Raw genomic sequence first — 53,629 nt, forward strand, 5'->3', positions numbered from 1 at the left:
GATGCTGACCCGCAAGAACGACGCGCCCTTGGATTTCGATTTTGACAAGGTGTTGGAACAGAGCCGGGAAAACCCCGTGTTCTATGTGCAATACGCTCATGCCCGTGTGATGAGCGTTCTGCGCCGTGCTGCTGAAGCCGGGATTGCCGCAGATGACGCGACCCTCTCCGGTGCTGATCTGAGCAAGAATGATCACGCCTCAGAACTGACTGTGGCCAAGAAGCTGGCCGAATGGCCGCGTCTGGTGGAAATTGCTGCGCGCACCAATGAACCGCACCGTGTTGCCTTCTATCTCTATGAACTCGCGGGCGACTTCCATGCGCTGTGGAACAAGGGCAATGACGAAACCCAGTTGCGTTTCATACAGGATGGCGATGTTGCCACAAGCCAGTCGAAAATCGCATTGGCCCGTGCCGTTTCTGTTGTGATTTCAGCGGGCTTGGGTATTCTTGGCGTTACTCCGGCGCAGGAGATGCGGTAACAAATATCGCCCGAACCGCCGGTACGAGGTAGGCAAGAAATGACCCGCGCGCCTTATTTTCAGGCGCGAAACGGGCAGTGAGGCGGACATGGCGAGTTACGATTACTCGGGGCAGCAAAGCCCCGAGCAGATGCATTACCCGAATCAAGCGTATTCTGAGGATGCGTATGATTACCCCGATGATATGCAAGATTATGACGCACCGCGCGGCACGTATGGGCTGGGCCGGATCGTAAATGTTCTTGGCGCCGTCGCGTCCTTGGCGTTGGTCGCGGGTGTTGGCGTATGGGGCTATCAACTGGTCATGCGGGATGTGAGCGGCGTGCCCGTGGTGCGTGCGGCCGAAGGCCCGATGCGCATCCAACCGGAAAATCCGGGTGGAACCCCTGCGGATCACCAGGGGCTGGCCGTCAATGCCGTTGCCGCTGAAGGTACCGCTGCAGCCCCCGCAGATCGGCTGATCCTTGCGCCACGACCAGTATCTTTGACGGACGAAGACCTGCCCGGCGGCGACCTGAAGCCGACCCCGGCACTGCATGTTGTCGAAGAGCCGATCACCACCCAGGAAGCTGCGCGTCTGCGCCAAAGCGCGGTGGACGCGCTGGTGGCTGAACTGGCGGGTGAGGCGGCCAAGACCCAGCAGGAATTTGAAGACGGGACACAAGTGGCGTCGCTGGCCACGCCCGAGGAAGAACCGGCTATTGATCCCGCCGATTTTGCTGCGGCCTTGCCAGATCCGGCCATTGCCGAGTTGCCGGGGGTCCGCAGGTCATTGCGCCCGGTCAAACGCCCTGCGCGCAGTCAGATCTCACCCAGTGAGGCGTCTGAGGGTGCGATCAATGCTGCCGTGAAGGCTGCGGCTGGGCTGGATGTCGATCCCGACACGCTGGCCAAAGGCACGCGTCTGGCGCAGCTTGGGGCCTATGACAGCACTCAGGTGGCGCAGGCTGAATGGGATCGCCTGAGCGGTCGGTTCGGTGAATACATGGACGGTAAACAGCGCGTTATCCAGAAAACCTCAAGCGGCGGTCGAACCTTTTACCGCCTGCGCGTTCTGGGATTTGAAGACCTGAGCGACTCGCGCCAGTTCTGTGCCGCGCTGGTGGCGCAAGGGGCTGATTGTATTCCGGTGGCCGTGCGGTGAAATTTGGCGCAACGATCACCGATGCCGAAGGACTGCGTCTGACGCAGGAGGAAAGAGACCTGTTCCGCCAGATGAACCCGTTCGGGTTCATCCTGTTTGCCCGCAACATCGAAAACGCCGATCAGGTCCGCGCCCTGTGCGACGACTTCCGCGAGGCGGTCGGGCGCAATTGCCCGATCACCATTGATCAGGAAGGCGGGCGCGTGCAGCGCTTGCGCGCACCTTTGGCCCGCGAATGGCTACCACCGCTGGATCACGTTACGCGTGCAGGCGATCAGGCCGAGCGGGCGATGTATCTGCGCTATCGCCTGATTGCGGACGAACTGTTCAGCCTGGGGATCGACAGCAACTGCGCTCCCATGGTCGATGTGGCGCGGTCTGATACGCACGCATTTCTCAAGAATCGCTGCTATGCTTCTGATCCTGAACAGATTTCCAAGGTTGGTCGAGCCGTTGCAAAAGGGCACTTGGACGGGGGCGTTCTGCCTGTGATCAAACACATGCCCGGACATGGCCGCTCCACGCTGGACAGCCACTACGACTTGCCGCATGTCGATCTGTCATTGGACGAATTGGACAGCAGCGATTTCGCGCCGTTTCGTGCACTGAACGATTTGCCGATGGGGATGACCGCGCATCTGGTCTACGATCAGATAGATCCCCAACCGGCCACAATTTCAGCCACCATGATGGGTGTGATCCGCGAAAAGATCGGCTTTGGTGGGCTGATCATGACCGACGATATCGGGATGAAAGCGCTGAGCGGCACTCCGGCTGAAGTGTCCCGTCAGGCCATTCAGGCGGGATGTGATGTTGTTCTACACTGTAATGGCAGTTTTGCAGACCGTGCCGCAGTGATGGAAAGTGCCGGAGAGATGACCGATCAGGCACAAGCCCGCGCAGAACGGGCGCTGGCGATGCGCAAACCTCCGCAGCAACTTGACATCCCTGCCGTCGAAGCGGAACTATCTGCCCTAATGGGCGGGCAGGTATATGAACGATAACCTCTTTAGCGAAGACCCTGTCTCGGTCGCGGATCGTCTTGCGGCCGAAGCACTGATCGTTGACGTCGATGGATTCGAAGGCCCTCTGGATGTGCTGCTGACCCTGTCGCGGACGCAAAAGGTGGATCTGAGGAAAATCTCGGTTCTGGCACTGGCGCAGCAATACCTGGCTTTCGTTGAAAAGGCCCGTGCGCTGCGGATCGAACTGGCTGCTGACTATCTGGTTATGGCCGCGTGGCTGGCCTTTCTCAAATCCCGGTTGCTGTTACCTCCGGACCCCGATGACGAGGGGCCATCGGGCGAGGAACTGGCCGCGCATCTGGCGTTTCAGCTAGAACGCCTTCAGGCCATGCGCGACGCTGCAGCGCGATTGATGGCGCGCGATCAGTTGGGCCGCGATTTCTTCAAGCGCGGGCAGGGCGAAGATATCACCCGTATCCGCACCGTGACCTATTCCGCCACGCTGCTGGATCTGATGCAGGGCTATGCACGTATCCGTACGCGGGATGAATTCCGCCCCTTTGTGATGGATCGCGACTCGGTCTTCACGATGGAACAGGCACTGGAAAGGATGCGCCCGTTGATTGGCTTTGCCGGAGCGTGGACCGACATGGAGACGTACCTGCCGGAGGGCTGGGACGCCGACCCGGTGCGCCGCAGGTCTGCGACGGCGGCAACTTTTGCGGCCTCGTTAGAGCTGGTGAAAGAAGGACATATGGAGATGAAACAGAGCGAGACATTCGCTCCGATCCATCTGCGAAAGAGGACCGAGACACGTGACTGACGCCCCTGAAGAAACCGGTACACTGTTCGAAGCACCTCCGCTGGCGGAACAGGAACGCATGGTCGAGGCTGTTCTTTTCGCTAGTTCTGAACCGGTGACAATCGCAGATCTGGAAGCCCGGATGCCCCATGGCAGCGACGCGGCGCAAGCGGTTGAATTACTTCAGAAACGTTATGAGGGCCGTGGCGTGCGTATTGTGCGTGTCGGTGAGGCTTGGGCCATCCGCACGGCGCCTGATTTGGGTTTTCTGATGCAGAAGGAAACGGTCGAAACCCGCAAACTCAGCCGCGCCGCGATCGAAACTCTGGCCATAGTGGCTTATCATCAGCCCTGTACACGGGCCGAGATTGAGGAAATCCGTGGCGTTTCTGTTTCGCGCGGAACCATTGATCAGCTCTTGGAGATGGAGTGGATCAAACTGGGCCGTCGCCGTATGACGCCGGGCCGTCCTGTGACCTTTGTGGTAACGCCAGAATTCCTGGATCACTTTGGACTGGAAAACGCGCGTGACCTGCCGGGCCTGAAAGAACTTCGGGCGGCGGGTCTTCTTGAAAACCGGCCTCCACCGGGTGCCATTCCGCTGGGTGAAGGGCGCGAGGATGAGGCCGACGAAGATCAGACCGAGCTGTTCGAGGAAGAGTGACTACGCAGCCCTTTTGTTGCCGCATAAAACGCCTATCTTAAGCCGCGAGGACAGGGAGTTGAGCAATGAATGCAAATCGGATCATTGATATGATCGTGCGTCAGGTCATGCGGCGACTGGTGAACAAAGGCGTGAACAAGGGCATTGATACGGCCAGTCGCATGGGCAAGGGCGACGGTTCATCGAAGGGGCCAAAGCACGCCAATTCATCTGATCATGCCCAAAAGCTACGGCAGGCAGAAAAGATGAGCCGGCAGATGCGCCGGTTCATGAAATTCTAGAGCTTACCCAACCGCCTTGAAGTGCTTGGACAATTTCAGGCCCTGACCCTGATAGTTTGATGCAATGCCCGCGCCGTACAATTGCGTCGGCATGTCGGCCATTTTCTCATAGACCAGACGCCCGACAACTTGCCCGTGCTCTAGCACAAAAGGTGCTTCGTGGCAGCGAACCTCTAAAACACCGCGCGATCCAGCTCCACCCGCAGCGGCGTGACCGAAGCCGGGGTCAAAGAAACCGGCGTAGTGCACCCGGAATTCACCAACCATTGCCAGATAGGGGGCCATTTCAGCGGCGTACATCGGCGGAATATGCACTGCTTCGCGGCTGACAAGGATATAGAACGCGCCGGGATCAAGGATGATACAACCGTCCTTGGTACGCACTTCCTCCCAATAATCCTGCGGGTCGTATTCGCCGATACGATCCAGATCAATCACCCCGGTGTGGGGCTTGGCGCGGTAGCCGACCAGATCAGTGTCAGGCAGTTGCAGATCGACCGAGAAGCCGAGACCGTCCTGAATAACAGCAGGTCCGTCAACCAATGGAGACTCGGCGTGCAGAGACTTCAGTTCATCGTCTGAAAGAACCGCCTGACCCTGACGGAAGCGAATCTGGTTGAGGCGCATTCCGGGGCGCACCAGTACCGAGAACGAGCGCGGGCAGATTTCCGCATAAAGCGGACCCGAGTAACCTGCGGGAACCCTGTCAAATTCGGTGCCACCATCGGTGATGGTCCGGGTCAGAAGGTCCAGCCGCCCGGTCGAGCTTTTGGCATTGGCGACAGCGCTCATGTCGTCGGGCAGGGCGAGCGATTCCATCAGCGGCACCAGATAAACGCAGCCTTTTTCCAGAACCGCCCCGTCGGTGATGTCGATACGGTGCATCTCGAACTCGGTCAATCGATCCGTGACACTACGGCCTTCACCCGCAAGGAACGAGGCGCGGACGCGGTAAGCAACTGTTCCTAAACGTAAATCAAGGCTGGCCGGTTGAATCTGTGCAGGCAGAACGTCCGGGCTGGCGCTGATCTCGCCACGCGTGATCATCGCTTCGATCTGCTGGTTTGGACATACACCTGTCATCTTGATCCCCTCTGGTGCCAGAGCGGGATCTGGCCTGTGTGCCATAAACGTCGGTGTGATTTGGTCGGGCTAGCAGGACTCGAACCTGCGACCTTCCGTCCCCCAGACGGACGCGCTACCAGGCTGCGCCATAGCCCGACGTTGGGGTGTTCATAAAGATTTTCCCGGCAGGGGCAAGAGGAAAACAATGCCTTTTTTCCTAACCCGTCGCCTGTGTCTCGACACGATCCAGCCAGTGGCGCAGGTCTTTTGCAATCGGAGCGATGCGGCGCAGCAGATCGTCGTCAAACTCTGCTCGGTTCCACGCCAATGAGGTGATTCCCCCCATCAAAGGGGCGGCATCAAGCTCAGGCTCTGCGACTGGTTTTGCGTTAGCGGTTGGCGCGTCGTTGATCTGAGCATCCTCTTTCACCAACGGCTCGGATGGTTCGCCCAAATCCATGTGGATCTGTTCCGTGACTGGCGCAGTTTTTGGCTCAAACGGCACCACGGTGTCTTCCACGGGCTCAGCCGGGGCAGGGGAATGTTCCTCTAGCGACGGAGACAGCGACGCAACATGCGCCACGCCTTGCTCGCGCAGGATACGCTGCACGCCTTTGATCGTGATTCCGTCTTCGTGGAGCAGTTTTTTGATCCCGCCCAGAAGCCGCATGTCATTGGGGCGGTAATACCGGCGTCCACCCGCCCGTTTGACGGGTTTCACCTGCGTGAACCGGCTTTCCCAGAAACGCAGAACATGGGCCTGTACGCCAAGCCAATCCGCAACTTCACTGATAGTGCGAAACGCGTCGGGAGACTTGCTCATATCCGCGCGACCTCGGGGTTACTTGCGATTCCCGGCAGCGACGCGATCTTTCATCAGATGCGACGGACGGAAGGTCAGCACACGGCGCGGCTGAATTGGAACTTCTTCACCGGTTTTGGGATTGCGACCAACACGGGCGGTTTTGTCGCGTACACTGAACGTGCCGAAGGATGAAATCTTGACTTGCTCACCGCGCACCAGAGCGTCAGACATGTGGTTAAGAACACTTTCAACCAGCTGTGCGCTTTCGTTTCGTGAAAGCCCAACTTCGCGAAAGACGGCTTCGCTCAGATCCATTCGAGTCAGTGTTTTATCGCCCATGCCATTTCCCCTGTTGATATCAAAGCATATGGGTATGGCAAATTCGCTGTCAATATCAATGAATTGCGGGTGGCTGTGTAAGCCGGTTTGCGCCGGTTACCAGCGCAGAACAACCGCGCCCCATGCCAGCCCACCGCCAATGGCTTCGGTCACGATCAGGTCGCCGGGCTTGATCTGCCCACGCTGTTTGCCCACCGAAAGGGCCAGCGGAATCGATGCGGCCGAGGTGTTGCCATGATCCTGAACCGTCACCACGACGTTCTCCATAGGCAGGCCCATTTTCTTGGCGGTGCCCTGAATGATGCGGATATTGGCCTGATGCGGCACGATCCAGTCTACGTCCGAGTTGCCCAGACCCGCGCGCTCGAGTGCGGTTTCAGCAGTTTTTGTAAGTTTTTCAACAGCATGTCGGAACACTTGGTTGCCTTGCATACGCAAATGCCCGGTGGATTGAGTAGATACTCCGCCATCGACATAGAGCAGATCCTTGTAGCGACCGTCCGAGTTCAGATCGGTTGCCAGAATGCCGCGATCATCCGAAGTGCCGTTGCCTTCCTGAGCTTCCAACACCAACGCTCCGGCTCCATCGCCGAAAAGGACACACGTGGAGCGATCCGTCCAGTCCATGATCCGAGAGAACGTCTCGGCGCCGATAACCAGCACGCGCTTGGCCTGACCCGAAACAATCAGCGCATTTGCGTTGGAAAGTGCAAAAACGAATCCCGCGCATACGGCTTGTACGTCAAAGGCAAACCCCTTGGTCATGCCAAGCCGGGCCTGAACCATGGTTGCCGCAGACGGGAAGGTCAGATCAGCGGTCGATGTCGCTACGACGATGGCGTCAATGTCATCCGCACTCAAATCGGCATCTGCCAAGGCCGCCTCGGCAGCTTTTGTCGCCAGATCCGAGGTCGTTTCGCCTTCGGCTGCGAAATGGCGCCGCTCAATACCCGATCGCGTTCGGATCCACTCGTCGGTTGTGTCCAGCGTTTTCTCAAACTCGGAATTAGGAACAATGCGTTCCGGCAAATAATGCCCGACACCTACTACAACTGAACGGCCTGCCATGTTGGGGTACTGCCTTTTTGATTATTTTTCGGTCTGCGGCGCAGCTTGCGCGGCATCTTGTGCAAGCTGGGCTGTGGATGCAACCCGCGCGGCCAATTTTTCGGAAAAGCCCGATTGCGCCAGCGTAAAGGCCAGCTTGATTGCAGCCGACACGCCGGTCGCGTCTGCGCCGCCATGAGATTTCACCACGGTGCCGTTCAGCCCAAGAAAGACGCCGCCGTTCACACGCCTTGGGTCGATCCGTTTCTTCAGACGGTTTAGCGAGGTGATCGCCAGAATTGACGCCAGCCGGGACAGCGGAGAATACTTGAACGCCTGGCGCAGCAGGTCACCGATCAGGCTGGCTGTACCCTCACCGGTCTTAATCGCAACATTGCCGGTAAACCCATCCGTGACAATGACATCTGCCTTATCGCCCGGAATGTCGCTGCCTTCGACAAAGCCCACAAATACGAAATTTGCCTGCTCTGCAAACTCGGTGATCATTGCGTGCGCTTCTTTCAGCTCGGCGCGGCCCTTGTGTTCTTCGGTGCCGACATTCAGCAACCCAATGCGGGGCCGTGCAAGCGCCATGCCATTGCGCGCATATGAAGCGCCCATCAGGGCAAATTGCAGCAAATCCTTGGCGTCGGCGCGGACGTCGGCGCCTACGTCGAGCATCACGTTGAACCCCTGAGGGTTGCGCGAAGGCCACAGAATCGCAATGGCCGGGCGGTTCACGCCCGGCAGTTTGCGCAGGCGCATCATCGACAGCGCCATCAGCGCACCGGTGTTTCCACAAGACACCGCACCATGTGCCTCGCCCTGGCGCACAGCCTCCAGCGTGGACCACATCGAAGTTTGCTTGCCGTTGCGCACAACCTGACTTGGCTTGTCCTCCATCGTGACGACGTCCGGACAATCACGAAAAACGACGCGCCCCTCAAGGACACGCCGTTTTGCGACTAGCTTTCGCAGGACCTGCTCGGGACCGTGCAGCAAGAACCCAATATCCGGGTTCTTGTCAGCCGACTTCGCCAGACCGGCAACAACAACTGCGGGACCCTCGTCCCCACCCATGGCGTCGACCGAGATGGTGATCCGTCCGGCGTGCGTGGGCTGTTCAGTCATGCCTCGGCCTGCGCTCAATCAGGCTTAGGCTGCGTCTTCGTCCAGGTCGATTTCGTCGGCCTGTGCGACGACTTCACGATCATCATAGTGGCCGCAGGATGCGCAAACGTGATGCGGGCGCTTCAGCTCGCCACAGTTGGGGCATTCGTTCGGGTTTGCAGCAACCAGAGCGTCGTGTGCGCGGCGGTTGTTGCGACGCGACTTGGAAACTTTGTTCTGTTGGACGGCCATGGTCTCAACCTTTGTCTACTGAGGGTCAGCAGATTCGCCGCCGACCGGGTTTCATATTTCGTTTTATCGTGGTTTGACGCGCGTTTAGGCGACCAGCCCCGCAATGTCCAACCCAAAATCCGATGAGCGCGCGAAAATACTGCGATTCTCGTCATGTTCAAGCGATTTTTCTGGCCGCCTGCTATGACAGGAAATCAGCCCCCTGTCACTCGTCTTTTTTCAGCGCGTCGCGCAAACCCGCCAATCCGGCAAATGGCTTGACGTCTTCGTCGGTCATGGCCTGTTTGCCTGGCTCTGTATAGTCGACCTGGCCCAGTTCTGCCCCGTCCTTGCGTGGGTATTGCGGCAATGCCAGCGCCAGCGCCTCGACCATGACCAGTGCCGGATCAATCTCGGGACCCAGCGGTTCGGATTCGTCATCTTCGGGGATCTCGAACTCGGGTTCATCAGGATCGGTCCAATCGGACAGAAAGGTGCGATGAACCGGGACATCAATACGGGTTGTGACAGGGTCGAGGGTCACGACGCAGGGCTGGATGACAGTGGCTCCAAGCTTGCCGTTGAGAACCCAGTCGCGCTTGCCCTGCGCTCGGACCTCTCCGACAAAGCTGAGCTTGCGCAAACCCAGCAATCCCAGATCTTGCCGAATCTCGTCCAACGAAGCGGCAGAAGGGCGCAGATCGAACGGTGTTGGAGCGTTCTGAGGCAGATCGGCCACCCGAAGTGATGTAAGGTTGCTCATTTGTGAGCCTTTCTATGTGTTGAACCGTGGCAGCGGTTTCTGTAATCGGATAGAAGCCGCAAGAGGCCAAGGCAAGAGGGTGCATATGTTGAAGGTAATGAACCGGTTGAAACCAGCGACAAAATCGCTTGTGTTTGTTGCCTGTCTGGCTGCGGTCGGGGCCTGTACGCCCATCTTCAAGAATCACGGCTATGTCCCCCCGGCCGAGGAACTGGCGGAAATCAAGGTTGGCGTCGATACGCGCGACACCGTGGAAGAAGCCATCGGTGCTCCGGGCGCTTCGGGTGTGGTGCGGGATTCAGGCTTTTACTATGTCCGCTCGCGGGTGCGGCACTACGGCCCGAAACGGCCTGAGGTCGTATCGCGTGAACTGGTTGCCATCAGCTTTGACCAACGTGGCGTGGTCAGAAACATCGAGCGTTTTGGCCTGGAAGACGGGATCGTGATTCCCCTGGAACGCCGTGTGACTGATTCCAACGTTCAGGACAAAGGCTTCCTGCGTCAGCTGCTTGGCAATATCGGCAACTTCAACCCGGCTAACATTCCGGGTGCCAACTAATTCGGTCTGCTGACTTGCGTTGGTCACAAGACGGTCACATGTCTTGTGTCAGCGAGGTCATGAAGACAACATTGGGTCGGCAACCCCGGAGGATGCGACCGTGGCGACAGCGGTTTTGTTGAGCAAAGGGCGCTATCGCGCCCGATTGGCGCAGTCGGCTGAAGACATCAGTGCCGCACAGGCATTGCGCACACAGGCTTTTGGCACTCAGCAGCTGGACACTGATGCGTTCGACAGGCGGTGTTGCCACGTTTTGGTCGAGGACATGCGCACTGACGCGCGGCTTGTCTGTTGTTTTCGTATGATGAGTATGGATCACGGTCGAGAAGTCGGGCGCAGCTATTCTGCGCAGTTCTACGACCTAAGCTCGCTTGAGGGTTTCAACGGCAGAATGGTCGAGATGGGGCGGTTCTGTGTCCACCCCGATTGCAGTGATCCCGATATTCTGCGCGTCGCGTGGGGTGCGATGACTGCTTATGTGGATCAGAACGGCGTTGAGATGTTGTTTGGGTGTTCGTCCTTTGCCGGTACCGAGACCGAACAGTACCTGGACGCGTTTGCGATGCTCAAACACCGTCATCTGGCCCCAAAACGATGGCTGCCGCGGGTGAAGGCACCGGATGTTTTTCGCTTTGCCACGCGTTTGCGGCGCAGGCCGGATCTGAAGCAGGCGATGTTACGAATGCCGCCTTTGTTGCGGACCTATCTGATGATGGGTGGCTGGGTCAGTGATCACGCGGTTGTGGATCGCGACATGAACACGCTGCACGTTTTTACCGGGTTGGAAATCCGGGCGATTCCCCCAGCGCGGAAACGTCTGCTGCGGGCGGTGGCCCGGTAGTTTGAGTATTTTCGAAAAGGTGAAGCTGGGGCGTTGACGCAGTGTGACTGCCGGTTTAGCTGGCGGGCATGGCGAGAATTCCTTTGTTGCAGATGTCCGGCATTTCCCTGACCTTCGGGGGCGATCCGGTGTTTTCCGATCTTGATCTGGTTGTCCAACCCGGTGACCGCGTGGCACTGGTGGGGCGCAATGGGTCGGGCAAATCGACCCTTATGAAAGTGATGGCGGGACTGGTTGAAGCTGATCAGGGCGAGATCGTTGTACCGCCGGGGAAATCCGTAGGGTATATGGAGCAAGACCCAACGATGGAGGGGTTTGCAACTCTGGGGGACTATGCCTCTAGTGGGTTGGAGCCGGGCGAATTGTACAAGGTGGAACGGGCGGGTGAAGGGCTGAAGTTCGATCCTTCTCGCCCCGTTGAGACAGCCTCGGGTGGGGAACGGCGACGGGCAGCATTGGCCAAGTTGATGGCTGAAGCCCCCGATCTGATGCTGCTGGACGAGCCAACCAACCATTTGGATATTGAAGCCATCGCGTGGCTGGAGCGCGAACTAGGATCAACCCGGGCGGCTTTTGTATTGATCTCGCACGACAGGGCATTTTTGCGGGCACTGACGCGGGCGACGCTTTGGATCGACCGAGGGGCTGTCAGACGGCAGGAGCAGGGTTTTGATGCGTTTGAGTCCTGGCGGGACAAGGTCTGGGAAGAAGAAGACCAACAGCGTCACAAGTTGAATCGGTTGATCAAATCCGAAGCGAAATGGGCAGTCGAGGGCATCAGCGCCCGGCGCAAACGCAATCAGGGCAGGGTACGGGCCTTGCAAGCGTTGCGGGCGGAAAAGGCGGCGCAGATCAAACGTCAGGGTTCCGCTGCCATGACGCTTGAAGCGGGGCCAAAGTCGGGTCGTAAGGTCATTGAGGCCAAGGGCTTGGCCAAGGGGTTCGACGACAAGCAGATTGTTCGGAATTTTGACCTTCTGGTGCAGCGCGGTGATCGCGTGGCGTTTGTCGGACCGAATGGGGTGGGCAAGACTACGCTGCTGAAAATGCTGTTGAGACAGGTGGAGCCGGATGAGGGTTCGGTTTCGTTGGGCACCAACCTTGAGATCGCTGTGTTCGACCAAACTCGCGCTCAACTGGATCCCGAGATGTCCCTTTGGGACAGTTTGACCGGTGACCCCGAGATGCGGGTGTCGGGTAAGGCCGATCAGGTGATGGTGGGCGGACAGCCCAAGCACGTCGTTGGCTATCTCAAGGAATTTCTGTTTGACGAACGGCAGGCAAGAGCGGCCGTTAAGTCCCTGTCTGGTGGCGAAAAAGCACGGCTATTGCTGGCGAAGCTGATGGCGAAATCCTCGAACCTTTTGGTGCTGGACGAACCGACCAACGATCTGGATGTCGAGACACTGGACTTGTTGCAGGAGCTTTTGGACGATTACGACGGCACGGTTCTGTTGGTCAGCCACGACCGGGATTTTCTGGACCGTGTGGCCACGACGACCATTGCGATGGAGGGCAATGGGCGCGCCACGGTTTATGCCGGTGGGTGGTCGGATTACATCGCGCAACGCGGTGATGTGACGGGCAAAAAAGAAGAAAAAGCAAAAGCTTCAAAGCCAAAGGTCAAGCAAGAGGCCAAGCCGAAATCGGGTCTGTCTTTCTCGGAAAAACACAGATTGGAAAAACTGCCCGCCGAGATCGCGCGCCTGGAGGCCGAGATCGCCAAGCTGGAAGAGTTGATGTCTGATCCCGAACTGTTCACCCGCGAGCCTGTCAAGTTCCAGAAGGCCACCGACGCTTTGGTGGAGCGGCAAGAAAAGCTTTCGGCTGCAGAGGAAGAGTGGCTAATGCTCGAAGAAAAGGCTGAAAGCGCTTAAGGCTTCAGACCTCTGGCAGGGTTTCCTGCGACTGTCTCTCCGGCGGGAACGTTTTTGGTGACGACGCTGCCTGCGCCAATCGTGGCATTGTCGCCGATAGTGACGCCGGGCAACAGGATCGCGCCACCACCGACCCACACATGTTTGCCTATTGTAACCGGCAAGCCGATTTCCAGCCCTTGCGCCCGTTCAGCCGGGTCCTTGGCGTGTTGGGCGCAATAGATCTGGACATGGGGGCCAAACATTGAGTCGTCCCCGATCCGTACCGGGGCTGTGTCCAATACCACGCAGCCCGCGTTGAAATAGACCCGGTTGCCCAGATGGATGTTCATCCCATAGGCGCAATGAAACGGGGCTTCGAGGAAACAGTCTTCGCCTACTTGACCCAGCAAGGCACGTAGCTCTGGTGCCATCGCGCCGCGTGCGTCGGGTGGGCAATTGTTGTGCGCGTGAACGGCGTGTCTCGCTTGCGCGCGTAAGGCATCAAGTTCCGGGTCCAGACAGCAATACCATTGACCGGACTGCATTTTTTCACGTTCCGACATGGGGCAGGTTTAGCGCATGCGCAGGGCGCCGTCGACGCGGATGACCTCACCATTCAGATAACCCATCTCGACAATGAAACCGGCCAGACGACCGTATTCCTTCGGGTCGCCCAAACGGGGCGGGTTCGGGACGTCAGCAGCGAGCTGTTGTTGTACCTCTTCGGGCAGGCCAGCCAGCATCGGTGTCATGAAGATGCCGGGTGCAATTGTCATGACGCGAATGCCGGTTGAGGCTAGATCACGGGCCATCGGAAGGGTCATGCCGACGACACCGCCTTTGGACGCTGCGTAGGCCGCCTGACCCTTTTGCCCGTCATAGGCGGCGATAGAGGCGGTGTTGATGATTACACCACGCGCGCCATCGGACTCGGGGTCATTCCTGGCCATCTCGGCGACGGCAAGACGAGACACGTTGAAAGTGCCGACCAGATTGATGTCGATGGTGCGCTGAAAGGCATCCAAAGGGTGGGGACCATCCTTACCGACCGTTTTGATGCCATACGCGATGCCCGCGCAATTTACGGCAGCAGTGATCTTGCCCATCTTCTCCACGCCATGGCGCACGGCGGCAGCCACCGAATCTTCATCAGTCACGTCCGTCTGCGCGAAGTGACCCCCGATTTCGGCAGCGACCTTTGCGCCGCGATCCGCGTCGCGGTCCAGAATGGTAACCTGCGCACCTTCAGAGGCAAAATAGCGGGCCGTGGCTTCGCCGAGACCGGAAGCGCCGCCGGTGACGAGTGCTGCTGTGGTGGACAGGTGCATGGTGAACTCCTCCCAGAGATATGAACACTTGTTCAATAACTGCTACGCGGGGGTGGTGTCCACACTTTTGATGATGACGCTGCCCATCCGGGCTGTGCTTGCGTTCCTGAAGACAAATTAATCCGACCCTCACGAAAACGCGCCTGTTTGTGAGTGAAGATGTTGGGGCCGTCATGTGTTTTTTCGCCAGGAGGTCCTGATATGGTTATGAGTAAGAAACAAACGCTGGGCGCTGTATTTGTCGCGCCTGTTTTTGGATTGGTGATGATTGGCAGTGCATCTGCTGCACCGGAAACCTGTACTGGAAAAACAGCCCGCAGCCTGGCGAATGCCGGGGATTATGCGGGCCTATGTGATTGTGTGCAGGTGACGCCGAGTTTTCTGGACAGGCTTCAGAGACGGTCGGATTTCGAGACAACGTTGGACGTGACCGGGGCACAGTGTCCGGGTCTCGCCGCGCTACTGACGGACTTGCCGACGGCAAGCCTTTCGGGATCAAGTGAAAACCGTGGTGAAAGCCGGGGATCTGAACCGATTGGTGAAGCGTTTGCAGATGCAGGAAGTCCAGGATCGCCAGGCGGTGGTGAACCCGGAGATGGCGACGACCCGAGCGATGGTGGCGGTCCCGGTGACAGTGGTGATCCTGGTGATGCCGGCGGACCGGGTGATGGCGGCGGACCCGGTGATGGTGGTGAACCCGGTGATGGTGGCGAACCGGGTGATGGCGGTGGACCCGGAGACGGTGGTGAACCCGGTGATGGCGGTGGACCCGGAGACGGTGGTGAACCCGGTGATGGCGGCGGAAAAGGCGGCGGCAAGGGAGAAGGTAAAGGCAAAGGCGGCGGCAAAGGCGGCGAAGGTAAAGGTAAAGGCGGCAAAGGCGGCAGCAAAGGCAACAACGGTAGCGGGAATGGCGGCGAAGGCAGCAGCCCGGGCCGGGGCAACAACGCCAACAATGACGAAGGCGGCGATGACCGGAACGGTCGTGGCGGCGGTCGAGGGGGCGGAAAGGGACTTAGGTAAACACCCCGTCTTACGAAGCAACACGGCCACCCGATTGGGTGGCCGTTTTTTGCTTTGCCTCTTCTGATTGAGGCCTTGTCAGCCGAGCTGAACCAGCGCGTGGCGCTTTTTGCCAGCGCTCAGCTTGATGGGCGATGACAGCGCGCCTGCGTCGATCATCAGCCCTGCATCGGTCAGCGGAGCATCATCCAGCTTGGCCCCGTTCTCGGCGATCAGGCGCTTGGCCTCTTTGCCGGATTTTGCCAAACCCGATTTGACGATGATCTGCACGATGGACATGCCGTCACCCAATTCGTCAGGGCTGAGGGTCAGTGTTGGCAGATCTCCACCAACGCCGCCTTTCTCGAACACTTCACGCGCGGTCGCTTCGGCGTTGGCCGCAGCCTGCGCGCCATGCAGCAGGGTTGTGACCTCATTGGCCAGACGGATTTTGGCTTCATTGATCTCGGACCCGGCAAGGGCGCCCAGACGATCGCACTCATCCACCGGCAATTCAGTGTAGAGCTTCAGAAACCGGCCCACATCCGCGTCGGTTGTGTTGCGCCAGAACTGCCAGAACTCATAGGGCGAGCGCATCTCAGCGTTCAGCCAGACCGCACCGTCCTGAGACTTGCCCATTTTCTTGCCGTCACTGGTGGTCAGCAGAGGCGAGGTCAGGCCGTAGATCTCGTGATCCAGCACGCGGCGGGTCAGGTCGATGCCGTTGACGATGTTGCCCCACTGATCCGAGCCGCCCATCTGCAGAACGCAGCCATAGCGGCGGTTCAGTTCCAGGAAGTCATAAGCCTGAAGGATCATGTAGTTAAACTCGAGGAAGCTCAGCGACTGCTCACGATCCAGCCGCGACTTCACAGACTCAAACGACAGCATCCGGTTGACCGAGAAATGGCGCCCGATATCCCGGAGAAAATCGAGGTAGTTCAGATCGTCCAGCCATTCGGCATTGTTCAGCATAAGCGCCTTGTTCTCGGCGTCCGTGTCATAGTCGATATAGGCGGCGAACACCTTCTTGATGCCCGAGATGTTCTCGTCGATCTGTTCGGGGCCCAGCAGGGGGCGTTCATCCGCGCGGAACGACGGATCGCCCACCTTGGTCGTCCCACCGCCCATCAGGGTGATCGGCTGGTGGCCGGTTTTCTGGAACCAGCGCAGCATCATGATCTGGATCAGGCTGCCCACATGCAACGACTTGGCCGTTGCATCAAAGCCGATATAGGCCGGTTTGCACCCACTGATCAGCGCGTCGTCAAGGCCCTGATAATCGGTGCAGTCGGCGAGAAAGCCGCGCTCGATCATCGTGGCGATGAAATCCGATTTGGGGTGGTAGGTCATATCGTGCCCTTTGGGTTAATGTTGCGGGGCACTGTATAGGCGGCAGCGCGCAGGAGGAAAAGCCACCTTTTCATAAGTGTGTCGGGTGTCGATCCCGCCACGCGATTTGCGAAAAATGAATGCCGCCTGATGAGAACGCTTGCGTTTTTGTGCAAACAAAAGGCAGTTTGACCGGGCTGCAACCCAGAGGTGAACCCAAAGACCCGGATGTGGCGAAAAGAACAGCCAGATCAGGAGGCAGGCGTGAGCCAGACCATCAGCAAACACGGTGTGATCCGGGCGTTGGGCGCAATGTCGGGGACTTCGATGGATGGGGTGGATGCCGCGATGGTCGAAACCGACGGGCACCAGATCATCGGGTTCGGGCCAAGCGGTTATCGCGCCTACACTGACGCTGAACGCGACGTGTTGCGTAGGGCGCTGGGGCAGTGGCACGGGCCAGATGTCGATGCAGCCGCCGAATTGGTCACTTTTGCCCATGCCGAAGCACTGTCGGAATTTGAAGAGGTCGACCTGATCGGTTTTCACGGCCAGACCCTGGCACATGAGCCGCGCGGGCGTGGCACCTTGCAAGTGGGTGACGGTCTGGGACTGGCGCAGGCGTTGGGGCGTCCGGTCGTCTGGGATTTCCGCAGCGATGATGTGGCGATGGGGGGCGAGGGGGCTCCGCTGGCGCCGTTCTTTCATTTTGCCTGCGCCAAGTGGTTTGGTGCGGATCGGCCCCTGTGCTTTCTGAACCTGGGTGGGGTCGGCAATCTGACCTATGTTGATCCGTCCTTTGACGGACCCGAAGCGCCGGGTGCTTTGCTGGCCTTTGACACCGGGCCTGCAAATGCGCCTGTTGACGATCTGATGCAAGCCCGGCTGGGGCTGCCGATGGACCGGGACGGAGCGCTTGCACGTGATGGCACCGTCGAAATGGGCGCGCTAGAGCTGTTTTTGGCCGAGCCATACTTTGCCCGGATGCCGCCGAAATCATTGGACCGGAATGATTTTTCGGAAATGATCGGTCTGGTGCAGGAATTGAACGATGCGGATGCCGTGGCAACCCTGACCGGGATGTGTGCCGCGGGGGTCGTGCAAGGGATGGAGCATTGCCCAAAACCTCCGTCATGTGTGCTGGTCACCGGCGGTGGGCGACATAATCCGGTTTTGATGGAGATGCTGCGCGTGTCGTTGGACTGCCCGGTCGAACCGGTTGAGGCGGTGGGACTGGATGGCGATATGCTTGAGGCGCAGGCTTTTGCCTATCTGGCGGTGCGCGTGGCGCGAGGCCTGCCGACCTCGTGCCCCGGCACAACCGGTGTTCAGGCACTGGTCGGGGGCGGAGTGGTCAGCTCGGTTTCGATGGATGCCGTTGGGTAGCATTACCCAAAAACAGTTCAAAAAAACAACTTGTTGTGCGACGGTTGCCTCAGACCCATGGATTGAGGGCAAGGCATTATGGCGACAAAAGCAGAGCTTGAAACAGAGTTAGAGAAACTACGGCAGCGCAACGCGACGTTGGAAGCGCGGGTTGAAGAAGACCCGAAGCTCAAGGACGCGCCCGAACGCGTCAAGACATCAGATGAAATCCGAAAGCTGCTTGAAGAGCATGGCATTGATCTGAGCAAGGCACAGTCCTTGGGAGAGGACGTGGTCGAGGAATTCGGCCGCCTGCAGAAGGATTATCCGATGACTGCGTTACTGATTGCGTTTTCGCTGGGATACGTTGTCGGACGCGCACAAGGTTAGGAGGGACCCATGAGCAGATTGAGTAGAAATCTGGTGACGATCTATCGGACGGAACGTCTGATCGCCCGGCGCCGTCTGGCCGTGGTTCAACAGCAGACTATTTTGATGGGGATCGCGGGCATTGCTGCCCTGTCAGCGTTGGTGCTTGTGAACGTTGCTTTGTTCTTTGCTCTGCAAAACTCCATGTCTCCTGCCTCGGCCGCTGCATTACTGGCACTTGGCAATCTTGCGTTCGCCTGTCTGCTGGTCTTGTTCGCGCGACGCAGCAACGCAGAGGACGAAGTCGCCCCGGCGGTTGAAGTTCGCGACATGGCAATTGCAGATATCGAGGATGAGTTGGAAGAGATGGCGTCCGAAGCGCGCGAAGTTGTGCAGGCCGTCAAAAGCATCGGGGCGAATCCATTGGGTTCGATGGCGACAGTGTTGGTGCCTTTAATCAGCATGTTGATCAAAAGTCGAAGTGGCGATTAGGGGGCGCTGCCCCCGCCGCGCAAGCGCGCCTCCCCCGAGATATTTTGGGCCAGATGAAGAACGGATCTTATGAGTTGAGCGTTCGGGCGTAGTCTTTGGTGAATTCCGTGTAACCGGTGGATGTGGATTTCAAGTGCGCGCGCGTCCAGTCGTGCAACTCGGGCAAGTGGTGGAACGGGACATTTGGAAAGGAGTGATGCTCGGCGTGGTACGGCATGTTCCAGGCCAAAAACCGTAAGGCCCGGTTGGTAAAGGTTGTGCGCGAGTTCTCGAGCATGTTCGCCACTGGCGGGCAGAGGCCATGCTCGGCCAGCAGGTAAAGGCGTAAAACGGGTTGAGCGACCAGCACAGGAAGAAGCCAGACCCAGAACAGCATCGTGCTGTAGGTCAGGCTGATGAGCGTTAAGGCGTAGAGACCAAGCAGAATGCGCGCTTCGACCTTCATCGCTTTGTGTTGGCGCTTCGGAAGGTAAGGGGCGTCCAGGTGGCCGCGTGCGTTTTGAACCAGAACCTTTGCCATGCCGCTCCAATAGGTCCAACCGCTCAGGTAGATCATCAGGTCAGGCCAGTTGTCGGGGCGCGGTTTTCCATCCAGCTCCGGGTCGCGTTTGGGGTCGTTGGTCCATTTGTGGTGGGCCAGATGGAAATATCGGAACCACGTAAAGGGCAGGGCAATTGGGACCGAGACCAGATGTCCGACCGCATCGTTCAGCCACCCTGTACGAAAAGGGGTCTTGTGGGTGCATTCGTGGCTGAGGGTGAAGAGGAACACCAGCAAAACGCCTTGCGGCAGGACCAAGACCGGCCAGAACGGGATTTGCGCCAAAATTGCGGCGCTCAGGGCCGCCAGCGCCGCCAGATAGATCAACAGATGGTTCAGCCCAGCGGAGTTCGACCGGCGTTGCAATCGGTCCTTAGTTTCGGCAGGCAAAGAAGCGATCAGGTCTTTGTGGTCCATACCGGCATCGTTAAACCCGGTTTAAGTCCGGTCAAGCCCGAAGGGCTAGCGGCAAACCGGAGCGCCTTTGCGCTGGGCTGTGTCAAAGTGAAAATGCCCAACGTGATAGCGGTCGGCGTCCGGGCCGAGTACGGTACTGAACACGCCACAGGCACCGTTGTGCAGCTCGCGCAACACCGCGCTTTGGGTCTTGTCCGTCCATCCGTCCTTAACGGTGATTTGTGTGCCGTCCTGAAGAACAAAGGTCGAAATATCAATGGCCCGCCCGCGTGCATGTTGAGACAGGCGCGCGCGTGGCTGGTTGTTCTGGGTTTTGCAGGCATAGTGCCCTACTACCCGCATGCCCTTGAGTCCGCCGCCTATTTCGGCAAAGGCGGGTTTGGCAACGGTTTCGATCCATGTTTTCAGCGTGACCGCCGTCTGACAATCCATCAGCGAAAACTGACTGAGGGCAACATCTGAGATCCGGTAGACCCGAACCGGTTTGGCAATGCCGCAGCCCCGGGTCTTGCTTTTCAGGGTTTTGCGCGTTTCGCCCAATATGGTCCAGTCGCCGCAGACGGCCCCACGTTCGCGCATCCGCTCGCGTCCTTGTTCCAATTGCATGGCCGCGCATGGGGACAGGTCTTCGGGCGTCTGCGCGGCTGGTTCGGCAGTTGTAGACTCGCTGGGCAATGAAACATCCAACGGTTCGCCAGAATCTGCACAGTCCGGGCTGGCGCTTGTAATCCCTGCACTTAAGCAGAGAATAAGGACAGTCAAACAGACCTGCTCCATGCTCACTCGATACTCCGTCACACACGGTTACGGGTACAGGATGGTCAAAGCTGAGCCGTCTGTAAACTCAACTTTTCAGAGATTTCTTGGGTCGGGCTATTCCCTTGGGATGTCAAAGCCCGGCGCGGCCAACTCAAAACCTTCGAAATCAAAGCCGGGAGAGACCGTGCAACTGACCAAGGTGTAGTCGCCCGTGCTGCGTGCAGCCTGCCAATGGCCTTCCGGAACGATCAGCTGCGGCGCGCCTTTTAACAGGTCAGGGGTCAGCAGATGATCGACCGCAGGCCCCGCATCCGTCGCGCTGAGCGATAGGAACAGAGGTGCGCCTGCGTGGTAGAGCCAGATCTCGGTGGCGTCGACCCGATGCCAGTGGCTGCTTTCACCGGCCTGCAACAAGAAATAGATGCAAGTGCCGGTGGGGCGGCCTGCGTTGCTGGCACGCCATGTCTCGGCATACCAACCGCCTTCGGGATGACGTTGCAGGTTCAGGTGATCGATAATGTCTTGTGCGGTCATAAGTGCCCTCTTGGTTCGGCGCGATTATGCACGGGACGATACGATCCGCTATGGTATTCGTGCGCCTGAACAATATGTAGTGCGACATGACCCTAACGATCCCCTTCGATAACACCTATGCCCGTCTGCCGGATGCGTTTTTTGCGCGGCAGGCGCCGGTTCCCGTGCGTTCACCGCAGATGATTGCATTCAACGATGATTTGGCGAAGTTGCTGCAGATCACCCCAGGAGATGTGCAGGACATGGCCCAGGCTTTTGCTGGCAATCGTCTGCCCACAGGTGCAGAGCCCATTGCGCAGCTGTATTCTGGGCACCAGTTCGGACAGTATAACCCTCAATTGGGGGATGGGCGTGCGGTGCTGCTGGGCGAGACCGTGGGCACCGATGGGGTGCGCCGGGACATACAGCTGAAAGGCTCGGGCCCCACGCCTTTTTCGCGCCGTGGCGATGGTCGGGCGTGGCTGGGGCCGGTTCTGCGCGAATATGTGGTGTCTGAGGCGATGCACGCGCTGGGCGTTCCGACCACGCGTGCTCTGGCGGCTGTGGAAACGGGCGAAACGGTGTTTCGCGAAGGCCCGATGCCGGGGGCGGTGTTGACGCGCGTGGCCAGCAGCCATCTGCGGGTGGGTACGTTTCAGGTTTTCGCCGCACGGGGGCAGCTGGACAGTTTGCGCCGACTGACGGAATACGCCATCGCGCGTCACTATCCTAAGGCTGACGGGCCTATGGGTCTGTTGCGGGCGGTGCGGGACGCACAGGCCAAGCTGATCGCGCAGTGGATGAGCGTGGGGTTCATTCACGGGGTGATGAACACTGACAATTGCTCGATCGCGGGTGAGACGATTGATTATGGCCCTTGCGCTTTCATGGACACGTATCACCCCAACACGGTCTACAGTTCGATTGACCGGATGGGGCGCTATGCCTATTCGAACCAGCCCGACATTGCTGTGTGGAATCTGGCGCAGCTTGCGACGTCGCTGATCCAGCAGATGGATGATAAGGAGGCCGCTGTCGAAGAGGCGACCGAGATCGTCCATGCCATGCCAGAGCTTTTGCAGCAGAATTGGTTGACCCTGTTCCGGGCCAAGATCGGTCTGACGGCTGACGAAGACGCTGATCTAGAGCTTGTGACGGATCTTTTGAAACGCATGGCCGAAGGGCAGGCGGACTTCACCAACACATTCCGGGCGCTGGGCAGCGATACCGCGCGGGATCAATTTGTTGACCCCGCCAGCTATGACAGTTGGGCCGAGGGCTGGCGCGCGCGATTAGAACGCGAAGCGCAACCGTTCGACGTGATGGCCGCTGCTAACCCGGCGTTTATTCCGCGTAACCACCGTGTCGAACAGATGATCCAAGCGGCGGTACAAGGGGATTACGCGCCGTTCCATCGGCTGAATGCCGTCCTCGCTCGGCCTTACGATGATCAGGATGACGACGCAGATTTGAAACGGCCCCCGGCCAAGAACGAGGTGGTGCACGCAACCTTCTGTGGGACATGACCCATAGGGCGACACTACTTTCGCACGATCTCCAACACGGCGGCGCTGACGATCAGCGCAGCGCCCAGAAACTCTCGTAGGCCAAAGGGTTCTCCGGATAGCACGGCAGCAGATGCGATTCCGACGACCACTTCGCTCATCAGCAGCAGGCCGACCCTTGAAGGGGAAAGCTTCGTCGCAGGCCAAATCGTCATGTAGATCATGGGCAGGACGTAAAAGGCCGACAACAGGGCCAACAGAAGAATGCGGATCGCTTCACTTTGCGCGATGGATGGTAAAGCCTGCTCGGGCAGAGCAAGAAGGCTGAATAGGGACAGGATCAGCGCACCGAAAACAAAGGCAAAGACCTGCCCCGAAATCGAGATGCGATTGACACGATAAAGGCCCATAGAGCCCAGGGCCCAGCATATGCCTGAGGCCAATGCCAGCCAATCGCCTATGTTTTGCGGCCAGGGCACGAAACCCGCGCCGCCCAGAACAACAAAAAGACCGCCCAACCCGCAGAAAAGACCAGCAAGGCGCATGAGGCTGAGACGCTCACCCAAAAACAAAACACCCAGAAGTGTTCCCCAGATCGGCGTGAGGTAGAACAGCAGGATGGACCGCACAACATCGGTATACACCAGGCTGATGGAATACAGGCTAAACGCGGCCCCTGTGAACATGCCGCTGAGCATCAGGTTGCGCCATTCCCGCACCAGCGTTTGCCGATCGCTCCAAATAAACGGAAGTAAGGCGATCAGGGCCGCGCAGTACATGACAATCCCGGGCCAGGGGCCGGTCAGACCCTGATCCAGAAAGAACCGAACCGGGATCCAGTAAAGCCCCCATAGCGCGCCACCCATGACCAGAACCAGGCTGGCGCGGGTGCTGTTGTCCGGCTGTGTCTGATGCAGTTCCATTCAGCCCCTCGAGTTGTGGCGGTGTCGCCGTTCCACTGCAACCGGATAGAGCAGAGGATCAAAAGGAACAATCCTTTGGTGATCGCTTGCAGGTCGTTTGCCAATTAACCGTGCAATTGGCTTTGTTTCTGTCCAAGGCATTCGTTCCGTAACCGAACAGAGGGGTTGCGCACCGCGCCAGAGGTGGCACATTGGGCGCAAGCCCATTGGTCAAGCCCTTATGAAACCGTCTTCAACCCTACGTATCGCTAGCTATAACATTCAAAAATGCCTCGGGCTGGATTTCCGGCGTCAACCGCAGCGCATCCTGCAGGTCATCGAACACATGCGGGCCGACATCGTTGTGTTACAAGAGGCTGACAAACGCCTGCCGCCCCGCCCGGCGGCCCTGCCGCATTTCATGCTGGATGAGGCGGGTTGGCAGATCGTCGATCTGGGCGGGGCCGGAAGCCTTGGGTGGCATGGCAATGCGGTCATCTGGCGTGGTGACGGCATTGCAGTCCGGCAAACAGGGCATCACGAATTGCCGGGGTTAGAGCCGCGCGGGGCTGTCCGAGTCGAGTTTGACACTCAAATCGGGCCGCTGCGGGTGATGGGGATGCATCTTGGGCTGTTGCCCGCATCCCGTAGGCAACAGATTTCGCATATCCGGCGCTGTGACGACGATCTTGACCAGATGCCAACTGTCTGGGCCGGGGACTTCAATGAATGGTCGCGACAACCAGTTCTGGACCATCTGGCCCCCGAAATGCGCTTTCTACCGCCTCGCCCCAGCTTTCCCGCAGCACAACCTCTGGGCGCGCTGGACCGGATCGCGCTGGGCGCAGGGGTGCAGGCCACTGCACATGGGGTTCACGACGCGCGCCCGGCGCATATCGCATCGGATCATCTGCCCGTTTGGGCCGATCTGACACGTGCCGCGTGAGATCAGCGGAAAAGCAGAAATCCTTGTGGCGCAAACGGCGCAGACATACTAAGACAGAGACCCGAGCAAGTCTGAGGGGCATCATGTCGGATACGATTATTGGGCGTTGTGAGGCCAAGGGCCTGCGCATGACCGGTCAAAGAAGGATCATCGCGCAGGTATTGGAGCAAAGCGACGACCATCCGGATGTCGAAGAACTTTATGCACGTGCTTCTGCCGTCGACAAAGGTATCTCGATCGCGACGGTCTATCGGACGGTCAAACTGTTTGAAGAGGCCGGGATTCTGGAACGTCTGGAATTCGGCGACGGCCGCGCGCGGTATGAAGATGCCGAGCGTGATCACCATGACCACCTGATCGACATGCAATCGGGCGAGGTTATCGAATTCGTCGACCCCGAAATCGAAGCCCTTCAGGAAAAAATCGCGGCAAAACTGGGATATAAGCTGAAAGGTCATCGGCTGGAACTGTACGGCGTGCCGCTGGAACAGGACTGATCCATCACGAAACGCGATTGATTAACCCACGTTAATTCATCAAGCGTGACGGGAATTTGTCTTGCCCGCGGCCGTCGCATCAGGTTGTTGTGCGCGATAGGCACCGGATGTGCCCTTTTCCTGTGGACGCGCAAATGAACAACGTAAACGGCATTCTGCTGCTCATAGGGTCGATGGCGGCCTTTGCACTTGAAGATATGTTCATCAAGGTCTTGTCGGTCTCTGTACCGACTGGGCAGATCATGGTGTTCCTCGGTCTGGTCTGTGGCGTCGTGTTCGCCATCTTGTCACTGGTCTCGCGTAAGCGGATTTTTGATCCGGTGGCCTGGCAATTACTGCCAATGGTACGTGCGGCAACCGAAGGGGTCGGGGCGGTGACCTTTGTGACAGCACTGTCTTTGATTGATCTGTCCACGGTCGCCGCCGTGTTTCAGGCCATGCCCCTTGCTGTCACCATGGGGGCGGCACTGTTTCTGGGTGAACAGGTTGGCTGGCGGCGCTGGAGCGCCATTGGTGTTGGTTTCATCGGCGTTCTGATGATCATCCGCCCTGGTTTGGAAGGATTCCAGCCCGAATCCCTGTTTGTGGTGTTGACCGTCATTGCCATTGCCGCACGGGATCTGATCACGCGCAAGCTGGACGTGCGGGTGGCCTCGACCGTTGTAGCAATGCAGGCCTATATCGCCGTTGCGCTGGCCGGGGGACTTTTGATGGCGATGTCTGGTGCATCCTTCACACCACTTCAGGATGGACAAGCCCTGCCATATTTAGGCGCCGTAGGGTTTGGCGTGATTGGGTACTACGGCATTGTTACTGCAATGCGTGTGGGCGAAGCGTCGGCTCTTATGCCGTTCCGCTATACACGTCTGGTGTTTTCGATCCTTGCGGGGATGCTGATGTTTGGTGAGCGGCCAGATGTCCTGACAATGGCGGGCGCGACCCTTATCATCGGGTCCGGTCTGTACACCTTTGTCCGCGAACGGCGATTGGCTCGCGAACTTGTCCCAGCCTGATCTTGTTGGCGCAAACAGAATACTGTTAGCCCTAAAGGGCGGTAAATATGCGTGTTAGCGTTAACGGAAACGGTTTACTTTTGGGCCGGTGCTGCTATGACGCGTGCAACCGACTGCAGCCATAGGGACAGGCCTCATGAGCACCATCATCGACATCCACGCACGCGAAATTCTGGACAGCCGGGGCAACCCCACGGTTGAAGTCGACGTCATTCTGGAAGACGGCACCATGGGCCGCGCTGCCGTGCCGTCCGGCGCATCAACCGGTGCCTATGAGGCAGTGGAAAAGCGCGACGGCGACAAATCGCGGTACATGGGCAAGGGTGTTCTGGAAGCCGTTGCCGCCGTGAACGGTGAGATCGCCGAAGAACTGGTAGGTTTCGACGCGACCGAACAGGTGGCCATCGATCAGGCGATGATCGAGCTGGATGGGACCGAAAACAAGGGCCGTTTGGGTGCAAACGCCATTCTGGGTGTCTCACTGGCGACCGCCAAGGCCGCAGCAGATTTTACCACGCAGCCGCTGTATCGCTATGTCGGCGGCACCTCAGCCCGTGTTCTGCCGGTGCCGATGATGAATATCATCAACGGCGGTGAGCACGCGGATAACCCGATCGACATTCAGGAATTCATGATCATGCCGACCTCGGCCGCGAACATCCGCGAGGCGGTGCGCATGGGGTCCGAGGTGTTTCATACACTGAAGAAAGAGCTCTCGGCGGCTGGTCTGGCCACCGGTGTCGGTGATGAGGGTGGCTTTGCCCCCAACATCGCCTCGACCCGCGAAGCGCTGGATTTCATCCTGAAGTCCATCGAAAAAGCGGGTTACAAACCGGGTGAAGAAATTCACCTGGCGCTGGATTGCGCCGCGACTGAATACTTCAAAGACGGCAAATACGTTCTGGCAGGCGAGGGTATCTCACTGTCGTCCGAAGAAAATGCAGCCTATCTGGCGGCGCTGGTCAATGACTATCCGATCATCTCGATCGAAGACGGCATGTCCGAAGATGACTGGGACGGTTGGAAAGCCCTGACCGATGCCATCGGCGACAAGGTGCAGCTGGTGGGTGACGACCTGTTCGTGACCAACCCCGCACGTCTGGCCGAAGGGATCGAACGCGGCTGCGCGAACTCGATGCTGGTCAAGGTGAACCAGATCGGTTCGCTGACCGAAACCCTGCGCGCCGTCGATATGGCACACCGTGCGCGTTACACCAACGTTATGTCCCACCGCTCGGGTGAGACCGAGGATGCCACCATCGCCGATCTGGCTGTGGCGACCAATTGCGGTCAGATCAAAACCGGCTCTCTGGCCCGGTCGGACCGGTTGGCCAAATACAACCAGCTTATCCGTATCGAGGAATCTTTGGGCGAGGTCGCGGAATACGCGGGCGCGTCGATCCTTCGCAAATAACCCGTGTGGTGCTAGGCTGGCCCTTGGGTGCGATCCGGGGGTCACGTCTTGCTGAAGATTATTGAACCAGAAACGCCGGACCAGCTGAACGCGGTTCGGCGTTTGTGTTGGGACTATCGGGATTTCCTGCTGACGCTGGATGAGCGATCTGTCCAGATCGTCCAAACCTTCTACGCCAAGGAAAAATACGCCCGTTTGATGGACACTCTGGCAGCAGATCATGCACCGCCTGACGGCGGACTCAAACTGGCCATGCTTGACGGAGAGCCGATTGGTTGCGGCATGTTTCACACAATTGCGCCGGGTGTGGCCGAAATAAAGCGGGTGTATGTGAGGGACACAGCAAGGGGATCCGGTGCAGGGCGTGCAATCATGCTGTCGCTGATTGAAACCTGTCGGGATCTTGGTTTCGATTACATCCGAATGGACACCGGAAAACCGCTGAAAGCCGCGACTCAATTATACCTGTCTTTAGGGTTCCATCTGCGTGGTGCTTACTCTGAGATTCCAGAAATCGCTCGGGATCATCTGCTCTTTTTTGAAATGCAGCTCACGGAAGTCAAAAAAAGTAAAGATAACGATAATTGAATTTAATCAGCGTTTTACGCGCCGAAATGCCTTATTTTGTCCGCTTTAGATCTGCTTAAATTTTATTATGTGTGAACTTGTTACTAACTATGCCCGCGCTGAATCCCGTAACCTCGGTTCATTACAGAAAGGGGGCTACGATGTCTGTATCAAAATTCCTTCTGATAATCGCCACAACGTCCATAACCATTCTGTCCGCGTGTGCGGGTCCGGGAACCTACCCGATAACCGGGGAAGAAGTATCGGCGAATGATCCGGTTCAGGACATGAATCCCGCCAATATCTTCCGGGGAGAATCGCGCTAAAGCGCCTTGCTCATCAGCATGTACTTTTCGCGGGGTCTGAACCCGGTACGCAGGTACAGTTTCTGAGCGGCCTCATTGGTTCTGTCCACTTCAAGATGAAGCGCGGTCAGACCCGCTCCGGCCAATGCCTTGGGAAGATCCAGCAAAACCTCGGTGGCGATGCCACGGCCGCGGACGGCAGGGCGGATATAGATTTCGTCTACGAACCCGTCCATGCCACCGAACTCGACTGACCAGCCGAAGGTGAGGATGATATAGCCCAACGGCGCGCGTCCCGGGCCAATCAGGTAGACACAGCCATGGGGGATGCCTTCCAGCAAGGGGGCAAGGGCATTTCGGGTTTTGTCAGCGTCCTGTTCGATCCGCGCCTCGGCATGAAACGCAGTGACCAGCGCCATCAGGCGGTCCAGATCTTCGGGGCGCGCAAGGCGCAGAGCGGCGCTCATAGTCGGGCCAGCCTTTCTGTCAGCAGGGCAAAAAAGCCGTCCGCGTCGAGGTCGCCAACAAACAGCGCATTAGGTGCACGGTCGGTCACGCCCCACCAATCGGCGACGGTCATGCCCATGGTCAGTTCCGACCGGGTCTCAACCTGGACATTCACATGACGGCCCGAGAACAATTCGGGCCGGATCAGATAAGCGGTTACGCAGGGGTCATGCAAAGGGGCGCCCGCGCTGCCGTATTTTTCCTTGTCGAAGCGTTCAAAAAAGTCGGTCATTTCCGCCACTGCAATGCCGACCTTGTTTCCCAATGCCCGGAATGCATCATTGCGGGGTTTGGTGACCAGCGCTTTGTGCGTGACATCCAAGGGCATGACCACGATGGGCCTGCCGGATCTGAAAACAATATCAGCGGCTTCCGGGTCGACGTGGATGTTGAATTCGGCTGTGGGGGTGATGTTGCCCACTTCGAAATAAGCGCCCCCCATCAGCACGATTTCCTGCACCCGATCGACGATGTCGGGGGCCTTGCGGAACGCCATGGCGATGTTGGTCAGTGGCCCCAACGGGCAGAGTGTCACGGTGCCCGATTCATGTTTGCGCAGTGTCTCAATGATGAAATCAACCGCATGTCCGTCCGCCAGCGGCATTTCAGGGTCCGGCAGAACGGGCCCGTCCAATCCGGTTTTGCCATGTACATGTTCTGCCGTGACCAGAGGGCGGATCAAAGGGCGATCACATCCCGCATAGACAGGAACATCCGCCCGGCCCGCCAGTTCGCAGACAATCCGAGCGTTCTTGGCGGTGAGCGCCAAAGGTACGTTCCCGGCAACGGCAGTGATGCCCAGAACTTCGATCTCATCCGGGCTGGCCAGGGCCAGCAGGATGGCGACGGCGTCGTCTTGTCCGGGGTCGGTGTCGATGATGATTTTGCGCGGTGCCATTGTGCCTCCGGGGTCTTGAAGCGCGGACACTCGCAAGTGTCACCGCACTTGTCCAGCAGTTTCAGGCCCCGGTCGGCGCGTCCACCGGCGGGAGTTTGCCATTGGCGCGATGTTCCTCGGTTTTGACATCGTCCCAGAGCGCATCCATCTCGGCAAGATCGCTTTGTGCGGGGGTTTTGCCCCGCTCGGCCAGACGGGCTTCGACCTGTTCAAAGCGGCGGGTGAACTTGGCATTGGTGCGGCGCAGGGCGGCCTCGGGTTCGATACCCAGATGGCGCCCAAGATTGACCATCACAAACAGCAGATCGCCGAATTCGTCCTCAAGCGCATCGGCGTCCATCCTGTCACGCGCTTCTTCCAATTCGGCCGCTTCTTCTGTGATCTTGGCCAACACATGGCTGGCATCGGGCCAGTCAAAGCCCACGCGAGCGGCACGTTTTTGCAGTTTGTGAGCGCGCAGCAGGGCGGGCAGGTTCGCCGCGACACCGTCCAACGCGCCTTTCTGTTCCTTGCCCGCACGCTCGGCGGCCTTGATTGCTTCCCAATCCTTGGTCTGCTGATCGGCTGACTTGTCGCGGGACTCGTCACCAAACACATGCGGATGGCGGCTGACCATCTTGTCCGACATGGTTCGAACCACGTCTTGAAAGGTGAAATGCCCGGCCTCTTCAGCCATTTGCGCGTGAAAGACAGATTGGAACAGAAGATCGCCCAGTTCTCCTTTCAGCTCATCATAAGCCTCGCGCTCAATGGCGTCGGCGACTTCATACGCCTCTTCAATCGTATAGGGTGCGATGGTCGCGAAATCCTGCTCGATATCCCACGGGCAGCCACTTTGTGGGTCGCGCAGGCGGCGCATGATTTCCAGCAAACGCTCGATACCAGCGTCGCTGTCGTGGATCAGAGGATTTTCGGCCATTGCGAACCCTTTCGTTCCGGTGTCAGATGCATCCATTCCGCAGTCCTGATCAGGAGTCCACCCCAGATGCCCGTCGTCAACCGAATTGCCGATTTCTCAGCCGATATGTCCGCATGGCGGCAGCATTTGCACACGATCCCTGAATTGGAGTTCGAGTGCTATGAGACAGCCGCCTTTGTGGCCGAGCGTCTGCGCGAGTTCGGGGTGGATGAACTGCATGAAGGCATCGCCAAGACCGGAATGGTTGCGATCATCAACGGGCAGGAGGATGGCCCGACCATCGGCCTGCGCGCGGACATGGACGCTTTGCCCATCGCCGAGGAAACCGGGGTGGAGTACACGTCGACACATCCGGGCAAGATGCATGCCTGTGGCCACGACGGGCATACGACGATGCTGCTTGGGGCTGCACGCTATCTGGCCGAGACGCGGAATTTCCGCGGCCGCGTCGCGCTGATCTTTCAGCCTGCCGAGGAAGAAGGTGGCGGTGCTGGCGTGATGGTGGAAGAGGGCATTATGGAGAGGTTCGACATTTCTCAGGTCTATGCGCTGCACAACGCGCCGGGTTTTGCAGAAGGGGCGTTCTATACCACGCCCGGGCCGATCATGGCGGCGGTTGATACGTTCGAGGTACATATCCAAGGTGTCGGTGGCCACGGTGCCATGCCGCATGAGACGCGCGACCCTGTGATGGCGGCCTGTGGTATCGCGCAAGCTATTCAGACGATTGTCAGCCGCAACCACTATGCCTTGGACGATCTGGTGGTCTCGGTCACGCAAATCCATTCGGGTACGGTCAATAACGTGATTCCCGACACGGCTTATATCAATGGAACGGTACGCACGTTCGATCCGGCTGTGCAGAAAATGGTGATGGAGCGAATGGAGCAGATCGTACAGGGGCAGGCGGCGTCTTATGGGGTTGAGGCAAGACTGGATTATGACGTCAACTATCCCGCAACGATCAATGATGCCGAAAAAGCCAACTTCGCTGCTGACGTGGCACGTGAGGTCGCGGGCGAGGATCGGGTGATCGCCAACGCAGGCCGCGAAATGGGGGCCGAGGATTTCTCGTACATGCTTCAAGAACGGCCCGGCGCGTATCTGTTCTTGGGGCAAGGCGAGGGGGCAGGGCTGCACCATCCCAAGTACAACTTCAACGACGATATCGCACCGGTCGGCGCGTCCTTTTTCGTACGTATCGTGGAAAAGGCGCAGCCGTTGGGCTGATGGGGTAAACAGATGGCACTGGAAGACGCAAAAAACCAGGTGGACGAGGCGTTCACCAATCCGGACCTTAAAGGGTTGTCTTATGAAAACACCTTTGGCGGGGCGACCTCGTTCCTGCGACGGCTGTACACCAAAGATCTAAGCGGCGTAGACATCGCGGTGACCGGGGTGCCCTTTGATCAGGCCGTCACCAATCGCCCCGGCACGCGCCTTGGCCCGCGAGCGATCCGCGAGGCCAGCGCCCTGCAATCGCCTGACGCGCCTTATGGATGGCCTTTTGATGCCCTCAGCGAACTGGCCATCGTGGACTACGGAGACATGGCGTATGACTATGCCAATATCCCGGCTTTTCCCGACACCCTAACCGATCACATTCGCACCATTCTGGCGGCTGACGTGGCCTCGGTCACGCTGGGCGGGGACCATTATATCAGCTTCCCGATCCTGAAAGCCTATGCCGAGAAATACGGACCCATGTCATTGCTGCAATTTGATGCGCATACAGACACTTGGGCCGATGATGACATGTCCCGCGTTGATCACGGGACAATGTTCTACAAGGCGGTGAAGTCGGGGATTGTGGACCCGAAACGCTCGGTCCAGGTGGGCATTCGCACCACCAATGAGGACACACTGGGCGTCAACATAATCGACGCGCGTGAGGTTTATGAATCTGGCCCTGCGGCGGTCGCACAGAAGATCAAGGGTATACTGGGTAACAGCCCAGTCTATCTGAGTTTCGACATCGACGGGTTGGACCCAGCCTTTGCGCCGGGTACCGGCACGCCGGTTTGGGGCGGGTTAAGTTCCATTCAGGCACAGATCATCCTGCGCGACATTGCCGGTATCAACATCAAGGGCGGAGACGTAGTCGAGGTCTCTCCGCCCTTTGACACATCCGGCGCAACGGCGATTGCCGGGGCGCATGTGGCGACGCAGATCATCTGTCTGCTGGGATGGGATAAGCTGGCCAAAGAGAAAGAGTAAACCTGTTTGGGTACCCGTTAACTTCTGGTTAGCCATACTTCCGGTATGTGCTGGAAGACGTAAAAAAAAGGATGGGGCGGCACGCGCATGACAGAATTCAACCAACCGGTCAGCGGCAATGACTTGGCGCGTTTCTCGGGGCCGAACACGTTTATGCGCCTTCCACAGGCCGCGTCACTGGCGGGGCTGGACGTGGCGGTGCTTGGCATTCCGATGGATATCGGCACCTCGTGGCGGTCGGGCACTCGGTTTGGCCCGAAACAGATCCGCAGTGAAAGCGCGATGATCCGGCCCTATAATATGGCCACGTCGGCGGCCCCGTTTGACAGCTTGCAGATCGCTGACATCGGGGATCTGGCGATCAATACCTTCTCATTGTCGGACAGCCTGAGGATCATCAAAGAAAGTTATGATGCAATACTGGCAAAGAACGTCATCCCGGTGGCGATGGGGGGTGATCATTCAATCACCTTGCCGATCCTGCGGGCGATTGCCGCCAAGCACGGGCCGGTAGCGCTGGTGCATGTGGATGCCCATGCGGACGTGAATGACGAGATGTTTGGTGAAAAGGAAACCCACGGCACCGTTTTCCGCCGCGCCTACGAAGAAGGGCTGATCGTTCCTGACAAAACCTTTCAGATCGGCATTCGTGGATCAGGCTACGCGGCATCGGACTTTACCGAGGCCAAGGATTGGGGTTTTCGCCAGTTTCCCGCCTGGGAGCTGTGGCAGCAGAACCTGACCCAGATCGGCTCGCAGATTCGCAAGACCATCGGTGAGCATCCGGTTTATATCACCTATGACATCGACAGCCTGGATCCGGCCTTTGCTCCGGGCACCGGCACGCCAGAGATTGCGGGGCTGACGACCCCACAGGCGTTGCAACTGATCCATGCGTTGCAAGGGGTGAACGCGGTGGGCTGTGACCTTGTCGAGGTCTCACCACCATATGACCCATCGGGAAACACGGCGCTGACGGCGGCGAACCTGATATATGAGATGCTGTGCATCCTGCCGGGGGTGACGTCGCGGTAAACCGGTGTGGAACGGGTTGTGCAGGCGCTTCATCCGCCTAGGATTTGCCCCAGAGGGTAAAGTGGGATGAAAAAGATGGTTCTTTGGGCAGTGCTCGCGCTTGTGATCGGACTAGGCGCTTATATCCGGCTGGCCCCATCCGACCCTGCGCAATGGAATGTTGCGCCGGTCGCACCCGTGGATCAGGACCTGCCCGGCGGTGTGGTGCGCGTTGTCGAAACCGGCCCCGAAGGTTTGCAGCGTCTGGACCAGATCATCCGCGCCACGCCCCGCACATCGGTTTTGGCAGGGTCTGTCGATGCAGGCATGATCACCTACATCACCCGCACGAAATGGATCGGCTTTCCCGACTACACCACGGTTCAGCAGGACGGCAACTCTCTGCGCGTTCACGGCCGCCTGCGGTTTGGGCGCAAAGATTTTGGCGTGAACAAGGCGCGGGTTGATGGGTGGTTGCAGAAGATGTGATTGAGCGGTGGTGGTTTAAGACGCGTCGTCCGAAGCTGCCTTCCCAAAGGGTTTACTCTGCAACCCTGATGACAAGCACCCTTCCTGAACCTCTCGCCACATGGGAACGTTCAGCGACATTTGACATTGCGCGGTGAACATACGGCCGTCGACCTGCAGGCAGATCATCTCGCCCAACTCGATGCGCGTCCCGGACGTGTCGGTGCAATAGCAATCGCGGGTTTTACCGTCCGGGCCGACGTAATCAGCGAAAACCGGCGTGGATGTCAGCAGTAAAGCAAGCAAAATCCGTTTCATGACAGCAAGCTTAGCATGACGTTGCCCTTGACCAAAGCCCCGGGATGAGAGACACCGCCCGGATGATCCCCGAAGAACGTCTTGAACAGATCACCCAGCGTTTTCAATACCTCGAAGCAGCCATGGCCGATGGCGTGTCGGGGGGCGATATTGCGACGCTTGCCAAGGAGTATTCCGACCTCAAGCCGGTGGTTGATCAGATCATGGCCTGGCGGCAGCTGGTCGCGGATCTGGCCGAGGCCCAGGCGATGTTGGCCGACCCGGACATGAAAGAACTGGCCGAAGAGGAAATCCCTCAGCTACAGGCCAGTATTCCTGCGGCGGAACAGGCCCTGCAATTGGCGTTGCTGCCAAAAGACGCGGCCGATGCGCGCCCGGCGATGTTGGAAATTCGCCCTGGAACCGGCGGCGATGAGGCCGCTTTGTTCGCAAGCGACCTCTTGCGCATGTATCAACGCTATTCCGAGGCGCGGGGCTGGCGGTTTGAGATTATCGAGGAACAGGCCTCGGATTTGGGCGGCATCAAAGAGGTCGTGGCTCATATCAAGGGCGACAATGTCTTTGCCCGGATGAAGTACGAATCCGGCGTGCACCGCGTGCAGCGCGTACCCGAGACGGAAAGTGGCGGGCGGATTCATACATCGGCTGCGACAGTGGCGGTTCTGCCCGAGGCCGAGGATGTGGACATCCAGATCGACGCAAATGACATCAGAATCGATACGATGCGCAGTTCAGGCGCGGGTGGACAGCACGTCAACACCACCGACTCGGCGGTCCGGATAACGCACCTTCCGACGGGGTTGGTTGTAACGAGTTCCGAGAAGTCACAGCACCGTAACCGCGAGATTGCCATGCAGGTGCTGAAGACACGGCTTTATGATCTGGAGCGGCAGCGGATTGACAGTGAACGCTCGGCAGATCGGGCCAGTCAGGTGGGCTCGGGCGACCGTTCGGAACGTATTCGTACCTATAACTTCCCGCAAGGTCGCATGACGGATCACCGCATCAACCTGACGCTTTATAAGCTGGATCAGGTCATGCAGGGCGATCTGGATGAGGTCATCGATGCGCTGACGGCTGATGATCAGGCGCGGCTGCTTGCCGAGATGGCGCAATGACCGGCCTGCAGACAGCGGCACAGGCCATGGTGGCGGCAACGGCCCGTCTGCGGGCGGCTGGCGTGGATGACCCCGCGCGCGATGCACGACTGCTGCTGGCCCATGCGGCGCGCATAGAAGCCAGTCGGGTGACGCTGATTGCGCCCGAGGAGTTGCAGCCCGAGATTGCCGAGCGCTATGACCAGTTGATCTCGCTTCGCGCCATTCGGGTGCCAGTTTCACATTTGTTAGGCGAACGAGAGTTTTATGGGCGCCGGTTCCGGGTCAGCCGGGATGTTCTGGATCCACGACCCGAAACCGAAACCCTGATCGAAGCAGCCCTGAGCGCGCCGTTTGATCACGTTCTGGATTTGGGGGTCGGCTCGGGTTGCATCCTGATTACGTTGCTGGCCGAACGTGCCAGCGCGTCAGGCGTCGGGGCCGATCTGAGCGAAGCTGCCTGTCTGCAAGCCAGTGCAAATGCGATTGAGCATCAAGTTCAGGGGAGAGTGGATATTGTGCGCTCGGATTGGTTTGAAAACATTGATGGTCAGTTTGACCTTATTGTTTCCAATCCACCTTATATCTCAGTGGACGAAATGGTCGAATTGTCACCAGAGGTCAAAGAGCACGAGCCGCGTATGGCCCTAACCGACGAAGGAGACGGGTTGGGTGCATATCGTCGGATTGCCGCGTCAGCCCCCGATTTTCTTCTGCCGGGGGGGCGGATTCTTGTTGAAATAGGCCCAACGCAGGCCAAAAAAGTTGCCGCTTTGTTTGATGCGGCAGGGCTTGTAGATGTTTGTGTGATCCCTGATCTGGATGGGCGCGACCGTGTGGTTGGCGCAAAAATGCCGGGTTGATCGGCAGGATTGCGACCAAAAAGCGCTGCCCGAACCAAAAAACCTGGTGAAAACCCGAGATTCCTCTTGTCTGCGCGGTCAGGACATGCTTACTCAGGATTAGTCGGCGAGGTTGACGCTGTTGCAGCGCACCCCTGACGCCAAGCCCAAAAAAGTCGAGATCCCGTCACGGCAAACGCCTTAGAGCAGTGCAAAACACGGGTGGTTCGACAGCGAATTGACAAGGCTGACGTAGAGAAAGATGAGATCTTCCAAATCCCGCTCGCGGGCCAAGAATAACCGCAATCGTCCCTCCGGCGGCAACGTCGTAAACCGTGTGTTTGACAGCTCGGGCCCCGAGGGCAAAGTGCGTGGCACGCCGCAGCAGATCATTGACAAATACAATCAACTGGCACGTGACGCGCAACTGTCAAACGACCGTGTGGCGGCTGAGAACTTTCAGCAGCATGCCGAGCATTACTTGCGAATGCTGAGCGAAGCGCAGCGCGAAATGGAAGCCCGCCGGGAAGAGCAGGAGCGCCAGAACCGCGAACGCCAGGCCGAACGGGATCGCGAACGCGCCGAACGTCAAGAACGCGAAGCCGCCCGTCAGGCCGACCCGGCCGAAGCGCCGCAGCCGGATGTGATGGATTTCGCAGCCCCCGAGGCCGCACCTGAAAGCGGGTTGGTTGAAACTCCGGAAAGCAAAGAGGCTGAAGGCTCAGCTCCGGAGAAAAAGGAAAAACCTGCACGCAAGCCGCGGGCGCGGAAGCCCAAAGCTGCACCGGTGAGCGAAGAGGCCCCTAAAACCGATGGGGACGCACCGGAAGCGGCCGAATAAGCCAAGCAACAGATCGAACGAAAAGCCCCGGTAGAACCGGGGCTTTTTATTTTCAGGTCTTTTGAACTTCGCGGGCCAGTGCGCAGAACGCTTCCAGCGGAACTTGTTCCGCGCGTTCCGTGGGCTGAATCCCTGCCGCCAGCAAACGGTCTTCGATATCGGGGGCCACGCCCTTCAATGAAGCCCGCAGCATTTTGCGACGTTGATTGAAGGCCGCAGCCACAACACGGGACAGGATGGCAGCATCGGCAGGATAGCGGGGCTCGGGCAGGGCGGTCAGGTGAACCACGGCGCTGGACACCTTGGGCGGTGGGGTGAACGCGCCTGGGGGCAGCGACATGGCGATGCGCGCCTCAGCCCGCCATTGCGCAAGGATGGCGAGACGGCCGTACGCCTTGCTGCCGGGTTGAGCGACGATACGTTCAGCAACTTCGCGTTGGAACATCAGCGTCAGGCTTTGCCAGAAAGGTGGCCATTCGGGTGGCGTCAGCCAACGGACCAGCAACTCGGTTCCCACGTTATAGGGCAGGTTGGCCGCAACGCGGATCGGCGGCGTCAGGTGTTCCAGCGGGTTGATTTCCAGCGCATCACCGTTGATGACCTGAAGCCGTCCGGGATACGCCGCAGCGATGTCGTTCAGGGCAGCGATACAGCGCGTGTCTTTTTCCAGTGCGACGACCTTGCGCGCGCCTTCAGACAAAAGCCCGCGTGTCAAACCGCCGGGGCCAGGGCCGATTTCCAGCACATCACATTCAGTCAGGTCCCCGGCCTGACGGGCGATCTTGGCGGTCAGGTTAAGGTCCAGCAGGAAGTTCTGACCCAATGACTTGCGCGCCGAGAGCTGATGGGTTGCGATGACCTCGCGCAGCGGGGGAAGATTGTCGATAGCGCTCATGATCCGATTACCGTGATGCAAAGGAGCGCATGTGCGCCAGAGATTTTTTGCCTCCGGCGGAGGTATTTTCAGCCAGGTGAAGGATCAAGAGCTTTTTGCCATGCGTTGAGCGAGCTTCAGGGCCTCGATCAGGCTGGTGGGCGTGGCAATGCCTTTCCCGGCGATGTCCAGCGCTGTGCCGTGATCCGGCGACGTTCGGATAAAGGGCAGGCCCAGTGTCACATTCACGCCGCGGTCGAAATCCAAGGTTTTGATCGGTATCAGGGCCTGATCGTGATACATCGCGATCGCCGCATCATAGCGCGCGCGGGCCGCGGCGTGAAACAGCGTATCTGCCGGGTGGGGGCCAGTGAGCGTCGCGCCATCGAGGTTCAGTTCAGCGACAAGCGAGGCAATCCAATCGCCTTCCTCAGTTCCCATTTTGCCGCCTTCGCCCGCATGAGGGTTGAGGCCAGCGATGGCGATGCGCGGGTTGGCGATGCCGAACTGCTTGCGAAGGCCAGCAGCGGTAATCTCGATCGTATCGCGTAGGAGATCCGGGGTCAGGGCTTCTGGAACTTGTGACAACGGAATATGAATTGTAGCAGGCACAACACGCAGTTGATCGCTGGCCAACATCATCACGACCCGTTGCGTTCCAGAAAGGGCGGCAAGAAACTCGGTATGGCCGGGATAGCTGAATCCGGCCCCGTCTATCAGAGCTTTTTTGTGGATGGGCGCTGTGCAAAGCGCCGAGGCGTGTCCTGCTTTTACCAAGTCGACACCGGTTTCGATGGCATCGATCACAGAAGGTGCATTGGCGGGGTCGGGCTGGCCAGGCACATTGGGGACCAGGAAGTCCAGTTGTAGGACGGGCAACGCTTGATCGCAGACCGTCAGGGCCTGCGCGGGATCTTCGATTTCCGCGACCGGAGTCCCAGCAGGCAGGTGGCTGGCATCGCCGATATAGAAGAACGGGCAGGAGCCGCGTAGCTCGTCCCAAGCTTTGGCCGCTATTTCGGGACCGATCCCCGCCGGTTCACCACAGCTGAACGCGATTGGGCGGGTCATTCCTGAACGATAATAGCGTCGGCCCGCAGCTGTTCCACCAGGCTTTCGGCAAAGGCTGTAAGGCGTTGCTGTGCCAAGGCATTGGCCACGTCCGCGCGAGAGGTGTTTTCACCCAGATCACGTGTGCGGTTGCACAGCATCAGGAACATCAGCGTTTGACCGTTGTTGCGCGTCAGGTTTGTAGACACCTCGTTGCGGTCCAGCTTGGCCAATTCTACCGCGACATCACGGGGCACCTCAGAAGGGGCGGCGTCGATGCGTTCCAAGACTTCTGGGGGTTGATCCTTGGCGATTCCATAAAGGTCATCGCAGGTGTCGATCTCTTCTTTCAGGCGTGTGGCTTGCGACAGCGCGTCGGCATTGCGGCCACCTGGGATGTAGTAGATCGCATAATCCAGCTTTGAGATCGGGGCGGCTGAGGTTGCAACTTCACGAAGGCCGCGCATCTGGAACAAGGCGACAGCATTTGGCAACGAAATGGGATCCGTGACCTCTCCGTTTTGAAGTCCCAGGATTACAGGCTGCAGAGCTGGCGGAAGGTCTGTGATGTTCAGCCAGTCCAACCGTCCGCCCTGATCACGGGTGGCGGCTGCGGAATATTGTGCTGCGGCTGCCGAAAACGCATCAACACCTTCCAGCCGCGAGATTTCCTGAGCCAGCAGTTCGGTCTGCGCAACGGTTTGCTGATTCACCGGGATGATAATTTCGGACAAAAGGACTTGAAGCCCACCGCCCCCGGTCTGCCCAAGGGCCCGGTCGATCTCATCTTCGGTGGGACGCGCCTGAGACAGGTAGCGTGAGCTGATGTAGTCACGCCAAGCCAACTGATCCGCGATGTAATCCCGAACGGTCTCAGGGTCGACGCCTGATTCCCCAAGCAATTGCAGGAACTGTTCCGAGGATAACTGGCCGCGCGACGCAAATTCGTCGATGCCCAGTTGGACGGCCTCGGGGGCCGCTTGCACGCCAGCTTCGCGCATGACTTGTTGGCGCAGCTTTGCATTGATCAGGGCGTCTCGCACGTCGGCTTCGCTGCCGCCGGGCAGGCCCAGTACGTTCAGGAATTGCAGCCGTTGTTCGAGTTCGTACCAGGTAACGATGTCCTGATTGACCCGGATCGCAGGAGAAAACAGGCTTTGCGCCATGGAATGCGTGCCTGCAACTGCGAAAATCGCGGCAGTCAGCGCCGGTGCGACCGGTTTAAGCCAACCGGAACGTAGAAACCTGGAGAAACCTGATATCAACTGCATGTTCTCTTGTATGTCTTGCCACCGCTTTCGACAGAGTACCCTGTCAATGACAGGGTAAAGCCGAATTCTGTCGAAGGCTCAATAGTGGATGTTGAAGTAAAGCGCCGGCTTACAGACATGTTAACCTGCACGCATTCGTTGCGATATGTCACGCCCAGACCCAAACGGATCGGTTCGGATTGGCCCAGATCATAGCGCGCCTGGGCATTCGTCAGCCAGTTCTGATCGACCTGATACCGGCCGACAAGCCAGATTTCCGAGATCTCGTCGACGATATTTTCCGCTGGATCCGGTTCCTGCCAGATGTAACTGCCGGAAATCCTCGCAACCTCGTTTGTCCAGGCACCACGCAGTTCTGCTTTGACAAAACTGAAATCGCTGTCGATCAGTCCGCGACCGCCAAGGGACCAGCCATTGTTGGTTTGAATCTGTCCTGCGATCAGCAGATCGGATGAGGTGCCTTGCAAACCCGATGTCAGGGTGAAATTCGGATCGGCATCCGCCCGGAACACCTGACCGACGGTGGCCAGCGCCTGCCAGCCGCCTGCACCGTAACGGGCCCAGTTCAGGCCAACAACACCTGTTGCACCGTCTTCGCGCTGATCTTCCGCTGGGAAACGCGAGAGCGCCAGCAAGTTACCCTGATCGAATTCCTGAAAAGTGCTCTCGTCATTTGGCACGTCTGTGTCCGACACATGCGTCCATCCGATCTGAGCGATGGGCTCAAGGAATTGCACGGCACCTGATTGCTCGCGCCGCGTCATCGGATAGCGCAATGTCAGAGCAGCCCTTGGCGTTGAGCGTGTGACCTGCGAGGGGAAATTGCTGTCATGGCGAATGTTGAACGTGTCGACAGATGCCCCCAGCGTTACGTCGGCGCGCAGGCCCGAAGCGAAGGTCCAGCTGCGCAGCCACTCTGCGTCAAACGTGGCGCGGGCGATGTCTCGGCCAACAATGTCTGCGTCGCTTGTACGTTCATGGGCGTGGCCGATAAAGGCCAGCCGCACTTCGCCGCCCAAAGCACCGGGGAAAAAGCGTTTTTCGTAATTCAAATCGAATACGCGAGACGGAATTTCGTCCTGGTTTTCACTTTCGCGCAGCGTTTTGTAATGGATCAGGCTGGTTTTGAATGCGGTATCTCGCTTGATCCGCTCCAGCGAAAGTTCACTGCGCAAACGGTCCGGATCAGGCAGGCCGTAATCCACAAGATAGGCATCATCCGAGGCGGTTTGCACTTGGAAGGTCAGCCGGTAGTCATTCTTGAGGTTGAACCAGCCATTTGCGAACAGGTAGCCACGATCTTGATCAGGCTGAATGTCATCGCGGGTATAGGCACCATCTAACTGAATACGTCCGTTCACAAAGGCTTGACGGTATCTGTAACCCAACGTTGTCGTGTTGCCTGATACATAAGGTGTCAGCGTCAGGTCCTTGTGGTCCCCCAGCTTGATGAAATACGGAACCTGAACGCCTGTTCCCAATTGTGAGGTACTGCGGATCGAAGGCACCAGAAAGCCTGTCGCGCGGTCAAGCGTGGGATCGGGTAGGCGCAGATAGGGGAAATAGAATACCGGGTAGTCCAGCACCCGAAGCTGCGCGCCTTCGAAATAGAGCTGTTGTTCCAACTGGTCATGGGTGACACGACGGGCCCTAATCTGCCAGAGCGGCGGCTTGCCGTTGGCGCAGACATGGCAGGACGTAGCCGAGACTTTACTGAATTGTGTATAGCGGCCCGCTGCTCGTTTTGCCTGGACCGAAGCAATCTGAACCTGCTGGTCAAACACCATTCGTGCACCGATCAGCAAACCGTTTTGAATGCCACTGTCGAGCTGTCCAGAGTCCGCCAGCAGCGTTGTCTGACCGCCCTGATCGATACGGATGGGGCCTTCCAGTGTCAGCTGACCGGTTTCACGGTCATAAGTCACACGCTGAGCGGACAGCTTGATGTCGCCCTGAAAAGCCTCGACATTGCCTTCAGCCACCAGTTTGCGTTCAGGCGTGATGAAAACCTTGTCGGCGACCAGCAGGGCGGGCTCTTCCTGCGTTTCTGCGCCCTGAGGCTGTGCAGGCGTCGATTGGGCCACAAGGGGTGCCGGGGCGGACAATGCCAGCGCGCCGGTCAGCAAGAGGGGAACAAAGCGCCGCATCAGCCGTCCTCCGCATGAAGCAGCAAGCCAAGAGACAGCAAAATGGCAGCAAAGGGCGGTGCCCAGGCAGCGATGTATGTGGGCAATTGTCCGTTTTCCCCGAGGATTTGCGCAAAGTTGCGGACGAAGTAGATGGCAAAGCCAAGCAGAACCGCTGTTAGTACCGCAATACCCGTTCCGCCAAAGCGGACGTGACGCATGGTGAAGGCTGCTCCGATCAGGACCATCGAGACCAGAAAGAAGGGGCGTGCCAGTTGCACTTGCAGCCAGACCTCATACTGTTTGGTCGAAAAGCCTGCTTCGCGCAGATCCGCGATCAGTTGCGGCAGGTCGTAAACCGAAACGGAATCTTGTTGTCCCAGCGTGTCGAGAATGCGCTGGCGGGTTAGCGAAGTCGGAAGGTCCAGGCGGTCATGAACAACGGCGTTGGTTTCGGGGTTCCCACCGTCTTGCATGGACCAGATCTTGGCGTTGGAAAGAATCCACCGGCCATCCTCCAGATCGGCCCGGTCGGCAATGATCTGTTGGGTTGGCTTTCCATCGCGTGCAAATGTGATCACTGTCACGTCGTCCAGCCCCAGCTTGTCGCCGTTTGAGGTGCCCCGCGCGTGGATCACCGCTTGTCCGTTTTCCGCCGATTGGCGCAGCCACAACCCTTCACTGCTGATCGACAGGGCAGAGCTGCCATTGTTGCGATAGGAATCGGACAGGCGCTGGAACTCTTCCGAGGTGGCAGCGGCGATTGGGTTCAGCAATGCCACGGCCAGCACACCGATGGTGAGTGCAAGAAGGACAGGCGCCACCAAAGCGCGGATGCCCGAGCGGCCGGTGGCACGTGTCACCACAAGCTCTGAGGTGCGCGCAAGCCCTACGAAAAGGGCGATGGTCGACAAAATGACCAGCAGCGGTAGCATTTCGCTGATCGCGGCCGGTGTGTTGAGCAGTGTAAGTTGCAACAACTGACCGAAAGACAGGTCATAATCGTCAAACCGGCGAATCTGTTCGATCAGATCGATAAGAATCATCAGTGTTAGGAAAATGCCGCCAATGACCAGAAAACTCTGCATGAAACGTCGGGCGAAGTAGCGGTCGAGGATCACAGGCGCGCCCCCGCAAAGCTTGCAACACGGGCGTTCGGGCCGCTTGCGCGCGCGCAGAATGTTCTGCGCAACGGCTTATGCCTGCCCTCTCGTGCCACGTCTTTCTCCCCCGAGCCTGCCGGTTATTTTTCGGAGACCTTAATGCAATTGAAGGCCGGGGAAAACTGCTATCTGGTCAAGCGGTGCTACGCGGGCTAGGTCTTGGGGAACAGAATTTGAGGAGTTTACAATGAGCAGTCTGGTACCGATCCGCTTTCAGGAGTTTGACTTGGATGCGATGGCGCAGGCCGAAGGTCGGGTGGTTATCATCATCCCGTCTGACGGCAAGATGAGCCCCGCCGCCCGAAGGGCTAACCGTCTGACAAAAGGGGCTGTCGCGCGGCTGGTCGAAAGCGGGTCTTTCGAAAAAACCAAGACTGCAGATGTGATCTCGCTGGCGTGGCCTGCGGGGATGGTGGCCGAAGCCCTGGACGTTCTGGTGCTGCCGCGCCGCCCTGAGGCGGACGAGGCGCGCAAGGCGGGTGCTGCTGTGGCAAAGCTGGCAGGCGGCAAGGACGTGCTTGTGATGGTTGGCAATCAGGCGCGCACAGAAGATCTGGCTTTGGGTATCGCGCTGCGCAGCTACGACTTTGACGCGCATAAGACCAAAGAAAGCGAAGACGCAGGCACGGTCACAATCAGCCATTCGAAACCTGACGAGGCAGAGGCGGAATTTGCGCCGCTTTACGCAATTGCTGATGGCGTGCGGATGACCCGCGATCTGACCAATGAGCCCGCAAACGTTCTGACAACCTCCGAATTCGCCGACCGCCTGGTCGAGATGCAGGAGCTGGGCCTTGAGGTCGAAGTTCTGGACGAAGACAAGCTGGCCGAGCTGGGAATGCGCACATTGCTGAGCGTCGGGCAGGGCTCGGACAGCCCGTCCAAAGTGGTCGTCATGCACTGGAAGGGGGGTGACAAGGGCGATGCGCCGCTGGCTTTGGTCGGCAAGGGTGTGGTGTTTGACACAGGCGGTATCTCTCTGAAACCAGCGGGTGGCATGGAAGAGATGACCATGGATATGGGTGGCGCAGGTGTTGTCGCCGGTACCATGCGCGCGCTGGCCAAGCGTAAGGCCAAGGCCAATGTCGTTGGTCTGGTTGGATTGGTTGAAAACATGCCATCCGGCAATGCCACACGCCCCGGTGATGTGGTCAAGTCTATGAAAGGCGATACGGTCGAGATCATCAACACCGATGCCGAAGGTCGCTTGGTTCTGTGCGACGTGATGTGGTACGCGCAGGAACGGTTCAGCCCCGTTGGCATGATCGATCTGGCCACGCTTACCGGCGCGATCATCATCGGGCTGGGGCACGAGAATGCCGGTGTGTTCTCGAACAACGATACATTCTGCAACGCATTCCTGAAATCCGCCAAGGCCGAGGATGAAGGCGCGTGGCGGATGCCGTTGGGCGATGCCTATGACAAGTTGCTGAAATCGCGAATCGCCGACATGAAAAACATAGGGGGTCGGCCCGCGGGCTCGATCACCGCCGCGCAGTTCCTGCAACGGTTTGTCAAAGAAGAAACGCCTTGGATCCATCTGGATATCGCGGGTGTGGCCTCGGTTTCCGCTGAGACATCTTATGCACCCAAAGGCGCCACCGGTTGGGGTGTTCGCGCGCTCAGCCGGTTTGTGCAGGACAATTTCGAGTAGGCTTATGGGCGCTGTCTATTTCTACCACCTGACCCGCCAGCCGCTGGAGCGCACCTTGCCGGTGCTGCTGGACAAGGCGCGGCAGGCCGGGTGGAAGATTGACGTGCGGGGCATCGACCCCGCGCGGATGGACTGGCTGGATGAAAAGCTGTGGCTGGGGCCCGAAGACGGGTTCCTGCCGCATGGCCGCGAAGGTGGCCCCCATGACGCAGAGCAGCCAATTTTGCTGACCACAGGTTCGGAAGCTGCCAATGGCGCGTCCTGCGTCATGGCCGTTGACGGCGCGCCGGTCGAGGCGGAAGAAGTCACCGCGATGGAACGTGTGTGCATCCTGTTTGATGGCAATGACGATATGGCTGTTCAACACGCGCGGGGGCAGTGGAAATCGCTGACCGCTGCGGGGTGTTCGGCACAATACTGGTCGGAGGAATCCGGGCGGTGGGAAAAGAAGGCTGAAGCCTGACGGGCGACGCCGTTTTCGGGAGATTTGAAAGATGCAAATGAAGCCCTTGGGCCGTACAGGAATTATGGTGAGCGACCTGTGTCTTGGAACCATGACTTTTGGCACACAGACCTCCGAAGCCGATGCGCACAAGCAGATGGACATGGCGCTGGATGCTGGCATCAACTTTGTGGACGCAGCCGAGATGTATCCGGTGAACCCGGTTTCAAAAGAAACGATCGGGCGCACCGAAGAGATTCTGGGCAACTGGAACGCGGCCAATGCGGCGCGGCGGAGCGATTACATTCTGGCGACCAAGCATTCCGGCGAGGGGTTGTCCTTTGTACGCGACGGTGCGCCGATCACAGGCAAGACGATCCCCGAAGCGATCGAAGGGTCACTGAAGCGGTTGCAGACAGAGTGCATTGATCTCTACCAGTTTCACTGGCCGAACCGTGGCAGCTACATGTTCCGCCAGAATTGGGATTTTGCGCCAACCGGGCACAACACCGATGACGTTCTAGAGAACATGCAGGAGTGTCTGGAGGCGTTGCAGGCTCAGGTCGACAAGGGCAACATCCGCGCCTTTGGTCTGTCCAACGAAAGTGCATGGGGCACGGCGCAGTGGGTGCGTTTGGCCGAAAAGATGGGTGCGCCGCGTGTGGCATCGGTTCAGAACGAATATTCTCTGCTCTGTCGTCTGTTCGACACGGATATGGCCGAGCTATGCGTGCATGAAGATGTCGGGCTGATGGCGTTCTCGCCTTTGGGTACCGGGTTGCTGACGGGTAAGTATCAGGGTGGTGCCGTCCCGGACGGTTCGCGCATGTCGCTTTCGCCTGAACTGGGCGGGCGCAAGTCTGATCGGGTGTTTGATGCGGTCGCGGCTTATCTGGACGTTGCTGCGCGCCATAGCTTGGATCCGACGCATATGGCATTGGCCTGGTGTCGTACACGTCCGTTCATGATGTCCGCTATTTTTGGCGCGACCACGATTGAGCAGCTTGAACACGTATTGGCTGGCGCGGATCTGACGTTGTCAGATGAGGTGCTGGCAGAGTTGGATGCAGCCCATAAGGCGCACCCAATGCCGTACTGAGGGCAGGGGGCGCTGCCCCCGCCGCCTTCGGCGGCTCCCCCGAGGTATTTTTAGCCAGATGAAGTTGGATCCGGTCAGTGATGGGTGGGGTGCGCGCGCTCTTGCCTGAGGTCGCGGGCGGACTGGCCGTGCGCGGTGCGAAAGGCACGGGCAAAGCTGGATTGTGAGGCAAATCCCGTGGCCAGCGCCACGTCCATCAGCGGCATGTCGGTGTCGGTAACAAGTCGGCGGGCCTCGGCCAGGCGCAGTTGCAGATAATGGTCCTGCGGCGTGGTGTTCAGGCGCAGACGGAACTGTTGTTGCAACGTACGCGGGCTGGTGCCCAGTCGGTCTGCGATATAGGCAAGCGGCAGGGGGTCATCCAAAGAGTCCTGCATCAGTGAATTGGCCTTGGCGGTCAAAGCTGTGTGGCGGTGTGGTGCGCCAGTGCGACTTTGCGGTTTGGCAGGGTCTGGAGCGCCTTCGTAGAGGAACAAGCCCGAAACGCGCGCCGCGAAACCCGCGCCATGGCGGGCGGCGATGATGTGCAGCATCATCTCAACCGCTGGGATCGCGCCCCCTGACGTCAGCCTAGTGTCCGAGACGGTGTAGCGGTCAGGGCGTACATCGACCTCGGGGAAGCGCGCGGCGAAGTTTTCCAAGTCTTCCCAATGGGTGGTGGCGGCGTGACCGTCAAGCAGCCCGGCCTCGGCCAGCAGCCATGGGCCGCCGTCGATGCCTGCCATTGTTGCACCGGTGCCTGCGATCCGGCGTAGACCCGCGAGCAGGCTGGGGGTGGCGTGACGGGCCAGTTGGAACCCGGCCACAACGATCATCAGGTCACAGCCTTGTAGACGTGCCAGCGGGATGCCGGGCACTTGCAGGGCGCTGGTCAGCATTGCCGGTTCGGGTGTCGCTGTCACATAGTCCCAGTCAAAAGCCGGGCGGTCGGCCAGACGGTTGGCCGCGCGCATCGGGTCGACGGCCGAGGCGAAGCTGAGCGTGTTGCAGTCATCAAGCACCAGCACCGCCGTTTTCAGGGCGCGATGTTCGGGTTGCAGTATGTTTTTTGCGGATTGCATCAAGTTCGATTCGCATTCTGGCAAGTTGTTTTCCCAAGGCTGCGCCAGAGTCGGGTCAGAACGCAAATCGGAATCCGGGGAGAAGCCTGGGGAAAACTCAGGTCAAAACCGGGTATAACTTGGGGAAAACGCCATGCCTCTGGAAATGAACCGTGATGTCTTTATCACCTGCGCCGTGACCGGCTCGGGTGGAACGCAGGATCGCAGCCCTCATGTACCGCGCTCGCCGCAGCAGATTGCCGACAGCGCGATTGCTGCCGCCAAGGCTGGGGCTGCAGTTGTGCATTGCCATGTGCGTGACCCCGAAACCGGTGCGCCAAGCCGTCGGCTGGACCTGTATCGTGAGGTGACAGACCGGATTCGCGACGCCGACGTGGACGTTGTTCTGAACCTGACCGCGGGGATGGGTGGGGACATCGTGTTTGGGGGCGTTGAAAGCCCGTTTCCTGTGAATGAGGCCGGGACTGACATGATCGGCGCGTCGGAGCGCGTTGCGCATATTGCCGAGTGTTTGCCCGAAATCTGCACTTTGGACTGTGGCACCATGAACTTTGCCGAGGCCGACTACGTCATGACCAACACGCCCGGTGCGCTGCGCGCTATGGGACAGATGATGACGGATATGGGGGTAAAGCCCGAGATCGAAGCCTTTGACACCGGCCACCTATGGTTTGCCAAGCGGTTGGTGAAAGAGGGGATTCTGGAGCCCAACGCGTTGGTTCAGCTGTGCATGGGTGTGCCGTGGGGTGCGCCGGACGATCTGAATACCTTCATGGCGATGGTGAACAATGTCCCCGATGATTGGACCTACAGCGCATTTTCGCTGGGGCGTAACCAGATGGCTTATGTCGCCGCTACGGTGCTGGCGGGCGGCAACGTGCGCGTGGGTCTGGAGGATAACCTGTGGCTGGACAAGGGCGTGCTGGCCGAGAACTGGCAACTGGTCGAACGGGCCGGGACCATCATCGAGAATATGGGCGCACGGGTCATCGGGCCGCAAGAAGTGCGCGAGAAGTTGGGATTGGAAAAACGCGCGCCCAAAAACTGATTTGTTCGCGTTGGACGGCCCAATCCGAAAGCTCAGGGTGTCAGCATAAGGATTTAAACCATGCGAGCGTTTCTGGTGATGTGCGTGGCGCTCCTGATGCTGTGCCTACCCCGGGAAGGGGCAGCGCAAGCCACAGAGGACGACTTGGCCCGCCAGGAGTGCGAAGCCAAGGGTGGACGCTATGAGGTGGGTGGGCGACTCCGGCAGTTTATCTGCTTTGAACCTTTGCCAGACGCCGGGGAGTCCTGTGAAAAAGCCTCCGATTGTGCAGGGTTCTGCCTGTCGGACACCAAACAATGCAGTGCCGTTACGCCGAAATTCGGATGTATTTCGCATCTGGATGAGGCGGGGCAGGCACAAGTGATCTGTATCGATTAGAGGACGATATGACAAAAACGGCAGCAATCATCGGGGGTGGGGTCATTGGCGGCGGTTGGGCTGCACGGTTCCTGCTGAATGGCTGGAACGTCCGGGTGTTCGACCCGGACCCGGAAGCAGAACGCAAGATTGGTGAGGTTCTGGACAATGCGCGACGGTCTCTGCCGGGCTTGAGCGATGTGCCGTTGCCGGCCGAAGGGACGCTGAGCTTTCATGATGACATGGCCGACGCCGTAGAAGGCGCGACTTGGATTCAGGAAAGTGTGCCGGAACGGCTGGATCTGAAACTAAAAGTCTACAAGGGTTTGCAAGAAGCTTGCGACCCGGGCGCAATCATCGGGTCGTCGACCAGCGGCTTCAAACCCTCGGAACTGCAAGACGGCGCGCTGCGCCCCGAGCAGATCGTCGTCACACATCCGTTCAACCCGGTCTACCTGCTGCCGCTGATCGAGCTGGTGCCCACCGACAAGAACCCGCCCGAAATGGTCGCGCGCGCGCAGGAGTTGCTGAAATCGGTCGGGTTTTTCCCGCTGCACATCAAGAAGGAAATTGACGCGCATATTGCGGACCGGTTCCTTGAAGCGGTGTGGCGAGAGGCTCTGTGGCTGGTCAAGGACGGCATTGCAACGACCGAAGAAATCGATGAGGCGATCCGGATGGGCTTTGGCATCCGTTGGGCGCAGATGGGCCTGTTCGAGACCTACCGCGTGGCCGGGGGCGAGGCCGGGATGCGTCATTTCATGGCGCAATTTGGTCCGGCTTTGAAATGGCCTTGGACCAAGCTGATGGATGTGCCCGAATTCACCGATGAGCTGGTCGATATGATCGCCGATCAGTCCGACGCACAATCTGGGATGCACTCGATCCGCGAACTGGAGCGCATTCGCGACAACAACCTTGTGGGTATGATGCGGGCCCTCAAGGCGCAGAATTATGGGGCAGGCGCGGCTCTGAACCAGCATGATGCGCTGTTAAAACCGGGTGCCTTGCCGACATTGGATCAGGCGGACCTGAGCCAGCCGATCCTGACCCTGTCGCGCGCCGTCCCGCTGGATTGGACGGACTATAATGGCCACATGAATGAGGCGAAGTATCTGGAGGCCTTTGCCGCCGCCACGGACCGCTTCATGGAGATCATCGGTTGCGACATGGAGTACATCTCGTCGGGCGGCAGTTACTTCACCGCCGAAAACCACATTCGTTACATCGATGAGGTCAACGCGGGTGCAAAGATCGAGGTGCGCACGCAGATGCTGCTGGGGCAGGGTAAGAAGCTGCACGTGTTCCACAGCATGTATGAAGGCGACAAGCTGCTGGCCACAGGCGAAAGCTTTTTGCTGCATGTCAGTCTCGAGACGCGCCGACCCAGCCCTCCTTCCCCTGAAATCGAAGCGGCGATGGCTCGTATTGCCGAAGCTCAGTCCGCGTTGCCCTACCCCGAAGGTGCGGGGGCCGCTATTCGGAAGCCCTCATGAGACGAAGGGTGCTTGTGACCGCTGGCGCGTCTGGTGTCGGTCGCGCCATGGCCGAAGCGTTTGATGCGGCTGGATATGATGTCTGGGTCACGGATATCGATCCGGTGGCATTAAATTCTGTTCCGGATCATTGGACGGCACATCGCGCGGATGTTGTGGATGAGGCCGACATGCGCGGCGTTTTTGACGCTGTTTCGCAGGCGGGTGGTTTGGATGCGTTATGTGCCAATGCCGGAATAGCAGGGCCAACGGATGCCATCGAAGACATCGATTTGAACGCTTGGCGGGTCTGCGTCGCGGTTAATCTGGACGGTGCGTTTCTGGCTGCCAAATATGCCGCCCCGTTGATGAAGTCAGCGCGGGCGGGCAGCATCATCCTGACTTCGTCGACGGCAGGTCAGTACGGCTATCCGTTTCGTGCGCCGTATGCCTCGGCAAAATGGGCGGTCATTGGATTGATGAAAACACTTGCGATGGAACTGGGCCCGCATGGGATACGCGCAAACGCAATCTGCCCAGGCGCAGTTGAAGGCCCGCGCATGGAAGGTGTTCTGGCCCGTGAGGCAGAAGCCAAAGGCATGAGCCGCGATGCGGTGTACCAAGGCTATGCCTCAGGCACGTCCATGGGGCGCTTTGTCGAAGCGCAGGACATAGCCAATATGGCCGTCTTCCTTGCGTCAGATGCGGCGCGGCTGGTGTCGGGTCAGGTCATCGCGGTGGATGGTCACACGGTTAATCCTGACCCAAAACTGTGATCTAGCCCTGATTTGGCCCACGGATCTGGCGGATGGTCTGACGGACCGCCTGCCAGTCCTGTGCTTCCTGCTGGTTTCCGGCAGCCTCGCATTCGCGCATTTTCTGCGCAGCTTCGGCCTCGGCCCGGTCTCCGTGAGCGGCGTAAAGGGCACGTGCGTATTGAGCGGTTTGTAATGCGTCCATTCCTGTGGTCCTCCGTCTGTGGTCGGAATGCCCGAAGGTTCGCGCCAACGGACCATAGCACAGGATTGGTCTGCCCGCATCATGTGGTTTCAGAAATTCTGGATCTGAGCTGCCGCAGGTGGTTGGGAAAGTTTCGGGCAGTCACATCAGCTTCGCGCACCAGCGTGTCGAAGTGACGTGTAAAGGTTTCGATTCGGTCCCGGTCGCGGAACGCCATATAGTGACTGCCAGCGTAGAACACGCAAAGCAGGGGGCCGAAAATCGTCACCGGCGCGGAATAGAGGCGTTTGGCATCAAATAGATAGATCCGCATTCTGGGGTAAAGCTGATCGCAAAGTGTCAGAAGGTGGTCGATCTGTTCCAGCCGCACCTGCGCGCTAAGGCCGCTGTAATACCCTGTGGCGCTTGCAAAGCTCTCGATTTCGAACAGCGGCATGGCGATTTCATAATCCGATTGCGCGCTGCGCATCCAGGCCAACCTGTCCTCAGACGCGCCGATGGCCTGATCTGCCGTGCGCCCCAGATGCGGGGCATATTCCCATTCCAGCACAGCACGGGTCTTGAGCATGTCGGGCAGGGTCGCCGGGACATAGCGAACCTTGTAACCAGCGGCCTCCTTGTGCCACTCGAAGATCCGTTCATCGACCAGCGCGCGGGGGGCTTCGGTGAAACTCAGAGAGCTGGCCAGAAGCTCGGCCGCGCTTTCGGGCCTGTCAGAGAGGCTCAATAACCAATCGGCTGAAACACCAAGTGCGGCCGCGCATCCTCCGACCACATGCGCGTTGGGCAGACGCGCACCATGCCCGGTCAAAAGCTGCGATACGGTCGAACGATCAACACTGATGTGCCGTGCCAGCGCGCTTTGACTGATGTCTCGCTGCTCCATCGCCTGAGCCAGACGTTGACGGAACTGAGCGGCGCGATCTCTTTTGTCGATTTTTTCCTGCATATATTGATAAATATCATAGATGTTGAATTTTGTTAATCATATTCAGAATTCCCACCATGACCATCGCCCTGTAACCCTTTGAAAAAAGCAAAAAGACTGAGGGTCGGAATGGAAACGCGGCGAAGATCTGTCGTGAAAGCAATCGTTCGGAATGTCATGGGGCTTGTCACCATGACTGTTGTGGGGCTGATTGCCACGGGCTCGGCTACTGTGGGCGGGGTTGTGGCGCTGGTGAACACCGCCATTGGCCTGACCATGTATGTGATTTACGAGCGGGTTTGGGCAGGTATCTCGTGGGGGCGCAATGGCTGAGCGACCCACTTCCCAATCGCCTGAATGGGGCACATTGTTCCTGATCATTGCCTGCTATGGGGCGTGGCTTGCAGGTCTGTTTTGGTTGGCAAGCCTGTCAGTTTGGCTGGCCGTTCCAGCCCTTGCTGTTGTTGCGGCGCTGCATTCGTCGCTGACACATGAGGCCCTGCACGGGCATCCTTTCCGCACAAAATGGGTAAACGAGGCGCTGATGGCGCTGCCGCTGACGCTGTTCATCCCGTACAACCGCTTTCGGGATTTGCACCTGGCGCATCATCAGGATGCAGCGTTGACCGATCCATATGACGACCCGGAATCGAACTATTTGGATCCCAAGGTCTGGTCGACTCTTCCGCGCGGCTTACAAAAGCTGCTGGCGGTCAACAACACGCTGCTTGGGCGCATGGTCTTGGGCCCGGCTATCGGACAAGTTCTGTTTCTGCG

General features: G+C 58.7%; 62 protein-coding genes and 1 tRNA gene (2 of these 63 cut by a window edge). 36 read left to right on the forward strand and 27 right to left on the reverse strand.

Translation table 11 applies throughout. The features are described from left to right. From argS to ACR3EH_RS17115, 6 genes are all read left to right on the forward strand, one after another. Nucleotides 1–481: the 3' end of an arginine--tRNA ligase gene (gene argS / locus ACR3EH_RS17090; protein ID WP_171183589.1), read on the forward strand. It extends 1,265 nt beyond the left edge of the window; 481 of the gene's 1,746 nt are visible here — the last part of the coding sequence; its start codon lies beyond the left edge, outside the window; the stop codon is at nt 479–481. 88 nt (nt 482–569) lie between these two features. Next, on the forward strand, nt 570–1,625 hold the full coding sequence (locus tag ACR3EH_RS17095; protein ID WP_171183587.1) for an SPOR domain-containing protein: 1,056 nt from the start codon (nt 570–572) through the stop codon (nt 1,623–1,625). After that, complete coding sequence (gene nagZ, locus ACR3EH_RS17100; RefSeq protein ID WP_171183584.1) at nt 1,622–2,629, forward strand: beta-N-acetylhexosaminidase; 1,008 nt, start codon at nt 1,622–1,624, stop codon at nt 2,627–2,629. The genes ACR3EH_RS17095 and nagZ overlap by 4 nt, the downstream gene beginning before the upstream one ends. Further along, nucleotides 2,619–3,413 carry a segregation and condensation protein A gene (locus ACR3EH_RS17105; protein WP_171179786.1) on the forward strand — a complete coding sequence of 265 codons (795 nt, stop codon included), beginning with the start codon at nt 2,619–2,621 and terminating at the stop codon, nt 3,411–3,413. The genes nagZ and ACR3EH_RS17105 overlap by 11 nt, the downstream gene beginning before the upstream one ends. Beyond that, entirely contained in the window at nt 3,406–4,056 is a 651-nt protein-coding gene (gene scpB, locus ACR3EH_RS17110; RefSeq protein ID WP_171183582.1) for an SMC-Scp complex subunit ScpB, read from the forward strand. The genes ACR3EH_RS17105 and scpB overlap by 8 nt, the downstream gene beginning before the upstream one ends. 65 nt (nt 4,057–4,121) lie before the next feature. Continuing rightward, nucleotides 4,122–4,337 carry a hypothetical protein gene (locus ACR3EH_RS17115; protein ID WP_171183580.1) on the forward strand — a complete coding sequence of 72 codons (216 nt, stop codon included), beginning with the start codon at nt 4,122–4,124 and terminating at the stop codon, nt 4,335–4,337. A gap of 3 nt (nt 4,338–4,340) precedes the next feature. Here ACR3EH_RS17115 and ACR3EH_RS17120 read toward each other — a convergent pair whose 3' ends face one another. The 8 genes from ACR3EH_RS17120 to ACR3EH_RS17155 all read right to left on the reverse strand — a co-directional run bounded on the left by ACR3EH_RS17120 (nt 4,341) and on the right by ACR3EH_RS17155 (nt 9,697). Then, complete coding sequence (locus ACR3EH_RS17120) at nt 4,341–5,420, reverse strand: 2'-deoxycytidine 5'-triphosphate deaminase (RefSeq protein WP_171183578.1); 1,080 nt, start codon at nt 5,418–5,420, stop codon at nt 4,341–4,343. 61 nt (nt 5,421–5,481) lie between these two features. After that, nucleotides 5,482–5,558 (reverse strand) — tRNA-Pro (locus tag ACR3EH_RS17125). 61 nt (nt 5,559–5,619) lie between these two features. Further along, a complete protein-coding gene (locus ACR3EH_RS17130) occupies nt 5,620–6,225 on the reverse strand; it encodes a MerR family transcriptional regulator (RefSeq protein WP_171183577.1) in 606 nt (201 codons plus the stop codon). 18 nt (nt 6,226–6,243) lie between these two features. Then, nucleotides 6,244–6,546, reverse strand: a complete 303-nt coding sequence (gene ihfA / locus ACR3EH_RS17135; RefSeq protein WP_152458234.1) for an integration host factor subunit alpha — start codon at nt 6,544–6,546, stop codon at nt 6,244–6,246. 96 nt (nt 6,547–6,642) lie between these two features. Continuing rightward, nucleotides 6,643–7,614 (reverse strand): beta-ketoacyl-ACP synthase III, encoded by a 972-nt coding sequence (locus tag ACR3EH_RS17140; protein WP_171183575.1) that lies wholly within the window; start codon nt 7,612–7,614, stop codon nt 6,643–6,645. Nucleotides 7,615–7,635: 21 nt separating this feature from the next. Next, complete coding sequence (plsX, locus tag ACR3EH_RS17145; RefSeq protein ID WP_171676330.1) at nt 7,636–8,724, reverse strand: phosphate acyltransferase PlsX; 1,089 nt, start codon at nt 8,722–8,724, stop codon at nt 7,636–7,638. Nucleotides 8,725–8,748: 24 nt separating this feature from the next. After that, nucleotides 8,749–8,955, reverse strand: a complete 207-nt coding sequence (gene rpmF / locus ACR3EH_RS17150; protein ID WP_008756996.1) for a 50S ribosomal protein L32 — start codon at nt 8,953–8,955, stop codon at nt 8,749–8,751. A gap of 205 nt (nt 8,956–9,160) precedes the next feature. Continuing rightward, nucleotides 9,161–9,697: a YceD family protein gene (locus tag ACR3EH_RS17155; RefSeq protein ID WP_171183573.1), complete on the reverse strand. Its 537-nt coding sequence runs from the start codon at nt 9,695–9,697 to the stop codon at nt 9,161–9,163. An 85-nt stretch (nt 9,698–9,782) separates the two neighbouring features. Here ACR3EH_RS17155 and ACR3EH_RS17160 point away from each other — a divergent pair, with 85 nt between their 5' ends. From ACR3EH_RS17160 to ACR3EH_RS17170, 3 genes are all read left to right on the forward strand, one after another. Further along, nucleotides 9,783–10,256 (forward strand): outer membrane protein assembly factor BamE, encoded by a 474-nt coding sequence (locus ACR3EH_RS17160; protein ID WP_171090530.1) that lies wholly within the window; start codon nt 9,783–9,785, stop codon nt 10,254–10,256. Nucleotides 10,257–10,356: 100 nt separating this feature from the next. Further along, complete coding sequence (locus tag ACR3EH_RS17165; RefSeq protein ID WP_171183571.1) at nt 10,357–11,097, forward strand: GNAT family N-acetyltransferase; 741 nt, start codon at nt 10,357–10,359, stop codon at nt 11,095–11,097. 68 nt (nt 11,098–11,165) lie between these two features. Then, complete coding sequence (locus tag ACR3EH_RS17170) at nt 11,166–12,974, forward strand: ABC-F family ATP-binding cassette domain-containing protein (protein ID WP_253762151.1); 1,809 nt, start codon at nt 11,166–11,168, stop codon at nt 12,972–12,974. Here the strand turns inward: ACR3EH_RS17170 and ACR3EH_RS17175 are convergent. Both ACR3EH_RS17175 and ACR3EH_RS17180 read right to left on the reverse strand, forming a co-directional pair. Next, the gene (locus ACR3EH_RS17175) at nt 12,971–13,519 is read right to left on the reverse strand and encodes a sugar O-acetyltransferase (RefSeq protein WP_171183569.1); all 549 of its coding nucleotides are present in this window, start codon (nt 13,517–13,519) and stop codon (nt 12,971–12,973) included. The genes ACR3EH_RS17170 and ACR3EH_RS17175 overlap by 4 nt on opposite strands. A gap of 9 nt (nt 13,520–13,528) precedes the next feature. Then, nucleotides 13,529–14,284 carry a 3-hydroxyacyl-CoA dehydrogenase gene (locus tag ACR3EH_RS17180; protein WP_171183567.1) on the reverse strand — a complete coding sequence of 252 codons (756 nt, stop codon included), beginning with the start codon at nt 14,282–14,284 and terminating at the stop codon, nt 13,529–13,531. Between the two features lie 207 nt (nt 14,285–14,491). Here ACR3EH_RS17180 and ACR3EH_RS17185 point away from each other — a divergent pair, with 207 nt between their 5' ends. After that, the gene (locus tag ACR3EH_RS17185; protein ID WP_171183565.1) at nt 14,492–15,307 is read left to right on the forward strand and encodes a hypothetical protein; all 816 of its coding nucleotides are present in this window, start codon (nt 14,492–14,494) and stop codon (nt 15,305–15,307) included. A 78-nt stretch (nt 15,308–15,385) separates the two neighbouring features. Here the strand turns inward: ACR3EH_RS17185 and tyrS are convergent, their stop codons facing one another. Beyond that, complete coding sequence (tyrS, locus tag ACR3EH_RS17190; protein ID WP_171183563.1) at nt 15,386–16,639, reverse strand: tyrosine--tRNA ligase; 1,254 nt, start codon at nt 16,637–16,639, stop codon at nt 15,386–15,388. Between the two features lie 243 nt (nt 16,640–16,882). On the opposite strand from tyrS, the gene ACR3EH_RS17195 reads away from it, so the two are divergent. From ACR3EH_RS17195 to ACR3EH_RS17205, 3 genes are all read left to right on the forward strand, one after another. Beyond that, nucleotides 16,883–18,004 carry an anhydro-N-acetylmuramic acid kinase gene (locus ACR3EH_RS17195; protein ID WP_371732059.1) on the forward strand — a complete coding sequence of 374 codons (1,122 nt, stop codon included), beginning with the start codon at nt 16,883–16,885 and terminating at the stop codon, nt 18,002–18,004. A gap of 78 nt (nt 18,005–18,082) precedes the next feature. Next, nucleotides 18,083–18,373 (forward strand): hypothetical protein, encoded by a 291-nt coding sequence (locus ACR3EH_RS17200; RefSeq protein ID WP_171183559.1) that lies wholly within the window; start codon nt 18,083–18,085, stop codon nt 18,371–18,373. Nucleotides 18,374–18,382: 9 nt separating this feature from the next. Next, on the forward strand, nt 18,383–18,844 hold the full coding sequence (locus ACR3EH_RS17205; RefSeq protein ID WP_171183557.1) for a hypothetical protein: 462 nt from the start codon (nt 18,383–18,385) through the stop codon (nt 18,842–18,844). Between the two features lie 67 nt (nt 18,845–18,911). Here the strand turns inward: ACR3EH_RS17205 and ACR3EH_RS17210 are convergent, their stop codons facing one another. From ACR3EH_RS17210 to ACR3EH_RS17220, 3 genes are all read right to left on the reverse strand, one after another. Then, nucleotides 18,912–19,802: a fatty acid desaturase gene (locus tag ACR3EH_RS17210; protein WP_171648452.1), complete on the reverse strand. Its 891-nt coding sequence runs from the start codon at nt 19,800–19,802 to the stop codon at nt 18,912–18,914. Between the two features lie 45 nt (nt 19,803–19,847). Next, on the reverse strand, nt 19,848–20,477 hold the full coding sequence (locus tag ACR3EH_RS17215; protein ID WP_171183553.1) for an extensin-like domain-containing protein: 630 nt from the start codon (nt 20,475–20,477) through the stop codon (nt 19,848–19,850). Nucleotides 20,478–20,675: 198 nt separating this feature from the next. Further along, nucleotides 20,676–21,095: a cupin domain-containing protein gene (locus ACR3EH_RS17220; protein WP_171183551.1), complete on the reverse strand. Its 420-nt coding sequence runs from the start codon at nt 21,093–21,095 to the stop codon at nt 20,676–20,678. Between the two features lie 86 nt (nt 21,096–21,181). Here ACR3EH_RS17220 and ACR3EH_RS17225 point away from each other — a divergent pair, with 86 nt between their 5' ends. Beyond that, a complete protein-coding gene (locus ACR3EH_RS17225) occupies nt 21,182–22,600 on the forward strand; it encodes a protein adenylyltransferase SelO (RefSeq protein WP_171183549.1) in 1,419 nt (472 codons plus the stop codon). A gap of 14 nt (nt 22,601–22,614) precedes the next feature. Here ACR3EH_RS17225 and ACR3EH_RS17230 read toward each other — a convergent pair whose 3' ends face one another. After that, a complete protein-coding gene (locus ACR3EH_RS17230) occupies nt 22,615–23,502 on the reverse strand; it encodes a DMT family transporter (protein WP_171183547.1) in 888 nt (295 codons plus the stop codon). Nucleotides 23,503–23,722: 220 nt separating this feature from the next. On the opposite strand from ACR3EH_RS17230, the gene ACR3EH_RS17235 reads away from it, so the two are divergent. The 6 genes from ACR3EH_RS17235 (at nt 23,723) to ACR3EH_RS17260 (ending at nt 28,244) form a co-directional block, all read left to right on the forward strand. Further along, nucleotides 23,723–24,427, forward strand: coding sequence for an endonuclease/exonuclease/phosphatase family protein (locus tag ACR3EH_RS17235; protein WP_171090504.1), 705 nt, complete (start codon nt 23,723–23,725; stop codon nt 24,425–24,427). Between the two features lie 83 nt (nt 24,428–24,510). Next, nucleotides 24,511–24,924, forward strand: a complete 414-nt coding sequence (locus tag ACR3EH_RS17240; RefSeq protein WP_171090502.1) for a Fur family transcriptional regulator — start codon at nt 24,511–24,513, stop codon at nt 24,922–24,924. 134 nt (nt 24,925–25,058) lie between these two features. Further along, complete coding sequence (locus ACR3EH_RS17245; protein ID WP_171183545.1) at nt 25,059–25,937, forward strand: DMT family transporter; 879 nt, start codon at nt 25,059–25,061, stop codon at nt 25,935–25,937. Between the two features lie 136 nt (nt 25,938–26,073). Next, complete coding sequence (eno, locus tag ACR3EH_RS17250) at nt 26,074–27,351, forward strand: phosphopyruvate hydratase (protein ID WP_171090498.1); 1,278 nt, start codon at nt 26,074–26,076, stop codon at nt 27,349–27,351. Between the two features lie 48 nt (nt 27,352–27,399). After that, nucleotides 27,400–27,939 carry a GNAT family N-acetyltransferase gene (locus ACR3EH_RS17255; protein WP_171183542.1) on the forward strand — a complete coding sequence of 180 codons (540 nt, stop codon included), beginning with the start codon at nt 27,400–27,402 and terminating at the stop codon, nt 27,937–27,939. A gap of 140 nt (nt 27,940–28,079) precedes the next feature. After that, entirely contained in the window at nt 28,080–28,244 is a 165-nt protein-coding gene (locus tag ACR3EH_RS17260) for a hypothetical protein (protein ID WP_171676328.1), read from the forward strand. Here the strand turns inward: ACR3EH_RS17260 and ACR3EH_RS17265 are convergent. From ACR3EH_RS17265 to mazG, 3 genes are all read right to left on the reverse strand, one after another. Continuing rightward, a complete protein-coding gene (locus tag ACR3EH_RS17265; RefSeq protein ID WP_171090492.1) occupies nt 28,241–28,690 on the reverse strand; it encodes a GNAT family N-acetyltransferase in 450 nt (149 codons plus the stop codon). The two genes, ACR3EH_RS17260 and ACR3EH_RS17265, sit on opposite strands and share 4 nt — an antisense overlap. Beyond that, nucleotides 28,687–29,628 (reverse strand): nucleoside hydrolase, encoded by a 942-nt coding sequence (locus tag ACR3EH_RS17270; protein ID WP_171183538.1) that lies wholly within the window; start codon nt 29,626–29,628, stop codon nt 28,687–28,689. The genes ACR3EH_RS17265 and ACR3EH_RS17270 overlap by 4 nt, the downstream gene beginning before the upstream one ends. A gap of 61 nt (nt 29,629–29,689) precedes the next feature. After that, nucleotides 29,690–30,547, reverse strand: a complete 858-nt coding sequence (mazG, locus tag ACR3EH_RS17275; protein WP_171183654.1) for a nucleoside triphosphate pyrophosphohydrolase — start codon at nt 30,545–30,547, stop codon at nt 29,690–29,692. Nucleotides 30,548–30,613: 66 nt separating this feature from the next. On the opposite strand from mazG, the gene ACR3EH_RS17280 reads away from it, so the two are divergent. The 4 genes from ACR3EH_RS17280 (at nt 30,614) to ACR3EH_RS17295 (ending at nt 34,267) form a co-directional block, all read left to right on the forward strand. Beyond that, nucleotides 30,614–31,777 carry a M20 aminoacylase family protein gene (locus ACR3EH_RS17280; protein WP_171183536.1) on the forward strand — a complete coding sequence of 388 codons (1,164 nt, stop codon included), beginning with the start codon at nt 30,614–30,616 and terminating at the stop codon, nt 31,775–31,777. Between the two features lie 12 nt (nt 31,778–31,789). Beyond that, entirely contained in the window at nt 31,790–32,764 is a 975-nt protein-coding gene (speB, locus tag ACR3EH_RS17285; RefSeq protein WP_171183534.1) for an agmatinase, read from the forward strand. Between the two features lie 87 nt (nt 32,765–32,851). After that, complete coding sequence (gene speB / locus ACR3EH_RS17290; RefSeq protein WP_171183532.1) at nt 32,852–33,799, forward strand: agmatinase; 948 nt, start codon at nt 32,852–32,854, stop codon at nt 33,797–33,799. A gap of 66 nt (nt 33,800–33,865) precedes the next feature. After that, nucleotides 33,866–34,267 carry a DUF1499 domain-containing protein gene (locus ACR3EH_RS17295; RefSeq protein WP_171183530.1) on the forward strand — a complete coding sequence of 134 codons (402 nt, stop codon included), beginning with the start codon at nt 33,866–33,868 and terminating at the stop codon, nt 34,265–34,267. Between the two features lie 15 nt (nt 34,268–34,282). Here the strand turns inward: ACR3EH_RS17295 and ACR3EH_RS17300 are convergent, their stop codons facing one another. Beyond that, nucleotides 34,283–34,564, reverse strand: coding sequence for a hypothetical protein (locus ACR3EH_RS17300; RefSeq protein ID WP_171090481.1), 282 nt, complete (start codon nt 34,562–34,564; stop codon nt 34,283–34,285). A gap of 62 nt (nt 34,565–34,626) precedes the next feature. Between ACR3EH_RS17300 and prfA the strand changes: the two genes are divergently transcribed. The 3 genes from prfA to ACR3EH_RS17315 all read left to right on the forward strand — a co-directional run bounded on the left by prfA (nt 34,627) and on the right by ACR3EH_RS17315 (nt 37,344). Continuing rightward, a complete protein-coding gene (gene prfA / locus ACR3EH_RS17305; RefSeq protein WP_171676336.1) occupies nt 34,627–35,682 on the forward strand; it encodes a peptide chain release factor 1 in 1,056 nt (351 codons plus the stop codon). After that, nucleotides 35,679–36,524 carry a peptide chain release factor N(5)-glutamine methyltransferase gene (gene prmC / locus ACR3EH_RS17310; RefSeq protein ID WP_171090479.1) on the forward strand — a complete coding sequence of 282 codons (846 nt, stop codon included), beginning with the start codon at nt 35,679–35,681 and terminating at the stop codon, nt 36,522–36,524. Before prfA ends, prmC begins: the two co-directional genes overlap by 4 nt. Nucleotides 36,525–36,765: 241 nt before the next feature. After that, nucleotides 36,766–37,344, forward strand: a complete 579-nt coding sequence (locus tag ACR3EH_RS17315) for a DUF4167 domain-containing protein (RefSeq protein ID WP_171090477.1) — start codon at nt 36,766–36,768, stop codon at nt 37,342–37,344. 52 nt (nt 37,345–37,396) lie between these two features. On the opposite strand, the gene rsmA is transcribed toward ACR3EH_RS17315, so the two are convergent. From rsmA to lptG, 5 genes are all read right to left on the reverse strand, one after another. Continuing rightward, the gene (rsmA, locus tag ACR3EH_RS17320; RefSeq protein WP_171090475.1) at nt 37,397–38,239 is read right to left on the reverse strand and encodes a 16S rRNA (adenine(1518)-N(6)/adenine(1519)-N(6))-dimethyltransferase RsmA; all 843 of its coding nucleotides are present in this window, start codon (nt 38,237–38,239) and stop codon (nt 37,397–37,399) included. Nucleotides 38,240–38,323: 84 nt separating this feature from the next. Then, complete coding sequence (pdxA, locus tag ACR3EH_RS17325; protein ID WP_171183528.1) at nt 38,324–39,289, reverse strand: 4-hydroxythreonine-4-phosphate dehydrogenase PdxA; 966 nt, start codon at nt 39,287–39,289, stop codon at nt 38,324–38,326. Next, complete coding sequence (locus ACR3EH_RS17330; RefSeq protein ID WP_171183526.1) at nt 39,286–40,539, reverse strand: peptidylprolyl isomerase; 1,254 nt, start codon at nt 40,537–40,539, stop codon at nt 39,286–39,288. The genes pdxA and ACR3EH_RS17330 overlap by 4 nt, the downstream gene beginning before the upstream one ends. Further along, nucleotides 40,530–42,686, reverse strand: coding sequence for an LPS assembly protein LptD (locus ACR3EH_RS17335; RefSeq protein ID WP_171183524.1), 2,157 nt, complete (start codon nt 42,684–42,686; stop codon nt 40,530–40,532). Before ACR3EH_RS17335 ends, ACR3EH_RS17330 begins: the two co-directional genes overlap by 10 nt. Next, a complete protein-coding gene (lptG, locus tag ACR3EH_RS17340) occupies nt 42,686–43,786 on the reverse strand; it encodes an LPS export ABC transporter permease LptG (RefSeq protein WP_171183522.1) in 1,101 nt (366 codons plus the stop codon). The genes ACR3EH_RS17335 and lptG overlap by 1 nt, the downstream gene beginning before the upstream one ends. Before the next feature lie 229 nt (nt 43,787–44,015). On the opposite strand from lptG, the gene ACR3EH_RS17345 reads away from it, so the two are divergent. Genes ACR3EH_RS17345 through ACR3EH_RS17355 form a run of 3 tightly spaced genes read left to right on the forward strand, consistent with a single transcriptional unit; the run spans nt 44,016 to nt 47,023 of the window. Then, nucleotides 44,016–45,482 (forward strand): leucyl aminopeptidase, encoded by a 1,467-nt coding sequence (locus ACR3EH_RS17345; RefSeq protein WP_171648448.1) that lies wholly within the window; start codon nt 44,016–44,018, stop codon nt 45,480–45,482. A 4-nt stretch (nt 45,483–45,486) separates the two neighbouring features. Further along, entirely contained in the window at nt 45,487–45,945 is a 459-nt protein-coding gene (locus ACR3EH_RS17350; RefSeq protein WP_171183519.1) for a DNA polymerase III subunit chi, read from the forward strand. 31 nt (nt 45,946–45,976) lie between these two features. Continuing rightward, entirely contained in the window at nt 45,977–47,023 is a 1,047-nt protein-coding gene (locus ACR3EH_RS17355) for an aldo/keto reductase (RefSeq protein ID WP_171183517.1), read from the forward strand. A gap of 74 nt (nt 47,024–47,097) precedes the next feature. Here ACR3EH_RS17355 and ACR3EH_RS17360 read toward each other — a convergent pair whose 3' ends face one another. Beyond that, on the reverse strand, nt 47,098–48,084 hold the full coding sequence (locus tag ACR3EH_RS17360) for a GlxA family transcriptional regulator (protein ID WP_171090459.1): 987 nt from the start codon (nt 48,082–48,084) through the stop codon (nt 47,098–47,100). A gap of 133 nt (nt 48,085–48,217) precedes the next feature. Here ACR3EH_RS17360 and bcoG point away from each other — a divergent pair, with 133 nt between their 5' ends. Genes bcoG through ACR3EH_RS17380 form a run of 4 tightly spaced genes read left to right on the forward strand, consistent with a single transcriptional unit; the run spans nt 48,218 to nt 51,740 of the window. Continuing rightward, entirely contained in the window at nt 48,218–49,132 is a 915-nt protein-coding gene (gene bcoG, locus ACR3EH_RS17365) for a 3-dehydrocarnitine:acetyl-CoA trimethylamine transferase BcoG (protein ID WP_171183516.1), read from the forward strand. A gap of 60 nt (nt 49,133–49,192) precedes the next feature. After that, entirely contained in the window at nt 49,193–49,510 is a 318-nt protein-coding gene (locus ACR3EH_RS17370; RefSeq protein WP_171183514.1) for a hypothetical protein, read from the forward strand. Between the two features lie 8 nt (nt 49,511–49,518). Next, a complete protein-coding gene (locus tag ACR3EH_RS17375) occupies nt 49,519–50,985 on the forward strand; it encodes a carnitine 3-dehydrogenase (RefSeq protein ID WP_171183512.1) in 1,467 nt (488 codons plus the stop codon). After that, complete coding sequence (locus ACR3EH_RS17380; protein ID WP_171183510.1) at nt 50,982–51,740, forward strand: SDR family oxidoreductase; 759 nt, start codon at nt 50,982–50,984, stop codon at nt 51,738–51,740. The genes ACR3EH_RS17375 and ACR3EH_RS17380 overlap by 4 nt, the downstream gene beginning before the upstream one ends. A 1-nt stretch (nt 51,741) precedes the next feature. Here the strand turns inward: ACR3EH_RS17380 and ACR3EH_RS17385 are convergent, their stop codons facing one another. Together ACR3EH_RS17385 and ACR3EH_RS17390 are read right to left on the reverse strand one after the other, a co-directional pair. Then, complete coding sequence (locus ACR3EH_RS17385) at nt 51,742–51,924, reverse strand: hypothetical protein (protein WP_171090450.1); 183 nt, start codon at nt 51,922–51,924, stop codon at nt 51,742–51,744. A 79-nt stretch (nt 51,925–52,003) separates the two neighbouring features. Beyond that, nucleotides 52,004–52,873 (reverse strand): helix-turn-helix domain-containing protein, encoded by an 870-nt coding sequence (locus tag ACR3EH_RS17390; protein ID WP_171183508.1) that lies wholly within the window; start codon nt 52,871–52,873, stop codon nt 52,004–52,006. 108 nt (nt 52,874–52,981) lie between these two features. Here ACR3EH_RS17390 and ACR3EH_RS17395 point away from each other — a divergent pair, with 108 nt between their 5' ends. Further along, nucleotides 52,982–53,185: a DUF2061 domain-containing protein gene (locus ACR3EH_RS17395; protein WP_171676326.1), complete on the forward strand. Its 204-nt coding sequence runs from the start codon at nt 52,982–52,984 to the stop codon at nt 53,183–53,185. Next, nucleotides 53,178–53,629, forward strand: partial view of a fatty acid desaturase gene (locus tag ACR3EH_RS17400; RefSeq protein ID WP_171183506.1) — the 5' portion only. It continues 451 nt past the right edge of the window; the window shows 452 of its 903 coding nt (coding positions 1–452); the start codon lies at nt 53,178–53,180; its stop codon lies off the right edge, out of view. Before ACR3EH_RS17395 ends, ACR3EH_RS17400 begins: the two co-directional genes overlap by 8 nt.

This window comes from Ruegeria sp. BG7, from assembly GCF_056535685.1.

Bases quoted from the DNA above. Each gene is read 5' to 3' on its own strand.
- plsX (WP_171676330.1), bottom strand. From the start codon at position 8,724: ATGACTGAACAGCCCACGCACGCCGGACGGATCACCATCTCGGTCGAC.
- ACR3EH_RS17115 (WP_171183580.1), top strand. From the start codon at position 4,122: ATGAATGCAAATCGGATCATTGATATGATCGTGCGTCAGGTCATGCGG.
- tyrS (WP_171183563.1), bottom strand. From the start codon at position 16,639: ATGACCTACCACCCCAAATCGGATTTCATCGCCACGATGATCGAGCGC.
- ACR3EH_RS17230 (WP_171183547.1), bottom strand. From the start codon at position 23,502: ATGGAACTGCATCAGACACAGCCGGACAACAGCACCCGCGCCAGCCTG.
- pdxA (WP_171183528.1), bottom strand. From the start codon at position 39,289: ATGACCCGCCCAATCGCGTTCAGCTGTGGTGAACCGGCGGGGATCGGT.
- speB (WP_171183534.1), top strand. From the start codon at position 31,790: ATGGCACTGGAAGACGCAAAAAACCAGGTGGACGAGGCGTTCACCAAT.
- ACR3EH_RS17300 (WP_171090481.1), bottom strand. From the start codon at position 34,564: ATGAAACGGATTTTGCTTGCTTTACTGCTGACATCCACGCCGGTTTTC.
- ACR3EH_RS17265 (WP_171090492.1), bottom strand. From the start codon at position 28,690: ATGAGCGCCGCTCTGCGCCTTGCGCGCCCCGAAGATCTGGACCGCCTG.
- ACR3EH_RS17270 (WP_171183538.1), bottom strand. From the start codon at position 29,628: ATGGCACCGCGCAAAATCATCATCGACACCGACCCCGGACAAGACGAC.
- ACR3EH_RS17200 (WP_171183559.1), top strand. From the start codon at position 18,083: ATGGCGACAAAAGCAGAGCTTGAAACAGAGTTAGAGAAACTACGGCAG.
- ACR3EH_RS17120 (WP_171183578.1), bottom strand. From the start codon at position 5,420: ATGACAGGTGTATGTCCAAACCAGCAGATCGAAGCGATGATCACGCGT.
- ACR3EH_RS17385 (WP_171090450.1), bottom strand. From the start codon at position 51,924: ATGGACGCATTACAAACCGCTCAATACGCACGTGCCCTTTACGCCGCT.
- ACR3EH_RS17335 (WP_171183524.1), bottom strand. From the start codon at position 42,686: ATGCGGCGCTTTGTTCCCCTCTTGCTGACCGGCGCGCTGGCATTGTCC.
- eno (WP_171090498.1), top strand. From the start codon at position 26,074: ATGAGCACCATCATCGACATCCACGCACGCGAAATTCTGGACAGCCGG.
- ACR3EH_RS17390 (WP_171183508.1), bottom strand. From the start codon at position 52,873: ATGCAGGAAAAAATCGACAAAAGAGATCGCGCCGCTCAGTTCCGTCAA.
- ACR3EH_RS17330 (WP_171183526.1), bottom strand. From the start codon at position 40,539: ATGCAGTTGATATCAGGTTTCTCCAGGTTTCTACGTTCCGGTTGGCTT.
- ACR3EH_RS17360 (WP_171090459.1), bottom strand. From the start codon at position 48,084: ATGCAATCCGCAAAAAACATACTGCAACCCGAACATCGCGCCCTGAAA.
- ACR3EH_RS17220 (WP_171183551.1), bottom strand. From the start codon at position 21,095: ATGACCGCACAAGACATTATCGATCACCTGAACCTGCAACGTCATCCC.
- ACR3EH_RS17170 (WP_253762151.1), top strand. From the start codon at position 11,166: ATGGCGAGAATTCCTTTGTTGCAGATGTCCGGCATTTCCCTGACCTTC.
- ACR3EH_RS17260 (WP_171676328.1), top strand. From the start codon at position 28,080: ATGTCTGTATCAAAATTCCTTCTGATAATCGCCACAACGTCCATAACC.
- ACR3EH_RS17105 (WP_171179786.1), top strand. From the start codon at position 2,619: ATGAACGATAACCTCTTTAGCGAAGACCCTGTCTCGGTCGCGGATCGT.
- mazG (WP_171183654.1), bottom strand. From the start codon at position 30,547: ATGGCCGAAAATCCTCTGATCCACGACAGCGACGCTGGTATCGAGCGT.
- ACR3EH_RS17295 (WP_171183530.1), top strand. From the start codon at position 33,866: ATGAAAAAGATGGTTCTTTGGGCAGTGCTCGCGCTTGTGATCGGACTA.
- ACR3EH_RS17235 (WP_171090504.1), top strand. From the start codon at position 23,723: ATGAAACCGTCTTCAACCCTACGTATCGCTAGCTATAACATTCAAAAA.
- bcoG (WP_171183516.1), top strand. From the start codon at position 48,218: ATGCCTCTGGAAATGAACCGTGATGTCTTTATCACCTGCGCCGTGACC.
- ACR3EH_RS17130 (WP_171183577.1), bottom strand. From the start codon at position 6,225: ATGAGCAAGTCTCCCGACGCGTTTCGCACTATCAGTGAAGTTGCGGAT.
- ACR3EH_RS17395 (WP_171676326.1), top strand. From the start codon at position 52,982: ATGGAAACGCGGCGAAGATCTGTCGTGAAAGCAATCGTTCGGAATGTC.
- ACR3EH_RS17370 (WP_171183514.1), top strand. From the start codon at position 49,193: ATGCGAGCGTTTCTGGTGATGTGCGTGGCGCTCCTGATGCTGTGCCTA.
- ACR3EH_RS17225 (WP_171183549.1), top strand. From the start codon at position 21,182: ATGACCCTAACGATCCCCTTCGATAACACCTATGCCCGTCTGCCGGAT.
- ACR3EH_RS17175 (WP_171183569.1), bottom strand. From the start codon at position 13,519: ATGTCGGAACGTGAAAAAATGCAGTCCGGTCAATGGTATTGCTGTCTG.
- ACR3EH_RS17240 (WP_171090502.1), top strand. From the start codon at position 24,511: ATGTCGGATACGATTATTGGGCGTTGTGAGGCCAAGGGCCTGCGCATG.
- ACR3EH_RS17095 (WP_171183587.1), top strand. From the start codon at position 570: ATGGCGAGTTACGATTACTCGGGGCAGCAAAGCCCCGAGCAGATGCAT.
- ACR3EH_RS17180 (WP_171183567.1), bottom strand. From the start codon at position 14,284: ATGCACCTGTCCACCACAGCAGCACTCGTCACCGGCGGCGCTTCCGGT.
- ACR3EH_RS17315 (WP_171090477.1), top strand. From the start codon at position 36,766: ATGAGATCTTCCAAATCCCGCTCGCGGGCCAAGAATAACCGCAATCGT.
- ACR3EH_RS17375 (WP_171183512.1), top strand. From the start codon at position 49,519: ATGACAAAAACGGCAGCAATCATCGGGGGTGGGGTCATTGGCGGCGGT.
- rsmA (WP_171090475.1), bottom strand. From the start codon at position 38,239: ATGAGCGCTATCGACAATCTTCCCCCGCTGCGCGAGGTCATCGCAACC.
- ACR3EH_RS17155 (WP_171183573.1), bottom strand. From the start codon at position 9,697: ATGAGCAACCTTACATCACTTCGGGTGGCCGATCTGCCTCAGAACGCT.
- ACR3EH_RS17355 (WP_171183517.1), top strand. From the start codon at position 45,977: ATGCAAATGAAGCCCTTGGGCCGTACAGGAATTATGGTGAGCGACCTG.
- speB (WP_171183532.1), top strand. From the start codon at position 32,852: ATGACAGAATTCAACCAACCGGTCAGCGGCAATGACTTGGCGCGTTTC.
- ACR3EH_RS17245 (WP_171183545.1), top strand. From the start codon at position 25,059: ATGAACAACGTAAACGGCATTCTGCTGCTCATAGGGTCGATGGCGGCC.
- ACR3EH_RS17380 (WP_171183510.1), top strand. From the start codon at position 50,982: ATGAGACGAAGGGTGCTTGTGACCGCTGGCGCGTCTGGTGTCGGTCGC.
- rpmF (WP_008756996.1), bottom strand. From the start codon at position 8,955: ATGGCCGTCCAACAGAACAAAGTTTCCAAGTCGCGTCGCAACAACCGC.
- ACR3EH_RS17160 (WP_171090530.1), top strand. From the start codon at position 9,783: ATGTTGAAGGTAATGAACCGGTTGAAACCAGCGACAAAATCGCTTGTG.
- ACR3EH_RS17140 (WP_171183575.1), bottom strand. From the start codon at position 7,614: ATGGCAGGCCGTTCAGTTGTAGTAGGTGTCGGGCATTATTTGCCGGAA.
- ACR3EH_RS17185 (WP_171183565.1), top strand. From the start codon at position 14,492: ATGAGTAAGAAACAAACGCTGGGCGCTGTATTTGTCGCGCCTGTTTTT.
- ACR3EH_RS17350 (WP_171183519.1), top strand. From the start codon at position 45,487: ATGGGCGCTGTCTATTTCTACCACCTGACCCGCCAGCCGCTGGAGCGC.
- ACR3EH_RS17210 (WP_171648452.1), bottom strand. From the start codon at position 19,802: ATGGACCACAAAGACCTGATCGCTTCTTTGCCTGCCGAAACTAAGGAC.
- ACR3EH_RS17280 (WP_171183536.1), top strand. From the start codon at position 30,614: ATGCCCGTCGTCAACCGAATTGCCGATTTCTCAGCCGATATGTCCGCA.
- ihfA (WP_152458234.1), bottom strand. From the start codon at position 6,546: ATGGGCGATAAAACACTGACTCGAATGGATCTGAGCGAAGCCGTCTTT.
- prmC (WP_171090479.1), top strand. From the start codon at position 35,679: ATGACCGGCCTGCAGACAGCGGCACAGGCCATGGTGGCGGCAACGGCC.
- ACR3EH_RS17345 (WP_171648448.1), top strand. From the start codon at position 44,016: ATGAGCAGTCTGGTACCGATCCGCTTTCAGGAGTTTGACTTGGATGCG.
- prfA (WP_171676336.1), top strand. From the start codon at position 34,627: ATGATCCCCGAAGAACGTCTTGAACAGATCACCCAGCGTTTTCAATAC.
- ACR3EH_RS17205 (WP_171183557.1), top strand. From the start codon at position 18,383: ATGAGCAGATTGAGTAGAAATCTGGTGACGATCTATCGGACGGAACGT.